Origin of the sequence: Streptomyces muensis (assembly GCF_021474425.1) — a bacterium.
Taxonomy (GTDB): Bacteria; Actinomycetota; Actinomycetes; order Streptomycetales; family Streptomycetaceae; genus Streptomyces; species Streptomyces muensis.
The window spans coordinates 1-54,966 of the sequence record NZ_JAKEIP010000021.1 but is presented as its reverse complement, the minus strand read 5'-3'; the positions used below and the strand labels follow the sequence as shown (position 1 = coordinate 54,966).

58 protein-coding genes and 2 tRNA genes (1 of these 60 only partly in view) are annotated in these 54,966 nt (G+C 71.0%); 28 read left to right on the top strand and 32 right to left on the bottom strand.

Translation table 11 applies throughout. The features are described from left to right. Positions 1 to 831, bottom strand: partial view of a sugar ABC transporter substrate-binding protein gene (locus tag L0P92_RS08790; protein WP_234761948.1) — the 5' portion only. It extends 186 nt beyond the left edge of the window; only the first 831 of its 1,017 coding nucleotides appear in the window; its start codon is at positions 829 to 831; the stop codon falls past the left edge of the window. 299 nt (positions 832 to 1,130) lie between these two features. Here L0P92_RS08790 and iolC point away from each other — a divergent pair, with 299 nt between their 5' ends. From iolC to L0P92_RS08760, 6 genes are read left to right on the top strand one after another with little or no spacing between them, the layout of a single operon-like run. Further along, positions 1,131 to 2,090 (top strand): 5-dehydro-2-deoxygluconokinase, encoded by a 960-nt coding sequence (gene iolC / locus L0P92_RS08785; protein ID WP_234761947.1) that lies wholly within the window; start codon positions 1,131 to 1,133, stop codon positions 2,088 to 2,090. 34 nt (positions 2,091 to 2,124) lie between these two features. Continuing rightward, positions 2,125 to 3,003, top strand: a complete 879-nt coding sequence (locus tag L0P92_RS08780; protein WP_234761946.1) for a Cgl0159 family (beta/alpha)8-fold protein — start codon at positions 2,125 to 2,127, stop codon at positions 3,001 to 3,003. A gap of 25 nt (positions 3,004 to 3,028) precedes the next feature. Further along, positions 3,029 to 3,916 (top strand): 5-deoxy-glucuronate isomerase, encoded by an 888-nt coding sequence (gene iolB / locus L0P92_RS08775; protein ID WP_234761945.1) that lies wholly within the window; start codon positions 3,029 to 3,031, stop codon positions 3,914 to 3,916. Between the two features lie 8 nt (positions 3,917 to 3,924). Beyond that, positions 3,925 to 5,802, top strand: coding sequence for a 3D-(3,5/4)-trihydroxycyclohexane-1,2-dione acylhydrolase (decyclizing) (gene iolD / locus L0P92_RS08770; RefSeq protein ID WP_234761944.1), 1,878 nt, complete (start codon positions 3,925 to 3,927; stop codon positions 5,800 to 5,802). Positions 5,803 to 5,857: 55 nt separating this feature from the next. Beyond that, positions 5,858 to 7,351, top strand: a complete 1,494-nt coding sequence (locus tag L0P92_RS08765) for a CoA-acylating methylmalonate-semialdehyde dehydrogenase (RefSeq protein WP_234761943.1) — start codon at positions 5,858 to 5,860, stop codon at positions 7,349 to 7,351. A gap of 22 nt (positions 7,352 to 7,373) precedes the next feature. Beyond that, on the top strand, positions 7,374 to 8,159 hold the full coding sequence (locus L0P92_RS08760; protein WP_234761942.1) for a GntR family transcriptional regulator: 786 nt from the start codon (positions 7,374 to 7,376) through the stop codon (positions 8,157 to 8,159). Here L0P92_RS08760 and L0P92_RS08755 read toward each other — a convergent pair. The 5 genes from L0P92_RS08755 to L0P92_RS08735 form a co-directional block, all read right to left on the bottom strand. Further along, positions 8,149 to 8,952 carry a DUF427 domain-containing protein gene (locus L0P92_RS08755; protein ID WP_234761941.1) on the bottom strand — a complete coding sequence of 268 codons (804 nt, stop codon included), beginning with the start codon at positions 8,950 to 8,952 and terminating at the stop codon, positions 8,149 to 8,151. The two genes, L0P92_RS08760 and L0P92_RS08755, sit on opposite strands and share 11 nt — an antisense overlap. A 62-nt stretch (positions 8,953 to 9,014) precedes the next feature. Then, a complete protein-coding gene (locus L0P92_RS08750; RefSeq protein ID WP_234761940.1) occupies positions 9,015 to 9,998 on the bottom strand; it encodes an aldo/keto reductase in 984 nt (327 codons plus the stop codon). 94 nt (positions 9,999 to 10,092) lie between these two features. After that, entirely contained in the window at positions 10,093 to 10,761 is a 669-nt protein-coding gene (locus L0P92_RS08745; RefSeq protein WP_234761939.1) for an NUDIX domain-containing protein, read from the bottom strand. Between the two features lie 54 nt (positions 10,762 to 10,815). Beyond that, positions 10,816 to 11,514, bottom strand: a complete 699-nt coding sequence (locus L0P92_RS08740) for a hypothetical protein (RefSeq protein ID WP_234761938.1) — start codon at positions 11,512 to 11,514, stop codon at positions 10,816 to 10,818. Positions 11,515 to 11,601: 87 nt separating this feature from the next. Continuing rightward, positions 11,602 to 11,675, bottom strand: a tRNA-Pro gene (locus L0P92_RS08735). 124 nt (positions 11,676 to 11,799) lie between these two features. Here L0P92_RS08735 and L0P92_RS08730 point away from each other — a divergent pair. From L0P92_RS08730 to L0P92_RS08710, 5 genes are all read left to right on the top strand, one after another. Continuing rightward, a complete protein-coding gene (locus L0P92_RS08730) occupies positions 11,800 to 12,321 on the top strand; it encodes a DUF309 domain-containing protein (RefSeq protein WP_234761937.1) in 522 nt (173 codons plus the stop codon). Between the two features lie 74 nt (positions 12,322 to 12,395). Beyond that, positions 12,396 to 13,169: a precorrin-6A synthase (deacetylating) gene (cobF, locus tag L0P92_RS08725; RefSeq protein ID WP_234761936.1), complete on the top strand. Its 774-nt coding sequence runs from the start codon at positions 12,396 to 12,398 to the stop codon at positions 13,167 to 13,169. A gap of 100 nt (positions 13,170 to 13,269) precedes the next feature. After that, entirely contained in the window at positions 13,270 to 15,351 is a 2,082-nt protein-coding gene (locus L0P92_RS08720; protein WP_234761935.1) for an MDR family MFS transporter, read from the top strand. Positions 15,352 to 15,552: 201 nt separating this feature from the next. Beyond that, a complete protein-coding gene (locus tag L0P92_RS08715) occupies positions 15,553 to 17,019 on the top strand; it encodes a hypothetical protein (protein ID WP_234761934.1) in 1,467 nt (488 codons plus the stop codon). Between the two features lie 53 nt (positions 17,020 to 17,072). Continuing rightward, a complete protein-coding gene (locus L0P92_RS08710; protein ID WP_234761933.1) occupies positions 17,073 to 17,879 on the top strand; it encodes an HAD-IIA family hydrolase in 807 nt (268 codons plus the stop codon). Here L0P92_RS08710 and L0P92_RS08705 read toward each other — a convergent pair. After that, entirely contained in the window at positions 17,865 to 18,638 is a 774-nt protein-coding gene (locus L0P92_RS08705) for a sulfite exporter TauE/SafE family protein (protein WP_234761932.1), read from the bottom strand. The two genes, L0P92_RS08710 and L0P92_RS08705, sit on opposite strands and share 15 nt — an antisense overlap. Positions 18,639 to 18,902: 264 nt before the next feature. Between L0P92_RS08705 and L0P92_RS08700 the strand changes: the two genes are divergently transcribed. The 4 genes from L0P92_RS08700 (at position 18,903) to L0P92_RS08680 (ending at position 22,103) form a co-directional block, all read left to right on the top strand. After that, a complete protein-coding gene (locus tag L0P92_RS08700; protein ID WP_234761931.1) occupies positions 18,903 to 20,018 on the top strand; it encodes an ArsR/SmtB family transcription factor in 1,116 nt (371 codons plus the stop codon). Between the two features lie 52 nt (positions 20,019 to 20,070). Next, complete coding sequence (locus L0P92_RS08695; RefSeq protein ID WP_234761930.1) at positions 20,071 to 21,330, top strand: MFS transporter; 1,260 nt, start codon at positions 20,071 to 20,073, stop codon at positions 21,328 to 21,330. 143 nt (positions 21,331 to 21,473) lie between these two features. Continuing rightward, complete coding sequence (locus L0P92_RS08685; protein ID WP_234761971.1) at positions 21,474 to 21,767, top strand: hypothetical protein; 294 nt, start codon at positions 21,474 to 21,476, stop codon at positions 21,765 to 21,767. Positions 21,768 to 21,965: 198 nt separating this feature from the next. Further along, on the top strand, positions 21,966 to 22,103 hold the full coding sequence (locus tag L0P92_RS08680; protein WP_234761929.1) for a hypothetical protein: 138 nt from the start codon (positions 21,966 to 21,968) through the stop codon (positions 22,101 to 22,103). A gap of 71 nt (positions 22,104 to 22,174) precedes the next feature. Here the strand turns inward: L0P92_RS08680 and L0P92_RS08675 are convergent, their stop codons facing one another. Together L0P92_RS08675 and L0P92_RS08670 are read right to left on the bottom strand one after the other, a co-directional pair. Then, positions 22,175 to 22,525: a YybH family protein gene (locus tag L0P92_RS08675; protein WP_234761928.1), complete on the bottom strand. Its 351-nt coding sequence runs from the start codon at positions 22,523 to 22,525 to the stop codon at positions 22,175 to 22,177. A gap of 158 nt (positions 22,526 to 22,683) precedes the next feature. Beyond that, a complete protein-coding gene (locus L0P92_RS08670; RefSeq protein ID WP_234761927.1) occupies positions 22,684 to 23,496 on the bottom strand; it encodes an MBL fold metallo-hydrolase in 813 nt (270 codons plus the stop codon). A 90-nt stretch (positions 23,497 to 23,586) separates the two neighbouring features. Between L0P92_RS08670 and L0P92_RS08665 the strand changes: the two genes are divergently transcribed. After that, positions 23,587 to 23,961, top strand: a complete 375-nt coding sequence (locus L0P92_RS08665; RefSeq protein ID WP_234761926.1) for a winged helix-turn-helix transcriptional regulator — start codon at positions 23,587 to 23,589, stop codon at positions 23,959 to 23,961. Between the two features lie 36 nt (positions 23,962 to 23,997). On the opposite strand, the gene L0P92_RS08660 is transcribed toward L0P92_RS08665, so the two are convergent. The 3 genes from L0P92_RS08660 to L0P92_RS08650 form a co-directional block, all read right to left on the bottom strand. Beyond that, positions 23,998 to 24,858 (bottom strand): SGNH/GDSL hydrolase family protein, encoded by an 861-nt coding sequence (locus L0P92_RS08660; protein WP_234761925.1) that lies wholly within the window; start codon positions 24,856 to 24,858, stop codon positions 23,998 to 24,000. Between the two features lie 41 nt (positions 24,859 to 24,899). Then, positions 24,900 to 25,478 carry a PadR family transcriptional regulator gene (locus tag L0P92_RS08655; protein WP_234761924.1) on the bottom strand — a complete coding sequence of 193 codons (579 nt, stop codon included), beginning with the start codon at positions 25,476 to 25,478 and terminating at the stop codon, positions 24,900 to 24,902. 695 nt (positions 25,479 to 26,173) lie between these two features. Then, positions 26,174 to 27,361 carry a thiolase family protein gene (locus L0P92_RS08650; protein ID WP_234761923.1) on the bottom strand — a complete coding sequence of 396 codons (1,188 nt, stop codon included), beginning with the start codon at positions 27,359 to 27,361 and terminating at the stop codon, positions 26,174 to 26,176. Positions 27,362 to 27,526: 165 nt separating this feature from the next. On the opposite strand from L0P92_RS08650, the gene L0P92_RS08645 reads away from it, so the two are divergent. The 5 genes from L0P92_RS08645 to L0P92_RS08625 all read left to right on the top strand — a co-directional run bounded on the left by L0P92_RS08645 (position 27,527) and on the right by L0P92_RS08625 (position 30,938). Then, positions 27,527 to 28,345 carry an alpha/beta hydrolase gene (locus L0P92_RS08645; RefSeq protein ID WP_234761922.1) on the top strand — a complete coding sequence of 273 codons (819 nt, stop codon included), beginning with the start codon at positions 27,527 to 27,529 and terminating at the stop codon, positions 28,343 to 28,345. 138 nt (positions 28,346 to 28,483) lie between these two features. Continuing rightward, positions 28,484 to 28,966 (top strand): Dps family protein, encoded by a 483-nt coding sequence (locus L0P92_RS08640; protein ID WP_234761921.1) that lies wholly within the window; start codon positions 28,484 to 28,486, stop codon positions 28,964 to 28,966. Positions 28,967 to 29,103: 137 nt separating this feature from the next. Then, a complete protein-coding gene (locus L0P92_RS08635) occupies positions 29,104 to 29,436 on the top strand; it encodes a DUF3140 domain-containing protein (RefSeq protein ID WP_234761920.1) in 333 nt (110 codons plus the stop codon). Continuing rightward, a complete protein-coding gene (locus tag L0P92_RS08630; protein ID WP_234761919.1) occupies positions 29,433 to 30,080 on the top strand; it encodes an HhH-GDP family DNA glycosylase in 648 nt (215 codons plus the stop codon). The genes L0P92_RS08635 and L0P92_RS08630 overlap by 4 nt, the downstream gene beginning before the upstream one ends. A gap of 48 nt (positions 30,081 to 30,128) precedes the next feature. Beyond that, positions 30,129 to 30,938: an SAM-dependent methyltransferase gene (locus L0P92_RS08625; RefSeq protein ID WP_234761918.1), complete on the top strand. Its 810-nt coding sequence runs from the start codon at positions 30,129 to 30,131 to the stop codon at positions 30,936 to 30,938. Positions 30,939 to 31,006: 68 nt separating this feature from the next. On the opposite strand, the gene L0P92_RS08620 is transcribed toward L0P92_RS08625, so the two are convergent. From L0P92_RS08620 to L0P92_RS08585, 8 genes are all read right to left on the bottom strand, one after another. Further along, on the bottom strand, positions 31,007 to 31,696 hold the full coding sequence (locus L0P92_RS08620; protein WP_234761917.1) for an SDR family oxidoreductase: 690 nt from the start codon (positions 31,694 to 31,696) through the stop codon (positions 31,007 to 31,009). Further along, positions 31,693 to 32,568, bottom strand: coding sequence for a cupin domain-containing protein (locus tag L0P92_RS08615; RefSeq protein ID WP_234761916.1), 876 nt, complete (start codon positions 32,566 to 32,568; stop codon positions 31,693 to 31,695). Before L0P92_RS08615 ends, L0P92_RS08620 begins: the two co-directional genes overlap by 4 nt. Beyond that, positions 32,565 to 33,917 carry an amidohydrolase family protein gene (locus tag L0P92_RS08610; RefSeq protein ID WP_234761915.1) on the bottom strand — a complete coding sequence of 451 codons (1,353 nt, stop codon included), beginning with the start codon at positions 33,915 to 33,917 and terminating at the stop codon, positions 32,565 to 32,567. Before L0P92_RS08610 ends, L0P92_RS08615 begins: the two co-directional genes overlap by 4 nt. 22 nt (positions 33,918 to 33,939) lie before the next feature. Further along, a complete protein-coding gene (locus L0P92_RS08605) occupies positions 33,940 to 34,920 on the bottom strand; it encodes an alpha-ketoacid dehydrogenase subunit beta (protein ID WP_234761914.1) in 981 nt (326 codons plus the stop codon). Next, positions 34,908 to 35,885 (bottom strand): thiamine pyrophosphate-dependent dehydrogenase E1 component subunit alpha, encoded by a 978-nt coding sequence (locus L0P92_RS08600; RefSeq protein WP_234761913.1) that lies wholly within the window; start codon positions 35,883 to 35,885, stop codon positions 34,908 to 34,910. Before L0P92_RS08600 ends, L0P92_RS08605 begins: the two co-directional genes overlap by 13 nt. Further along, on the bottom strand, positions 35,885 to 37,210 hold the full coding sequence (locus tag L0P92_RS08595) for a M24 family metallopeptidase (RefSeq protein WP_234761912.1): 1,326 nt from the start codon (positions 37,208 to 37,210) through the stop codon (positions 35,885 to 35,887). The genes L0P92_RS08600 and L0P92_RS08595 overlap by 1 nt, the downstream gene beginning before the upstream one ends. A gap of 45 nt (positions 37,211 to 37,255) precedes the next feature. Continuing rightward, a complete protein-coding gene (locus L0P92_RS08590; RefSeq protein WP_234761911.1) occupies positions 37,256 to 37,909 on the bottom strand; it encodes a helix-turn-helix domain-containing protein in 654 nt (217 codons plus the stop codon). A gap of 99 nt (positions 37,910 to 38,008) precedes the next feature. Then, complete coding sequence (locus L0P92_RS08585; protein WP_234761910.1) at positions 38,009 to 39,259, bottom strand: sensor histidine kinase; 1,251 nt, start codon at positions 39,257 to 39,259, stop codon at positions 38,009 to 38,011. 229 nt (positions 39,260 to 39,488) lie between these two features. On the opposite strand from L0P92_RS08585, the gene L0P92_RS08580 reads away from it, so the two are divergent. From L0P92_RS08580 to rox, 7 genes are all read left to right on the top strand, one after another. Next, complete coding sequence (locus L0P92_RS08580; RefSeq protein WP_234761909.1) at positions 39,489 to 40,190, top strand: response regulator; 702 nt, start codon at positions 39,489 to 39,491, stop codon at positions 40,188 to 40,190. 125 nt (positions 40,191 to 40,315) lie between these two features. Continuing rightward, positions 40,316 to 41,176: a hypothetical protein gene (locus tag L0P92_RS08575; protein ID WP_234761908.1), complete on the top strand. Its 861-nt coding sequence runs from the start codon at positions 40,316 to 40,318 to the stop codon at positions 41,174 to 41,176. A 184-nt stretch (positions 41,177 to 41,360) separates the two neighbouring features. Continuing rightward, the gene (locus tag L0P92_RS08570) at positions 41,361 to 42,170 is read left to right on the top strand and encodes an SAM-dependent methyltransferase (RefSeq protein ID WP_234761907.1); all 810 of its coding nucleotides are present in this window, start codon (positions 41,361 to 41,363) and stop codon (positions 42,168 to 42,170) included. Positions 42,171 to 42,245: 75 nt separating this feature from the next. After that, positions 42,246 to 43,649: a type I glutamate--ammonia ligase gene (locus L0P92_RS08565; protein ID WP_234761906.1), complete on the top strand. Its 1,404-nt coding sequence runs from the start codon at positions 42,246 to 42,248 to the stop codon at positions 43,647 to 43,649. Position 43,650: 1 nt separating this feature from the next. Continuing rightward, positions 43,651 to 44,826: an amidohydrolase family protein gene (locus tag L0P92_RS08560; RefSeq protein ID WP_234761905.1), complete on the top strand. Its 1,176-nt coding sequence runs from the start codon at positions 43,651 to 43,653 to the stop codon at positions 44,824 to 44,826. Positions 44,827 to 44,868: 42 nt separating this feature from the next. Next, on the top strand, positions 44,869 to 45,396 hold the full coding sequence (locus L0P92_RS08555) for an NUDIX hydrolase family protein (protein WP_234761969.1): 528 nt from the start codon (positions 44,869 to 44,871) through the stop codon (positions 45,394 to 45,396). A gap of 150 nt (positions 45,397 to 45,546) precedes the next feature. Next, positions 45,547 to 46,974, top strand: a complete 1,428-nt coding sequence (gene rox / locus L0P92_RS08550) for a rifampin monooxygenase (protein WP_234761904.1) — start codon at positions 45,547 to 45,549, stop codon at positions 46,972 to 46,974. Positions 46,975 to 47,037: 63 nt separating this feature from the next. On the opposite strand, the gene L0P92_RS08545 is transcribed toward rox, so the two are convergent. From L0P92_RS08545 to L0P92_RS08490, 12 genes are all read right to left on the bottom strand, one after another. Next, positions 47,038 to 47,111 (bottom strand) — tRNA-Pro (locus L0P92_RS08545). Positions 47,112 to 47,305: 194 nt separating this feature from the next. Further along, on the bottom strand, positions 47,306 to 47,665 hold the full coding sequence (locus L0P92_RS08540) for an MmcQ/YjbR family DNA-binding protein (protein ID WP_234761903.1): 360 nt from the start codon (positions 47,663 to 47,665) through the stop codon (positions 47,306 to 47,308). 64 nt (positions 47,666 to 47,729) lie between these two features. Next, positions 47,730 to 48,215 (bottom strand): DUF1877 family protein, encoded by a 486-nt coding sequence (locus L0P92_RS08535; RefSeq protein ID WP_234761902.1) that lies wholly within the window; start codon positions 48,213 to 48,215, stop codon positions 47,730 to 47,732. 113 nt (positions 48,216 to 48,328) lie between these two features. Continuing rightward, positions 48,329 to 48,841: a GNAT family N-acetyltransferase gene (locus tag L0P92_RS08530; RefSeq protein ID WP_234761901.1), complete on the bottom strand. Its 513-nt coding sequence runs from the start codon at positions 48,839 to 48,841 to the stop codon at positions 48,329 to 48,331. Beyond that, entirely contained in the window at positions 48,838 to 49,428 is a 591-nt protein-coding gene (locus L0P92_RS08525; protein WP_234761900.1) for a helix-turn-helix domain-containing protein, read from the bottom strand. Before L0P92_RS08525 ends, L0P92_RS08530 begins: the two co-directional genes overlap by 4 nt. 46 nt (positions 49,429 to 49,474) lie before the next feature. Further along, complete coding sequence (locus tag L0P92_RS08520; protein ID WP_234761899.1) at positions 49,475 to 50,377, bottom strand: LysR family transcriptional regulator; 903 nt, start codon at positions 50,375 to 50,377, stop codon at positions 49,475 to 49,477. A 37-nt stretch (positions 50,378 to 50,414) separates the two neighbouring features. Then, positions 50,415 to 51,608: a glycine C-acetyltransferase gene (locus tag L0P92_RS08515; protein WP_234761898.1), complete on the bottom strand. Its 1,194-nt coding sequence runs from the start codon at positions 51,606 to 51,608 to the stop codon at positions 50,415 to 50,417. Between the two features lie 76 nt (positions 51,609 to 51,684). Next, positions 51,685 to 52,713 (bottom strand): L-threonine 3-dehydrogenase, encoded by a 1,029-nt coding sequence (gene tdh, locus L0P92_RS08510; RefSeq protein ID WP_234761897.1) that lies wholly within the window; start codon positions 52,711 to 52,713, stop codon positions 51,685 to 51,687. Between the two features lie 174 nt (positions 52,714 to 52,887). Further along, a complete protein-coding gene (locus L0P92_RS08505) occupies positions 52,888 to 53,463 on the bottom strand; it encodes a GAF domain-containing protein (protein WP_234761896.1) in 576 nt (191 codons plus the stop codon). A 60-nt stretch (positions 53,464 to 53,523) separates the two neighbouring features. Continuing rightward, on the bottom strand, positions 53,524 to 54,123 hold the full coding sequence (locus L0P92_RS08500; RefSeq protein ID WP_234761895.1) for a GTP-binding protein: 600 nt from the start codon (positions 54,121 to 54,123) through the stop codon (positions 53,524 to 53,526). After that, positions 54,101 to 54,472 carry a DUF742 domain-containing protein gene (locus L0P92_RS08495; RefSeq protein WP_234761968.1) on the bottom strand — a complete coding sequence of 124 codons (372 nt, stop codon included), beginning with the start codon at positions 54,470 to 54,472 and terminating at the stop codon, positions 54,101 to 54,103. Before L0P92_RS08495 ends, L0P92_RS08500 begins: the two co-directional genes overlap by 23 nt. A 2-nt stretch (positions 54,473 to 54,474) precedes the next feature. Continuing rightward, positions 54,475 to 54,912 carry a roadblock/LC7 domain-containing protein gene (locus L0P92_RS08490; protein ID WP_234761894.1) on the bottom strand — a complete coding sequence of 146 codons (438 nt, stop codon included), beginning with the start codon at positions 54,910 to 54,912 and terminating at the stop codon, positions 54,475 to 54,477. Positions 54,913 to 54,966: the final 54 nt, after the last annotated feature.

Sequence of the window (54,966 nt, the reverse complement as noted above, 5' to 3'; positions counted from 1 at the left end):
GTCGCCCTTGCTGATCGCTCCGGTCAGTTCCTTGTTGAGGTCGAAGGTGGCGACCTTCGCCTTGCTGCCGGTCTCGTCCACGGACTGAGCGGCCGTCATCGCGAACGGCGCGCCGAGGGTGACGACGTAGTCGATGTCGCTGTCCGTCTTGAGCTTGGCGGTGATCGTGGACTTCACGGACGGCATGTCCGTGCCGTTGACGTTCAGGGTCTCGGTCGTGCCCTCGAACGTCTTCTTCACGCCGTCACAGCGCTGGGTGAGGCCGATGTTGCCCTGTTCCTGGATGACGCAGACGGCCTTCTTGGCGCCGGCCTCGTTCAGGCGCTTGCCGAGCGCCTCGCCGGCCACCGTCTCGTCCTGGCCGAAGAACTCCATCAGGCCGAGCTTCTGCCAGTCGCTCACACCGGAGTTGAGGCCGACGACGGGGATGTTCGCGGCCTTCGCCTTGGCGATGACGTCCTTCAGGGCGTCCGGCTTGGCGAGGGTGACCGCGATGCCGTCGACCTTCTTGTCGATCGCGGTCTGCACCAGGGTGGCCTGGTTGCCCGCGTTCGGGTCGGCGGAGTAGTCCAACTTGATGTTGTCCTTGGCGGCGGCCGCCTCGGCGCCCTTGCGGACGATGTCCCAGAAGGTGTCACCGGGCGCCTGGTGGGTCACCAGGGCGACGGTCATACGGGGAGTGTTGGCCTTGCCCGCAGAAGCGTTTTCCCCGCCCTCCTCGGCCTGCTTGCCACCAGAGCTGCTGGAGCAGCCTGCGAGGGTCAGCGCTGCCGCGGCAGCCACGGCCACCATAGGGGCCAGCTTGCGGGAGCGGGGGGTGTAGCGGTCCATCTTTCCAGCACCTCACTGTGCGACGGGGTGTGCGACGGGGGGGAAAGGGATGATCACTGGATCCGTGGCCCGGACCTTGGGAAAGTCCGGGTCGTGTGCCGTGGAACCACTGCGGTTCGCTGGGACGGGATCCAATCCCTAGATGCGCCCGCTGTCAATACTTTGTTAAGACATCATTTCACGTTCAGGTCCGAATGTAAGTACAAACTATTGACAGCGTCGGCCTCCACGACCTACACCTGGGAGGCGGCAGGCCCGCTGGGACCCGCAACCCCTGTCCAGCTCTAGGAGCGTCGCGCATGGCCGAGTCAGCCAAGTCCTTCGACTTGATCACGATGGGAAGAATAGGAGTCGATCTCTACCCCCTGCAGTCTGGCCTACCTCTGACGCAGGTGGAGACGTTCGGCAAATTCCTCGGAGGCTCCGCCGCGAACGTCGCCGTGGCCGCCGCCCGGCTCGGCCGGGACACCGCCGTGATCACGCGCACCGGCGACGACCCGTTCGGCGCGTATCTGCACGAGGCCCTGAAGGACTTCGGCGTCGACGACCGCTGGGTGACGCCGGTCGCGGCCTATCCGACGCCGGTGACGTTCTGCGAGATCTTCCCGCCGGACGACTTCCCGCTGTACTTCTACCGGCAGCCTAAGGCCCCTGACCTGGAGATACACTCCGACGAGCTGGACTACTGGGCGATCCGCTCGGCGCGTGTCTTCTGGATCACCGGCACCGGTCTGAGCGAGGAGCCGAGCCGCTCCGCCACCCTCGCCGCCCTCAAGGCGCGCGACAAGGCGGGCACCACGGTCTTCGACCTCGACTGGCGCCCCATGTTCTGGCACGACCCGGACCAGGCCCGCCCGTACTACGCCGAGGCGCTGCGGCATGCCACGGTCGCGGTCGGCAACCTCGACGAGTGCGAGGTCGCCACCGGGGTCCGTGAGCCCCGCGCCTGCGCGGAGGCGCTGCTGGCGGCCGGCGTGGAGCTGGCGGTCGTCAAGCAGGGCCCCAAGGGCGTGCTGGCGGTGCATCGCGACGGCAGCGAGGCCGAGGTGCCGCCGGTGCCGGTCGAGGTGGCCAACGGCCTCGGCGCGGGCGACGCCTTCGGCGGCTCGCTGGTCCACGGCCTGCTGGCCGGCTGGGACCTGGCGAAGATCATGCGGTACGCCAACGCCGCAGGCGCCCTCGTCGCCTCCCGCCTCGCCTGCTCCTCCGCGATGCCCACCGAGTCCGAGGTCGAGGACCTCCTCGCCCAGGCGTCGTGACGGCCCACCGAGCCACCCCCGAACGGAGCTTTCCTTGAGCATCAGCATCCCCGACCTCACCGCGGTCAGAGCCCGGAACCCCGAGGCCATCGCCGAGGCCGCCGCCCGCAGAGTGCGCCGCCCGCTGATCGGCGACAGCGGCCGCCTGATGATCGTGGCCGCCGACCACCCGGCCCGCGGCGCCCTGGGCGTCGGCGGGCACCGGCTCGCCATGGCCAACCGGGCCGATCTGCTGGAACGTCTCTGCATAGCGCTGTCCCGGCCCGGCGTCGACGGGGTCCTGGCCACCGCGGACATCCTGGAGGATCTGCTGCTGCTCGGCGTCCTCGACGACAAGGTTGTCATGGGCTCCATGAACCGCGGCGGCCTGGCCGGAGCCTCCTTCGAGATGGACGACCGCTTCACCGGCCACCGCGCCGAGGACATGGCCCGGCTCCGCTTCGACGCCGGCAAGCTGCTGGTGCGCATCGACTACGACGACCCGGGCTCGCTGACCACCCTGGAGACCACGGCCCGCGCCATCGACGACATGGCCGCACTGCGACTTCCGCTGTTCGTCGAGCCGTTCATCTCCCGGCGGATCGACGGCCAGGTGCGCAACGACCTGTCCGCCGAGGCCGTCACCAGGTCGATCGCCATCGCGTCGGGCCTCGGCGGCACCTCGGCCTACACCTGGCTGAAACTGCCCGTCACCCATGACCCGGACGACATGGCGGAAGTTCTTGAGACGTCCACGCTCCCCGTCGTCCTGCTGGGCGGTGAGGTCGGGGGCGACCAGGAGGGCGCGTACGAGCGCTGGCGCAAGGCGCTCAGGCTCCCCACCGTCCAGGGCATGGTCGTCGGCCGCTCGCTGCTCTACCCGGCCGAGGGCAGCGTGGAGACGGCGGTGGACACGGCCGTCGGCCTGTTGTGACCGGATTGCGAGGCGGAGAGAGACGATGACGTATCACCTTCCCGCGGGAAAGGCGCTCGGCGGCCCCTACGTCGTGGACGTCACGCCCGAGAAGGCCGGCTGGGGCTACTCCAGCCTGAAGATCCTGGAGCTGCCGCCCGGCGGCTCGCACAGCTTCGAGACCGGCGACAGCGAGTGGATCGTGCTGTCCCTGAGCGGCGGCTGCACGGTCGAGTCGACGGACGACTTCGGCCATGACACCTTCCGCATCACCGGCCGGGACAGCGTGTTCAGCGGCGTCAGCGACTTCGCCTACGTCCCGCGCGACGCCCGTACGACCGTCTCGTCCACCGGCGGCGGCCGGTTCGCGCTGACCGGCGCGCGCTGCACCCGGCGACTGCCCGCCCGCTACGGCCCGGCGTCCTCGGTGCCGGTGGAGCTGCGCGGCACGGGCAACTCCTCCCGCCAGGTGAACAACTTCGGCGCGGCCGGCGTCTTCGAGTGCGACAAGCTGATCGCGGTCGAGGTCATCACCCCTGGCGGCAACTGGTCGTCGTTCCCGCCGCACAAGCACGACGAGCACCGCCCCGGCGAGGAGTCGGTGCTGGAGGAGATCTACTACTTCGAGTTCGCCGACCACGAGGGCACGCCCGGCCTCGGCTACCAGCGCGTCTCCCCGTCCGGTCACGGCCGGAACACCGACGTGCTGGCCGAGGTGCGCGGCGGCGACGTCGTGCTGATCCCCGACGGCTGGCACGGGCCCTCCATGGCGGTGCCCGGCCACCACATGTACTACCTCAACGTCATGGCGGGCCCCGAGGCCGAGCGCGCCTGGCTGATCTGCGACCACCCCGACCACGCCTGGATCCGCGGCACCTGGCCCGACCAGCCCGTCGACCCCCGTCTGCCCCTCTACACCGCTCCGTCCCAGTGAGGTCCCCGATGAGCCCATCCACCGTCCGCCTGACCGTCGCCCAGGCGCTGGTGCGGTTCCTGTCCGTCCAGTACACCGAGCGCGACGGCGTACGGCACCGGCTGGTCGCCGGGACCTGGGGCATCTTCGGCCACGGCAACGTCGCCGGCCTCGGTCAGGCCCTCCTCCAGGCGGGCGAGGACGTCATGCCGTACCACCAGGGCCGCAACGAGCAGTCCATGGTGCACGCGGCCGTCGGCTACGCCCGGCAGCTCAACCGCCTCTCCGCGCAGGCCGTGACGACGTCGATCGGCCCGGGCGCGACCAACCTCGTCACCGGCGCCGCCCTGGCCACCATCAACCGCCTCCCGGTCCTGCTCCTCCCCGGCGACTACTTCGCCTCGCACGCCCCGGACCCCCTGCTCCAGCAGCTGGAGCACCCCACCGAGGCGGACGTGTCGGTCAACGACACCCTGCGCCCGGTCTCCCGCTACTTCGACCGGATCACCCGCCCCGAGGCCCTCATCCCGTCCGCGCTGAACGCCATGCGCGTCCTCGCCGACCCCGCCGAGACCGGCGCGGTGACGCTGGCCCTCCCCCAGGACGTGCAGGCGGAGGCGTACGACTGGCCTCAGGAGTTCTTCGCCGAGCGCGTCTGGTACGTACGGCGCCCCGCGCCCGACCCGGTCGAGCTGACCGCGGCCGTCGAGGCGATCCGGACCGCCGAGCGCCCGTTGATCGTCGCGGGCGGCGGCGTCCACCACAGCGAGGCCGAGGCGGCGCTGAAGGCCTTCGTCGAGGCCACCGGCATCCCGGTCTCCTCCACCCAGGCGGGCAAGGGCTCGCTGCGGTACGACCACCCCGCCGACCTCGGTGGCATCGGCCACACCGGCACCTCGGTCAGCGACGACACCGCGCGCACGGCCGACCTGGTGATCGGCGTGGGCACGAGGTACACCGACTTCACCACCGCCTCCGGCACGCTCTTCCAGAACCCGGACGTGCGCTTCCTGAACCTCAACATCACGGGCTTCGACGCGCACAAACTGGCCGCGCGCACGCTGGTCTGCGACGCGCGGGCCGGGCTCGAGAAGCTGGCGGAGGAGTTGGCCGGCCACCGGGTGGACGCGACGTACGAGGCCGAGTACCGCGCCGGCAAGGAGCGTTGGGACGCGGTCGTCGAGGCCGCCTACCGCGCCGACGACGAGAGCGCCGTACCGACGCAGACCCAGGTGCTGGGCGCGCTGGACGCGGTCGTCGGCGACGAGGACGTGGTGATCAACGCGGCCGGTTCGCTCCCGGGTGACCTGCACAAGCTGTGGCGCTCGCGCTCTCCGCGCCAGTACCACCTGGAGTACGGCTACTCCTGCATGGGCTACGAGATCCCGGCCGGGATCGGCATCCAGCAGGCCGCGCCGGACGTCGCCGTGTGGTCGCTCGTCGGCGACGGCACGTACCTGATGATGCCGACGGAGATCGTCACCGCGGTCCAGGAGGGCCTGCCGGTCAACATCGTCCTGATCCAGAACCACGGCTACGCCTCCATCGGCGGGCTGTCGAACGAGGTCGGCGCCGAGCGCTTCGGCACCGACTACCGCTACCGCGCCGCCGACGGCACCTTCACCGGCGCCCCGCTCCCGGTCGACCTCGCCGCCAACGCGGCCAGCCTCGGCATGGACGTGCTGCGCGCCAAGACGGTCCGCGAGCTGCGCGAGGCGCTGGCCACGGCCCGCGCCTCCGAGCGGCCGACCTGCGTGTACGTCGAGACGGACATCCTCAACCCGACCTCGCCGGGCGCCGAGGCCTGGTGGGACGTGCCGGTGGCCGAGGTCTCCTCCCGCGAGGCCGCCGTCGAAGCCCGCACACGGTACGACCAGCACGCCGCCGACCGTCGCCACCACCTCTGAACTCCCCGCACCCGACCCGCACTTCACCCCCGCTTTCGAAAGGCCCCTTCGCACCATGAAGACCATCACCCACTGGATAGACGGCAAGCCCGTGGAGGGCGGCTCCGGCCGCTTCGCCCCCGTCTACAACCCGGCCACCGGCGCCCAGGAGAAGCAGGTCGCGTTCGCGACCGTGGACGAGGTGGACGCCGCCGTCGCCTCCGCCAAGGCCGCGTTCGAGAGCTGGGGCCAGACCTCCCTGGCCAAGCGCACCGCGATCCTCTTCAAGTACCGCGAGCTGCTGGACGCCCACCGCGACGAGATCGCCGAGCTGATCACCGCCGAGCACGGCAAGGTGCACTCCGACGCTCTCGGCGAGGTCGCGCGCGGCATGGAGATCGTGGAGCTGGCCTGCGGGATCAGCGTGCAGCTGAAGGGCGAGCTGTCGACGCAGGTGTCCACCCGGGTCGACGTGGCCTCGATCCGGCAGCCGCTGGGCGTGGTCGCCGGCATCACGCCGTTCAACTTCCCCGCCATGGTGCCGATGTGGATGTTCCCGCTGGCCATCGCGTGCGGCAACACCTTCGTGCTGAAGCCGTCCGAGAAGGACCCGTCGGCGTCGTACCGGCTCGCCGAACTGGCCTCCGAGGCCGGGCTGCCGGAGGGTGTGCTGAACGTCGTGCAGGGCGACAAGGTGGCCGTGGACCGGCTCCTGGAGCACCCGGACATCGAGGCGGTCTCCTTCGTCGGCTCCACGCCGATCGCGAAGTACATCCAGCTCAAGGCGGTCGAGCACGGCAAGCGTGTGCAGGCTCTCGGTGGCGCCAAGAACCACATGCTGGTCCTGCCCGACGCCGACCTGGACTTCGCCGCCGACCAGGCGATCAACGCCGCGTACGGTTCGGCGGGCGAGCGCTGCATGGCCGTGTCGGTCGTGGTCGCCGTCGGTGACACCGGCGACGATCTGGTCGGCAAGATCGCCGAGCGCGCGAAGAACCTGAAGATCGGCCCCGGCAACGACCCGACGTCCGAGATGGGCCCGCTGATCACGCGCGAGCACCGCGACAAGGTGGCGTCCTACGTGGCGTCGGCCGCCGAGCAGGGCGCCGAGGTCGTCGTCGACGGCACCGGCTACTCGGTCGAGGGCCACGAGGACGGCTTCTTCCTCGGTGTCTCGCTGCTGGACCGGGTGCCGCTGACGGCGGACGCGTACCGGGACGAGATCTTCGGTCCGGTGCTGGCGGTGGTGCGTGCGGAGACGTACGAGGAGGCCATCAACCTGATCAACGCCTCCCGCTGGGGCAACGGCACCGCGATCTTCACCCGGGACGGCGGCGCCGCCCGCCGCTTCCAGCTGGAGGTCAAGGCGGGCATGGTCGGCGTGAACGTGCCGATCCCGGTGCCGGTCGGCTACCACTCCTTCGGTGGCTGGAAGGACTCGCTCTTCGGTGACCTGCACATCTACGGCAACGACGGCATCGCCTTCTACACCCAGGGCAAGGTGATCACCACCCGCTGGCCGGACCCGTCCGACGGTGGCATCAACCTCGGATTCCCCAGCAACTCCTGACCCTGACAGGGAGGTTCGTCCCATGGCGAAGACCCGCGGTTCCGCACGCGCCGCGTCCACGTCCGCGCTGGACTCGCTGGACTTCGCCCTGGACCGGGGCAGTCCCGTGCCGCTGTACTACCAGCTCGCCCAGCAGCTGGAGGCGGCGATCGAGCACGGGGTCCTCGCCCCGGGCAACCTCCTGGGCAACGAGGTCGACCTGTCGGTGCGCCTTGGCCTGTCCCGGCCCACCGTCCGACAGGCCATCCAGTCGCTGGTCGACAAGGGGCTGCTGGTCCGGCGGCGCGGGGTGGGCACCCAGGTGGTGCACAGCCAGGTGAAGCGCCCGCTGGAGCTCAGCAGCCTGTACGACGACCTGGAGGCGGCCGGGCAGGGCCCGACCACCGAGGTCGTCCGCAACGAGCGCGTCCCCGCGACCGCCGACGTCGCCGCGGCTCTCGGCATCGCGGAGGGCGCGGAGGTCACCCTGCTGGAGCGGCTGCGCTGCACCCACGGCCAGCCGGTCGCCATCCTCTGCAACTACCTGCCCGCGAGCCTGCTCGACCTCGACACGGCCCGGCTGGAGTCGACCGGCCTGTACCGGATGATGCGCGCGGTCGGCATCACCCTGCACAGCGCCCGTCAGACCGTCGGCGCCCGCTGCGCCACCGCCGAGGAGGCCGGACGCCTCGACGAGAAGGAGGGCGCCGCGCTGCTGACCATGCAGCGCACGGCGTACGACGACACGGGCCGGCCGGTCGAGTACGGGACGCACATCTATCGCGCGTCCCGGTACGCGTTCGACTTCCAGCTGCTGGTCAGGCCTTGAGGCTCGCCGTGAACGGGGTGACGGGCCGCTCCAGGCGCTGCCCGTCCACGGTGATCTCCACGGCCTCGTTGTAGAAGGCCACGAGCCCCTTGACGGGGGCCACGGCGGCGAGTGGCTCGGCGTAGCTCCAGACGATGTTCCGCGGGACCTCGCCCTCGCCGCGCCAGTTCCAGTACTGGGCCGTGCCCTTGTACGGGCAGCCCGTGTGGTGGTCGGTGGGCTCGAACAGGTCGAGGCGGACGTCGTCGCGGGGCATGTAGTACCGCGTCGGCAGCCCCGTCTCGAACAGCAGCACCGGGCGCAGGGTGTCCGCGACGACGGTGCCCTCGATCTCGACCTGGACATGACGACTGCTGGGCATGGCGTCCACCCGTTTGTGCGGGTCGCGCGGGTGGACGAAGATCTCTTCCTCCTCCTCGTACCAGTGGTCGAGCCCGGTTCCCCAGCGCCGGAACCACTCGAAGGAGATGTGCCCGGCGAGGTCGGCGGCCGGGAAGGTCCATGCCGCGTTCTCCACCAGCTCGCCGTCGACTTCCAGGTCGTAGAAGACCTGCGACCCGGTGTGCCTGCCCGGTGTCGGGTTCTTGGCCGGGCGGAGGAGGTCCGTGCGGACCTCCTCGCGCGGGAACGCGTAGCAGGGGACGGGCAGATCGGGTTCCCAGACCAGGACGGGGTGCCGGCTGTCGACGACGGTGACATCGCCCTTGCGGCCTCGCACCCAGCGCTCGCTGGGCTCCCACAGGAGGCCTTCGGGGGTCGTACGGACGTTGCGCTCGTTGGCGAACAGAGGCATGGCCCACTCTCCTTCGGCTCCTCTTCGGAGCGTACTCCGGGAGTCTTCGGCGGGCCGTTCGGTCAGTGGGCCGCGTCGAGCCGGGCGCGCTGGTCGGCGGTCAGCTCCAGGTCCACGGCGGCCAGGCTCTCCTCCAGCTGGGCCACGGACGACGCCCCGACCAGCGGGAGGATCGGCAGATCGGCGCCGATCTGCCAGGCCAGGACGACCTGGTTGACGGTGGCGCCGGTCTCCCGGGCGACCTCGCGCAGCACCTTGAGGCGGGCCGGGGTGCCGGGGTGGTCGAAGTCCGCCGGCAGCCGGTCGGGGTGGGTGTACGCGCCCTTGAGCAGCGGCGAGTAGGCGACCAGGGCCAGGCCGGGCTCGGCACGCAGATAGCTCAGCAGGTCGGGGCCGGCGTGGCCGAGGCTGCCGTCCGGGAACAGACCCTCGGAGACGTCGAGGCGGGGCCGCAGATGGCTGTGCGCGTACTGGAGCACCTCGTAGCCGGGCAGTCCGGCCGCGGCGGCGAGGGCGCGGGCCCGCTCCACCCGCCACATCGCGTGGTTGCTGGCACCGAGGAGGCCGACGGTCCCCTCGGCGACCAACTCGGCGAACCCCTCGACGGTCTCCTGGAGAGGGACCTTGTGGTCCTCGATGTGGGCGTAGAGCAGGTCCAGCCTGGCGACGCCGAGCCGGTCGCGGCTGCGCTCGGCGGACTCGCGGATCACCTTCGCCGAGAGCCCCTCCGCGTTGTCGACGTAGCCGGTGCCGGGGGCCAGCGGACGGGCGCCGAGTTTGGTGGCGATGACGATCTCGTCGCCGATGCCGCGGCTGCGGCGCCACCGGCCGAGCAGTTCCTCGCTCTGTCCGCCCTGGCCGCCGTCCTCCCAGAAGGCGTAGTTGTCGGAGGTGTCGATGAAGGTTCCGCCGGCCTCGACATAGCGGTCGAGTACGGCGAAGGAGGTCTCCTCGTCGGTCCGTGAGCCGAACAGCATCGCGCCGAGGGCGAGGACGCTGACCTCGCGCCGGGTGTCCGGGGCGGTGCCGATGGTGCGGTACTTCATGGTGAATGCCTCCCGTTCATGCGCCCGCCTTCGGGGCACGAACGGGAGTCTTCATCTTCAAGCGCACTTCAAGTCAAGGGAGTTCACGGCGCGATCACGCATGCGGCGCGAACGGGCCGTCCAGTGCCGCCCATTGCAGCAGCATGATCGTCTTGGCGTCGGCGATCTCCCCGGTGCGGATCATCTCCAGGGCCCGGCGGAAGGGCAGTTCGACGATCTCGATGTCCTCGCCCTCCTCGTCCAGACCCCCGCCCTCGTGGGTGCGGGTCGAGGGGCCGTAGGCGGCGGCGAAGAAGCTGACGCGTTCGGTGACCGAGCCCGGGCTCATATAGACGTCGAAGACGTGCCGGACCTCGCCGATGGTGTGCCCGGTCTCCTCCACCACCTCGCGCCGCACCGCGATCTCCGGGTGCTCGTCATCGTCGTCGAGGAGCCCGCCAGGGGTCTCGACGAGCATGCCGTCGGGATGGCCGTTGACATACACCGGGAAGCGGAACTGCCTGGTCAGCAGCACGGTTTCGCGTTCGGTGTCGTACAGCAGCATGGTGGCCCCGTTGCCCCGGTCGTGCGTCTCGCGCTGCTGGGTGCTCCAGGTGCCGTCGGCATGCTGGAAGTCGAAGGTCGTGGCACGCTCGACGTACCAGTGGCTGGACAGGAGTCTCACATCCCGCACCTTGACGCGCGGGTTGCCGGTCAGGTCCCGTCCCGCCTGGTCGAGTCCGGTGCGGCCACGGCGGTCGGGGGTGTCGATGCCGGCGGTCATCGGTCACCGGCCGGATGGTTGGGCGAGTTGGTCATGGCCCGCTTCTACCATCCTTCAGTCCTCGATGTCGGCCTTGTCCACCACCTGCTCCGCCGCGGGCGGCCGGACGTCCACGGGTTCGTCGAAGGCGCTGAACGACGTGGTGGTGACGTTCCCGCCGCCCTTGTAGACGGTCTTGAGCAGGTACGGCTTGCCCTCGGTGGCCACGTAGAAGGTGTACGTCCCTTCCGTGTCCGCCTTGTCGGTGACGTGCACGGCGATGGCCTCCCGGTCGCCGACGCGGGTCGCCGCCCCCTTCTTCGCCGTGCCGAACGACTCGAACGTCCAGGTGCACGCGGCCAGTCCTTCGCCGGGCCGCGCCTCCGAGGCGGGCACCTTCGCCCACTGCTTCGGCCGCACGTCGGCGACCGGCCTGCCGCTCCACTTCTCCAGGTACGTCTCGTCCGGGCGGACGTAGTCGGTCTCGCCGATCCTGATCTGTTCGAGGCTGCCGTTCTCGGCGAAGGTGGTCTTCGCCGTGCACCGGTCCTTCAGATCGGTCCGCAGGCGCGAGGTGACCGTGCCGTCGGGGTCGCCGTCCGGGGTGTTGCTCATCTCGATGGTCACGAAGCGCAGTGCGCTCATCGTGTCGTTGGCCTCGTCGAGCAGGTCCGCAGCGGACTTCTCGGCGCTGCCGCCGCCCGCCCCGCACCCGGTGAGCGCCACTCCGGTGAGCAGACACGCCAGCGCCGTCGCCAAAGGAATCGTTCGCATCGAGCCCCCCGCCCGTACCAAGACCGAGGGCCTCGTCCCACCGAAGTGGAACAAGGCCCTGATCTGCGATGACAGTCCACCGAACTGTCGGGACGACAGGATTTGAACCTGCGACCCCTTGACCCCCAGTCAAGTGCGCTACCAAGCTGCGCCACGTCCCGGTGCGACTCTCGCGGTGAACCGCGTGATCGCGCGAACAGCACTTTACCTCACGCCGGCGACCGCGCCGAAGGCGGCGTCCGACGCGGGGACGGGGCGACGGACGAGGCGATGGACAATCGGTGTATGGGCAGCACATCGTCAGGACGGCAGACCGAAGCACGGGACCGCGACAGCGAGGGCCGGGCACGCAACGCGCGACCCCGGGACGGCCTCGGGCGCCCACTGCCGTACGGCGCGGCCGGCGTCGAGCGCCAGCCCGAGGGGGTCCTGCGCACCCCGGACGAGAGCGTCGCCGAGGCGCAGGAGCTGCTGGACGCGGGGAAGCCCTTCCATGCGCACGAGGTCTTCGAGGATGCCTGGAAGTCGGGTCCGGAGGAGGAGCGGGCCCTGTGGCGCGGGCTGGCCCAGCTGGCGGTGGGGCTCACGCACTCGGCGCGGGGCAATGTGACGGGCGGGGCGAGGCTGCTGCGGCGCGGCGCCGGGGCCGTGGCGGAGTGGGCGGCCGGAGCCGGACAGCCTCGGCCGTACGGGATGGATCTCGCGGGGCTGGCCGGGTGGGCACGGGAGCTGGCCGGGGTCGTGGAGGAGAGCGGCGCGGCCGTGGACGCGCGGGAGCGGGCGCCGAGGCTGCGCGGGCGGGGGTAGCGGGTGCGCCGGCTGGCCTGGCGGGTGCGCGGGCGGGCGTGGAGGGTGTCAGTGGTGTGGGGCAGACTCGGGGCGTGCGAAGGATTCATGTCATCGGGATCGGGGCCGGCGACCCCGAGCAGCTGACTCTCCAGGCCGTCAGGGCGCTGCGGAGTACGGACGTGTTCTTCGTCCTCGACAAGGGCGAGGTGAAGTCGGACCTCACGAGGCTGCGCCGGGACATGCTGGACACGCATCTGCCGGAGGGGTCGTACCGTGTAGTCGAGGCGCGGGATCCCGAGCGGGACCGGTCCGCCGGGGGCGCCGCGTACGCGGGTGCCGTGGCGGACTGGCGCGCTGCCCGGGCCCTGGTCTACGAGTGGCTGATCGCCGAGGAGCTGGGCGAGGACCAAGCCGGCGCGTTCCTGGTCTGGGGTGATCCGGCGCTGTACGACAGCACGCTCGGGATCCTGGAGGAGGTCCTGGACCGGGGGACGGTGGCGTTCGAGTACGACGTCGTGCCCGGCATCAGCAGTGTCTCCGCGCTGGTCGCCCGGCATCGGACGGGGCTGAGCCGGGTCGCGCGGCCCGTGCAGATCACCACCGGGCGGCGCCTGGCCGAGGGGTTCCCGGACGGGGTGGACGACGTGGTCGTGATGCTCGACGCCCAGCAGGCCTTCCGGCGGTACGCCGACCAGGACGTCGACATCTACTGGGGTGCCTACATCGGCACCCCGGACGAGATCCTCGTCTCGGGCCCGATCGCCGAGGCCGCGCCCCGCATCGAGCGGCTGCGCGCCGAGGCTCGGGAGCGCAAGGGCTGGATCATGGACACGTATCTGCTGCGGCGGAACCCGAAGGCGAGGTAGGCAAGCCCTCCGCAGGGCGCCCCCGTCGTACGCGGCCGTACGACACCCGGCCGGACCGCTCCCGCATGCGCCACCGGTCCGCCGCTGTGATCGTGGCCCCGTGACGCTCGCCGAGGAATCCGTCCCGTCCGCCGCCTCCCAGCCGCCCGTCCTGGACCGGCGTCGGCGCAATGTCGTCTTCGTGACGATCATGCTGGGGATGCTGCTGGCGGCCCTCGACCAGACGATCGTGGGGACGGCGCTGCCGACGATCGTGTCGGACCTGGGCGGTGCCGAGCACATGTCGTGGGTGGTGACGTCGTATCTGCTCGCGGAGACCGTCGCGACGGTGCTGGTCGGCAAGTTCGGCGACCAGTTCGGCCGCAAGGTGGTCTTCCAGGTCTCGGCGATCGTGTTCATCACGGGTTCGTTCCTGTGCGGTCTGGCCTCCAACATGACGCTGCTGATCCTCTGGCGGGCGATGCAGGGCGTCGGGGCCGGCGGTCTGATGGTGACGGCGATGGCGTTGATCGCGGACGTCATCCCGCTGCGCGAACGCGGCAAGTACCAGGGCGCGATCGGCGCGGTGTTCGGTGTGGCGACGGTGATCGGACCGCTGCTCGGAGGCCTGTTCACCGACCACCTGACCTGGCGCTGGGCGTTCTACGTCAACGTCCCGATCGCGATCCTGGTCGTCGTGGCGGCCGCCCGGACGATCCCGGTGGTGAAGTCGGCGGCCCGGCCGGTCATCGACTATCTGGGGATCGCGCTCGTCGCGGTGGGCGCCAGTGCGCTGATCCTGGCGACGAGTTGGGGCGGCAACGAGTACGCGTGGAGCTCCGGCGTCATCATCGGTCTCTTCGTCTGCGGCGCGGTGGCGCTGGGTCTGTTCTGCTGGGCGGAGACCCGGGCGCCGGAACCCATGCTCCCGATGCGGCTGTTCGCCAACCCCGTCTTCGCGGTCTGCTCCGTCCTCAGCTTCATCGTCGGCTTCGCCATGCTGGGCGCGATGACCTACCTGCCGACCTATCTCCAGTACGTCGACGGCGACTCGGCCACGCTCTCCGGGGTGCGGACGCTGCCGATGGTGGCCGGGCTGCTCATCGCGTCGGTGTTCAGCGGCAACGTGGTCAGCAAGACCGGAAAGTACCGGGTCTTCCCGATCGTCGGCTCGCTGGTGATGGCGGTCGGGCTGTATCTGATGTCGCTGATGGGGCCGTCGTCCGGGTCGGGGCTGGAGTCGCTGTACATGTTCGTGCTCGGCACCGGTATCGGCCTGTGCATGCAGGTCCTGACGATCGCCGTGCAGAACACCGTGGCGTACGCGGACCTCGGCACGGCGACCTCCGGGGTCACCTTCTTCCGTACGCTGGGCAGTTCGTTCGGCACGGCCGTGTTCGGCACGATCTACACCAACACGCTCACACCCCGGCTCGCCGACGGCGTGGCGGCGGCCGCGCGGACGGACACCGGTCTGGACCCGGCCGCCCTCAGCCGGGCGGCGACCAGCCCGGAGGGGCTGCACCGGCTGCCGGCCGAGACCGCCGCCCCGATCGTCGCGGCGTACACGGACACGCTCCAGACCGTCTTCCTGTGGACGGTGCCGGTCGCGGCCGTCGGCTTCGTGGTCGCGCTGTTCCTCAAGCAGGTCCCGTTGCGCGACAGTGCGCGCATGGCGTCCACCGACATGGGCGAGGGCTTCGCCTCGCCGCACGACGCCAACGCCCAGCGGGTGCTGGAGGCGTCCGTCGGCAAGATCATCGGCCGGGCCGGACCCGACACCGGACGCCGGATCATCGCGGACTCCGACACCCGCCTCGACGTGGCCGGCGCCTGGGCGGTGATGCAGGTCGAGCTGCTGACCCGCCTGGTCGGCCACGCGAGCCTCGGCCTGATCGCGGCCCGACGCCACATGCCCCCGGAGGTCCTGCTGCCGGTCTTCGACCGGATGGTCGCCGAGGGCTATCTCACCCGCGACGGTTCGCTCCTCTCCCACACGGCGGCGGGCACCCGCGAGGCCCAGGTCATCGGCAAGGCGTGGGCCGTCTGGCTGGAGCAGCAGGTCCACGACGACATCGGCCGCCCACCGGGCACCGATCTGCGCGCCGCCGTCCACACCATCGCCAAGCGCCTCCTGGTCGAGGACCTGAGCAACGGGCTGCCGGAGCGGGCGAAGGTGCCGGCGTTGAGCGAGCGGAGCTGAAGCGAACGCGCGGCGCCGCCGTACCGGGCGGTACCGGGCGGCCCTGGCGTGCCGGGCGGCCCTGGCGTGCCGGGTGGCCTTGGCCACGGCCCGCGAACACTATGAACACAACGATCAGACCGTGGTTCCCCACCCCCGTCCCTCCCTAGCATCGCCGCGCACGGCTCGACGACGCGCCGACGAGGAACGAGGAGCAGCGTCTTGGACTGGACGAGAACCCCCGCACTGATCCGCAGGTCGGTCCCCTCGGCGGCACGGCGGCGTACGACGCTCACCGCCGTGCTGGCAGGAGCCCTCGCCGTCGGCATCCTCGTCGGCGCGTCGAACGCCCGTGGAGAGACGGCCGGACCGGCGCGCGCCGAATGCCCCACCGGCCTTGCGGGCGAGGCGACTTGCTACACCGGACGCGATGCCAACGGCGCCTACTACGCGATGGCCGTACCCTCCGACTGGAACGGCTCCCTCGTCGTGCACGCCCACGGCGGCCCCGACCTCGGCTCCGAGTCCGACCCCGCCCGCAGCCTCGACGATCTGGGCCGCTGGTCGGTGATGGTGAAGGAGGGCTACGCCTGGGCGGGTTCGTCGTACCGTCGCGGCGGCTACGGGACGCGGATGGCGGCGGCCGACACGGAGAGCGTGCGCCGGCTGTTCGTCGAGGAGTTCGGCAGGCCGCGGCGGACGTATGTGCACGGTCAGTCGTGGGGCGGGAACGTCGCCGCGAAGGTCGTGGAGACGTACGGCCGGCAGAAGGGGGCCTACGACGGGGCGCTGCTGACCAACGGTGTCCTGGGCGGTGGCTCGCGGGGCTACGACTACCGCGTCGACCTGCGCGTCGTCTACCAGTACTACTGCGGAAACCACCCCCGCCCGACCGAGCCGCAGTACCCGCTGTGGCAGGGTCTGCGGGCCGGTTCGACCATGACGTCGGCCGGGCTGCGCGCCCGCCTCCAGGAGTGCACCGGGTACGCGTCGCAGCCGGCCGAGCGGACCGCGCTCCAGCAGCGCAACCTCGACGACATCCTGGCCGTCACACGGATCCCGGAGCGCACGCTGGAGTCGCATCTGCGGTTCGCGACCTTCACGTTCCGGGACATCGTGCACGAGCGCCTCGGGGACCGGAATCCCTTCGGCAACGTGGGCGTGCGCTACTCCGGGTCGCACGACGACGCGGCGCTGAACGCCGGTGTCGAACGGTTCTCCCCCGACCCCACGGCCGTACGGGACCTGTCCTACGACAGCGATCTCACCGGAAAGGTCTCGATACCGGTGCTGACGCTGCACGCCATCGACGACCCGACGGCGTTCGTCGAGCACGAGGCGGCCTACCGGGCCACGCTCCAGGGCGCCCGGCGCGACGGGCACCTGGTGCAGACGTTCACCGACGAGCACGAGCACAGTGAGCTGAGCGACGCCGAGTACGCCACGTCCATCGCCGCCTTGGACAGGTGGGTGCGCAAGGGCCAGAAGCCGACGCCGAAGTCGGTGGCCGCGGCGTGCGGCGCGTTCGACCAGAAGTACGGCACGGGCTGCCTCTACGACCCCGCCTTCCGTCCGGCGCCGTACGCCTCGCGTGTCGAGCCGCGGCCGGGCGGGCTGCGGTGGCCGGCCATGACGGCGAGTCAGGAGAGGGTCTGGAGCGGGATCGAGGGGGTCGGGATCGCTCCCTGAGCGAGACCGATCGAGGCCGAGCGAGGACGGCCGGGCCGGTCTATCGTCCAGGCATGGGATCCGTACGCGCCGTCCTCATCGACATCGACGGAGTCCTCACCGTCTCCTGGCAGCCGCTGCCGGGGGCGGTCGAGGCGTTGCGGGAGATCCGGGAGTCCGGGCTCGGTGTCGCGCTGGTGACGAACACGACCTCGCGGACGCGGGCGTCGATCGCGCGCACGCTGGGCGACGCCGGCTTCCCGGTGTCCGCCGAGGACATCCTGACCGCGCCCGCCGTCACCGCCGCGTATCTCGCCGAGCACTATCCGGGCGCGCTGTGTGCGTTGCTGAACAGTGGGGACATCGGGGAGGACCTGGCGGGAATCAGGATCGTCGGCGAGGACGAGGGCGACGTGCCCGACGTCGTGGTCGTCGGCGGTGCCGGGCCCGAGTTCGGTTACGCGGCGCTCGACCGGGCCTTCGGGCATCTGCAGCGCGGGGCGCGGCTGGTGGCCATGCACCGGAATCTGTACTGGCGTACGGAGGACGGGCTGCGGCTGGACTCCGGCGCGTTCCTGGCCGGGCTGGAGAAGGCCGCGCGGGTCGAGGCCGAGATCACGGGCAAGCCGTCGGCAGCGTTCTTCGAGGTCGCGCTCGCGCATGTCGGGGTCGGTGCCGGCGAGGCGGTGATGGTGGGGGACGACATCGAGTCCGACGTGCTGGCGGCGCAGCGGGCCGGTGTCACGGGTGTGCTGGTGAGGACCGGGAAGTACCTGCCGAGCACGCACCGGGACGCGAGCGGTACGCCGGACCATGTGATCGACTCGTTCGCGGATCTGCCCGCCCTGCTGACGGAGCTGCGGGAGTCAGCGCAGCAGTAGCTGGAGGCCGCCGACGACCGTCGCCGCGATGACCAGTTGCTCGAACAGCCGCTGGTTGATTCGGTTCACAGCCCATTTGCCGAGCAAAGCACCGGGCACGACGAACAGCACGAGCGCGGCGTCGAGCAACAGCGAGGTGCCGTCGATCAGCCCTAGCCCGGCGCTGAAGGGCACCTTGGAGACGTTGACGATCAGGAAGAAGAAGGCCGAGGTCCCCAGGAAGCCGAGCTTGCGGAAGCCCGCCGACAGCAGGTACATCGACATCACCGGGCCGCCCGCGTTGGCGACCATCGTGGTGAATCCGCCGAGTACCCCGTACGAGCGGGCCTTGACCCGGCCGGCCCTGCTCGTCACCGAGTCCGGCTCCACCTCCCGCTCGGCCGTACGGCGGCGCCACACCGTCACCCCGGCCATCAGCAGCAGGATCGCGCCGATCGACGTCCGGACGATCCCGTCGTCGGCCCACATCAGGAACAGCGTGCCGAAGACGACGCCGGCCGCGACCGCGGGGAACAGCCGCCACAGCGTGGGCCAGTGGGCGTGCCGACGGTAGGTGAGGACGGCGAGCACGTCGCCTGCGATCAGGATCGGCAGCAGCACGCCGGTGGAGGCGCGGGCGGGCAGCACGGCGGCGAAGATCGCGAGGCTGACCGTGTTGGCCCCGCTCACGGCCGTCTTGGAGAAGCCGACGAGCAGGGCCGCGAAGGCGAGCGCCGCGAACTCCCCACCGGTGATGTGCCAGAGAGTCATCGTGTCCATGCGGAGACCGATGCTATGCGCACCTAACCGATGGCCGTAAGGAGCGTCTCGCCAGTTGGGAGATTGCCTCGCCGGATCGCTGGTGCCGCCGATCCCGTGCCCCTGCGGATGATCCGCAGCAGTCTCCGGCCCTCGTCGCCATCTATTTCACGCACCCGCACCCGCTCGGCCATGCGCACATCCTGGTCGTCAGTCAGCATCGCCGACCACCGTCCCCCGCGGCACGCTCCCTCCGGGACCGCCGGACGGCGATGATGACGAGTCATGACGATCGTGTTCCGGGTGCCCGCCGGTGGTGCTGAGCGGGTGGGGTTCGCCTACTCGCCGGCGATGGAAGCCGTACTGAGCCTGCATGTGCTCGTGGAGCCCAAGCACCACCCCGTCCAGCACGGCTGGGTACGCGCGATGCGCAAGCTGTCGCCGGCCCTGAAGCGGGAGATCGAGGCGTTCTCCTACGCGGTGCGCTCGTACTTTCCCGAGTTCCTCTTTCCGCGGCCGACCGGTGGGCTGGCGGACTTCGGCAGCGAACTGGCCGGCCTGCGCACGGCGGACCCGGAGCTGGTCCGGCTGGAGTTCGCCATCCCGCTGCTGTCGCCGTGGCCGGGCGGCGGCGGCGAGGGCAGGGATCCCCACGCGCTGCTGGAACCGGACGTACGCGCCCTGCTACGGGAGCGTGTCACACGTGAGAGCGACGAAGCGATGGCCGCGATGCTCCTCGACGACCCCCGCGCACTCCTCGAGAGGTTCCTGAGCATGCTGGAACGCTACTGGCGGGAGGCGTTCGAGGAGGAATGGGCCCGGATCGAGCCGGAACTGGCCGCCGGGGTGAGCGAGGCCGGGCACCAGATCGAACAGCGCGGACTGTACGGCATGCTCCGCGGCCTGTGGCCGGAGGTGCGCACCGACCGGCAGGCCGAACGCTTCTGGCTGGAACGCCCGCACGACCACGAGGTCGCCATCGGCCCGGACGACACCCTCCTGCTCGCCCCCAGCGCGTATGTGTGGCCGCACGTACGGGTCAACTGCGACGGCCCCTGGCCCCTCGGGCTCGTCTTTCCCGTCTCGTCGATCGCTCGGGAAGCCCGCCCCAGGATTCCTCCCGCACAGCTCGTCGGCATGCTCCGCGCGCTCGCCGATGACACCCGCCTGCGCGCCCTCCGGCTGATCTCCGAACGCCCGCGCAGCACCCAGGAGTTGGCCCCGCTCGTCGGCGTCAGCGAGGCCGCCCTGTCCAAGCACCTGCGCGTCCTTGCGGACGCGGGCCTGCTCGAACGCCGCCGTGAGGGCTACTACGTCCTGTACCGGCTCCTGCCCGGGCAGGTGGCGGGTCTCGCTCCCAGCCTGGAGAGCTTTCTGCACACCACCGACCCCGTTGATTAGCCATCTGCCTAATAAGTGGATCAGGCGCTCGAGGAGATCCGACAGTGGCGGCATGTCACTGCTCAGGGACCGCAATTTCCTGCTCCTCTTCGCCGGTCAGGCCGTCTCACGTTTCGGCGACGGCCTGTACACCGCGGCGACCGCTTGGCTGGCCTGGTCGCTGACGAAGGACCCGACGGCCGTCGCCGTGGTCAGCGTGGCCGCGTTCGCGCCCGCGTTCCTGGCCACGTTCGTGTCCGCCTCGTACGCCGACCGTTACGACCGCCGGAAGCTGATGATCGCAACCGATCTGGCCCGGGTCGCCGTGGTGGCGGTGGCCGCGGTGTTGCTGTCCCTCGGTCTGCTGAACCTGCCCCTGCTCGTGGTGACAACGGCGCTGCTGGCCCTGATCGGCGCCCCGTTCGCCCCGGCCCGCAACGCCATCGTCACGCAGATCGTCCCGGCCGACCGTCTGCAACAGGCCAACGGGCTGCTGCAAGTCGCCTTCCGGGCCGCCTTCTTCGTCGGCCCGCTCATGCTCGCGCCGCTGCTGGCCTACGGCTCCATGCGGGCGGCGCTGGTGGTCAACGGACTGACCTTCCTCGGTTCGGCGGGCGCCGTGGCCGCCATCCGCGTGACCCGCCCCGTCCTGGCCGCCGACCAGGCGGGCCTGTGGGCCGATCTCGCCGCCGGGCTCAAGGCCGTTCGGGCCGCTCCCGACGTGCTCGTGGTCATCGTGACCTTCGTGCTCGCCCTCGCGCTGACCAGCGGTTTCCTGACGGTGGGGCTGGTTGCCCTCGTGGGGCAGGGCGGCCGCTACGGCCTGCTGCTGGGCGTCGCCGGGGTCGCCGAAGTGGCGGGAGCGCTCCTGCTGGCCGGCCTACGGATGCGCAGACTCGCCCTGGCGGCGGTGCTGGCCTGGGCCCTGCTCGGAATCTTCCGTGCGCCGCTCGGAATCGTCACCTCCACTGCCGGGGCCGCAGCGCTCCTGATCGCCACCGGGCTGGCCTCGGCCCTCACGGACATCCCGCTGATCGCGCTGGTGCAGCAGCGCATACCGAGCCACCACCTGGCGAAGGCGTTGGGTCTGTGGGAGGCCGGAGTGGCGGGAGCCCTGGCCGTTTCTCCCTTCGTGGCCTCGACCACCATCGCACTCACCGGAGTCAAGGACGCCTTCCTCCTCTCGGGCGCCGCCCTCGTCGTTCTGGCCATGACCGCCGCGCTCACCCTGGCCCGCACAGCCAGAGCACAGCGGCCCGGGCAGTTGCGCATCGGCGTCCCGCCTGGTTCCGAGGCCGATCAACCGGCAGTCGCGCCGGAGTCCGCCCGGTGACCCGACCCCTGCTGTCGTCCAGCCGGCCCCGATTCCGGACGGCCCGCCGTGAGCGAGGCTCGCCGCACCAGTCGTGAGCCGTTCGCGCCGAACCCGACTTCCGCGCTGCCGCCTTTTCTCGTGCATGCGACGACGGTGCCGCCGTGCGACTTCGCGACATCCCGCACGATGGCCAGGCCGAGGCCAGAGCCCGCCCGACCTCCTGGCAGACCCGGGACAGGGGCCGGGAACGGCTGGGCCTGACGATCACGGCCGGCCAGACACGCCTCCTGGGCGCCCGCCTGACCGTCACCGCCCTGGCCAAACGGCCGGCGACACTGCTGGCGGGGCGCCGACTGCTGGACTATCCGAAGGCCGCCTGGCGGATCGTCTCCGGGCTCACCCTGGCCGGTTTCGTCGCCGGGGTCTTCGCCCTGCTCTTCGGGCCGCCGACGTGAGCGCCGTGGTCGGCGTGGACGACGGCTTCGTGGCCACGGCTCCCTACGACAGCTGCCAGGTCACCGCCACCGTCTCCGGCGGCCCCGCCGAACTGGACCGCGCCCGCACCGCGCTGACCGGCCTGACGCCGGACCCCGGTCGGCACCGACGAAGCACTGCCGTACCGGCGGTTCACCGGCACCGCCTTCCTCGGCGCCGTGACAGCCGGTGCCCGCGCGGACTTCGCCGGCACCGACCTGTTCACCGCCGGCAGCGGAGCCTTCACCGCACAACGCCACGTCGAAGACCTGCGCACCCTCACCGGCCAACTGCGCCCGGACCACACCGGATCATGACCGTGTCACCGACGCCGGACAGCGAGCGGCGGAGGTTCCGTCGCCCGACGGTGATGCCGGGATGACGAGAATCAGACGCCGTAGGGGCTGTCGATGATGTAGACCCAGTCCCCCTCGCTCGTCCTCCTCATCACCTCGACCGCCTTTCCTTCCACGGTGCCGCTCTCGCTCGTGATCCGCCAGGACGGCTGGACCATCGCCAGGTCGCCGTTCTGATGGACCGACGTGGCCTCCACCTCCATGGTGCTGGGCGAGGCGAGGTAGGGCTTCAGCGCTTCATTGATGCTTTCCCTGCCGTAGACCGGCTCCTGTCCCGGTCCCGGTACGAACATGGCGTCTTCGTCGAACAGGGAACCCAGTCCGTCGAGGTCCTGGTCCTTGAGGTACTGGGCGAAGCGCTCGTGCACGACTTCCGGTGTCATGTTCTTTCCCCTTCGTTTTTAGCATGTTGTGCGCGCTGATGATCTTGTCCGGCACGGTGGCGAGGCCCTCGTGCAGTGCGGTGACCGCAGCCGCTCCCGCGTCTCCGGCGGCGTGGAAGGAGCGGGCCGGTGCGCCGGCGGCGGCACTGGGTGAGGTGTCAGCGGGTGTGCGGGTCGGGCAGGGTGATGGGCTGGCCCGGGGTGGGCCAGTGCAGCGGGACGCCGGCGGCGTCGAAGAGCTGCTGGACGTGGCTGCGGTCTTCGGTGTAGTGCGCCCAGCCCTCGGCGTGCACGGCCACCACGAGGGGGTCGCCGAGCAGACGGCGGGCCTCGACGGCCTGCACCGCGGTCAGCGACAGTCGTATGTCACCGAATTCCTCGAAGCCTGCCGCGCCCAGGTGCAGCAGCGCCACATCGACGCGGTACCGGTCGGCCAGGGCACTCATCGCGTCCAGGTCGACGGTGTCACCGGAGACGTACACCGTCGGTGCCGAGCCGTCGTCGGTGTGCAGGAGGAAGCCGGTGACCGGACCGGTGATGGCCTCGGTGCCGACGGGGCCGTGGCGGGCGGGGACCGCGGTGATGTTCAGCGGCGTGCGGCCCGGCTTCGACAGGGTCCGGGTCTGCCAGGGCTCCAGGCCGACGGCTGCGCCCCCGAGATCCTTGGCGCCGGCGACGGTGGTGAACACCTTCGAGGCACCGGAGGCCACCGTACGCCCGGCGGTGTCGAGGTTGTCCTGATGCCCGGTGTGGCTGACCACGACGGCGTCGAGGGCGGGCAGTTGGGAGGGTTTCAGCGCCGGGTCGGCGGTCTTGCGCACCATGACCGGGCCGTTCTGGTACTCGGTGCCGGCGGCGTCGAAGGTCGGGTCCGTCAGCAGCGTCCATCCGGCCAGGTGGATCAGCGCGGTGGGGCCGCCGAGCACCGTCACGATGTTCGCGGCGCGGGTCACCGCAACGTCAGTTACCACAGGTACTCCTTGACTATCAGCGGTTGGCTCACTCACTCTGACCGAGTTACTTTCTGCTGGGAAGTACATACCTTTAGGTGAGGTGAGCACGTGCAGGAAAGCACGCGAGGCAACGTCCGCGATCCCGCCTGCCCCGGCAGGCAGCTGTTCGACCTGGTCACCGCCCGGTGGGCCGCGCTGGTCCTGGTGGATCTCATGGACGGCCCGCAACGCTGGTCCGAGCTGCGCCGGCGGGCCGGCGGCGTCAGCGACAAGATGCTCGCGCAGACCCTGCGCGACCTCGAAGCCGGTGGCCTGATCACCCGCACCGTGCACACCAGCCGCCCACCGACGGTGCAGTACGCCCTGACCGACCTCGCCCGCGGCGCCACCGCCGCACTGCAACACCTGCAGGACTGGGCCGAACAGCACACCAGCGACTACGCCCACCACCGACACACCCACACCACCGACCCGAAGCCCTGAAAGGGCAGGCTCGGTGTGCTCACGTCACCGCCCTCGCTACTCCGAGGCGTCTGCCAGGTCGACGGAGGGCTCTTGTCCGCCCTGGAAGGCACGGCCGAAGTGTTGGCCGGAGCTGCCGACGGACAGGAGGTCAGGGCGTTTGGCCACGCGACCGTCTCCGGAGGAACGCCCACGCGCGCGCCTGGCGATCCACGGACCCAGGAATCCGGCGACCCAGCGCACCTCGGCTGACGCGGCACGCAAGAATCGTGCCCGACCAACAGGCAGGACGGGCAACGGGTGCGTCCAGGAGTCGTCAGTGTCCGGCACGTTGAGCGAGTGAGCGAGCGCCGCCGCGATCCGCTGGTGGCCGAGTGGGCTCGAGTGGAGGCGGTCCTGACTCCACAGGCGTGGATCCGTGGCCACCGGATACAGGGTGACGTCGGCGACGACGACACCATGCCGGTGCGCCGCCGCGCGAACACGGTGGTTCAGCGCCTCAAGACGCGGCCGGAGCGGACGGGCCAGTGGAGTTACGCGCGCGATGTCGGGAAAGGTGAGCGTCGCCACGCGCGCCCCTTGGCCGGTGAGCGCGGCGAACATCGCCTCCAGGTGCGCGGCCACCTCATCCGGATCGAAGCGGGGGCGCAGCATGTCGTTGACTCCGGCCACGACCGTCGCGAAGTCCGGCCGCAGCGCAAGCGCCGCGGGCAACTGCTCCGCGTGGACCTGCCCGGCCAGACGGCCCCGTACTGCGAGATTGGCGTACCGAAGCTGCGGGCTGTGCCGGGCCAGGTGCTCGGCGAGCCGGTCGGCCCACCCGCGCAGGCCTGTCACATCGTCGCCGTCGCCGACCCCTTCGGTGTGACTGTCACCCAGGGCCACGAAGCGCAGATAGCGGGTCTCAGTGCCTGACATGAGCGGCTGGCTCCTTTGCGATCACCAGAAGAGCCCTCACTCTAGTCAATTTTTTGAGTAATAGTCTTGGCGCGCTGGTCGAGCCTGCGCAACGCCATGTCGCCCCACTCGAGGTTCTCCCGCTCGAACGACATCCCGCGCAGCAGAGTGAGGTACGGGCCGATACGCTCGGCCTCGGCGAAGTACGCCTCCTCCGAGCGGCCGCCCAGCAGTCGCTGCCGGATTCTCTCGTAGCGGGCCAGCTTGGCCGTGGCCCATTCCATGCGTTCGAGGACGGCGGCGCGCACCGCCTCGACGTCGCCGGCGTCCGCGCACTGCACCTTGACCAGCAGTTCGTCCCTGATGACCGCGGGCCGCCCCAGAGGCTCGGCCGTGTATGCGCGCACCGCCTCCCGCCCAGCCTCCGTCAGGGAGAACAGCCGTTTGTTGGGACGACGCCGCTGCTCGACGAGGCGAGCCGTGACCAGCCCCTCGGCCTCCATACGCTCCAGCTCCCGATAGAGCTGCTGAGGCGTCGCCGTCCAGAAGTTCGCGACCGTTGCGTCAAAGCCCTTTGCGAGGTCGTAACCGGACGCCTCGCCCTCCAGCAGCGCGGCCATCACCGCGTTCCGCAATGCCATGGCAGCAAGGTACGGCCCAGCGAGTGTTCAATGATGAGCACTCCCGAAGCGCCGCCCTCGACAAGCACCGGAGTCGCCTCTGCCCTCCTCTACCAATATGCAACTTGTTTAGTATGGAAGGAAGCTCCAGGACTGCGGCCTCCGCCCCCGCGCTGCCCGAGGCCATGGGCGCCCAGTTCGAGAAGATCGCCCGAGAGGCCGCCGGGCAGTGAGCCCGACGACCGACGCCGTGGTCATCGGCGCGGGAACGCGTGACTGACCGCCGCCACCCTCCAGCATGCGGGACGACGCACCTCCTGGTGAGGCGTCACAGTCGTGCGGCAAGGAGGGACGCTGGAGGCCGAACAGCGACCGGGACTGCAGGACGGCGCTGCGACGGCTCACATCGCTCGGCGTTTCCTCAGCTCAGCGAGCCATTCCCGTACTCGTTCGTCATCGTGCAGGTAGCCGCCGCCATCGCTCGCGGGACGCAGGAAGGCGATTCCGTAGAGGCAGTTCAGAGCTCACCAGGACAAGTCGTCCCAGATGATCCTGTCCTCCGTCACCCACCTCGCCGCCCAGCGGTCGGCCCCGTCCCGGGGCAACCGGCCCGCGACAAGCTCAACGAAGCGATCTTCGATCTCATCAGGAGCCGGCTGGCCGCTGACTTCCGTGCCCCGACCGTACAGGCAGGGCAAACGTTGCCTGATGCGGCACTAGTGCCTCTCCACCAGCACCGCACTCCCCTGCCCCACTCCCACACACATCGTCGCCAGCCCCCGCTCCGCGCCCGTCCGCCGCATCCGGTGCAGCAGCGTCGTGAGGATCCGTGCGCCCGAGCAGCCCAGCGGATGCCCCAGCGCGATGGCGCCTCCGCTGGGGTTCACCAGTTCGGGGTCGATGCCGAGCTGGTCCACGCACGCGAGTGCCTGGGCCGCGAACGCCTCGTTGAACTCGGCCTCCTGGATGTCGCCGATCGTCCAGTCGGCGCGGGCAAGGGCCTTGCGGGTGGCGGGGACGGGGCCGATGCCCATCACGTCGGGGTGGACGCCGGCCGAGGCGCCGGCGACATAGCGACCGAGGGACTCCAGGCCCAGTTCGTTGAGCGCCTCCTCGCTGACCAGGAGCAGTCCGGCGGCTCCGTCGTTCATCGGTGAGGCGTTGCCCGCGGTGACCGTGCCGCCGTCCCGGAAGACCGGCTTCAGCCGGGACAGCTTCTCGTACGAGGTGTCCTCGCGGACGCACTCGTCGCTGTCGACCAGCACGCCGTCGGGGCGCCGCACGGGGAGCAGTTCGTCGTCGAAGTGGCCGTCCTTGCGGGCGAGGGCGGCCCGTTGGTGGCTGCGCAGCGCGAAGTCGTCCTGTCGCTCGCGCGGGACGCCGTAGCGCTCGGCGACCTCCTCGGCCGTCTCGCCCATGGACAGCAGGCCGTGCAGTTCCCGCATCGCCGGGTTGACCAGGCGCCAGCCGAGCCGAGTGTCGGCGGTCTCGATGCGGTGCGGCAGCGCCTCGTCGGGGCGGGGCAGGACGAAGGGGGCGCGGCTCATGGACTCGGAGCCGCCGGCGAGCACGATGTCGGCCTCGCCGGCCGCGATGGTGCGGGCGGCCATGGTGACCGCTTCGAGGCCGGAGGCGCACAGCCGGTTGACGGTCGCGCCCGGCACGGACTCCGGGAGACCGGCGAGCAGCGCGGCCATGCGGGCGACGTTGCGGTTGTCCTCGCCGGCCTGGTTGGCGGCGCCCCAGTAGACGTCGTCGACCCGGGCCGGATCCAGCGCGGGCACGTCCGCGACGAGGCCCCGGATCACGGTCGCGGCGAGGTCGTCGGGGCGGACCGACGACAGCGCTCCGCGCAGTTTGCCGATGGGGGTGCGGCGGGCGGCCGCGAAGTGGACGGGACGCACGACAGGACTCCTGACCGGGCTGTACGAGTCGGCATCGGATCGATACCGCATTGATCAACACCACATTAATTAGCACCGCTAGTTTTGGACTATAGACCGACCCGCCGCACCCTGGGAAGATCCCCGGGAACCTTCACCACCGCAGCCGGAGGGAACGAGGAGCACATGGCCGACGCGCGCGAGCACGCCATCGAGGGACACCGGGGAACGATCGTCGTACGCGAGTGGCCCAACCCTCGGGCCCGCTGCCTGGCATTCGTGGTGCACGGCTACGGCGAGCATGTCGGCCGGTACGCCGAGGTGGCGGAGGTCCTGGTCGCGCACGGGGCGGCCGTGTTCGGACCCGATCACGTCGGACATGGCAGGTCGGCGGGCGAGCGCGTGGTGATCGAGGACTTCGATGACGTGGTCGCCGATGTCCACACGGCCGTCGGACTGGCCCGGTCCGCGTATCCCGACCTGCCGGTCGTCATGATCGGGCACTCCATGGGCGGCCTGATCGCGGCCCGCTACGCCCAGCTCCGCGGCGCGGGGCTCGCCGCCCTGGTCCTGTCCGGCCCGGTGATCGGCGACTGGGAGCTGCCCCGGCGGCTGCTCGCCCTCGACGAGATCCCCGACACGCCGATCAGCCCGGCCTCGCTCTCCCGTGACCCCGGGGTGGGTGCGGCGTACACGGCGGATCCGCTGGTCTGGCACGGGCCGATGAAACGGCCGACCGTGGAGGCCTTCGCCCGGATGCTGGACACCGTGTCCGCCGAGTCCAAGGACGGCGGCATCGGGCCGCTGCCGCTGCTGTGGCTGCACGGCGACGACGACCGCCTCGTCCCGCTCCCCGGCAGCCGCGTCGGCATCGAGGAGCTGCGCGCGGACGAGACGACCGAGCGGATCTACCCGGGAGCCCGGCACGAGGTCTTCAACGAGACGAACAAGGCGGACGTCTTCGCCGACCTCGTCCACTTCCTGGACGACGTGCTCGCGCACTGAGACGCGACGCGTTTGCGTCGGTTCGCCCCGGGGCACCCGCGCCGGCATGGGGTGGTCGCGGAGCCGCGCCACTCCTCACCGGCCCTGACCAGGCCAGAAGGGCCGGCAAGCCAGAAGGACCAGAAGGAGGAGCCCGGTATGACTGTCGTCAAGAGCACGCTGCCCGAGCCGGCCCGCCGGGTCGCCGGGGAGGCCCTGCAGAGCACGCTCGTCGATCTCCTCGGACTGTCGCTGATCGGGAAGCAGGCGCACTGGAACATCGTGGGCCCGCGCTTCCGCTCGATCCATCTGCAACTCGACGACGTGGTCTCCGTGGCCCGCTCCTACGCCGACACGGTCGCCGAACGCTCCGCGGCCCTCGGACTGCCGCCCGACGGCCGGCCGGAGACCGTCGCCGCGGCCTACACACTGCCCGGCCCCAAGGAGGGCTGGCTGCGCGACACCGAGGTCGTCCAGTTGGTGGTGGACGCCCTCGCGTCGGCCATAGAGCGGCTGCGCGTACGCATCGACGCCACGGCCGAGCCGGATCCGGTGACGCAGGACCTCCTGATCTCCGTCACGAGCGAGCTGGAGAAGCAGCGCTGGATGTTCGACGCCGAGAACTGGCCGCGCGACGAGTGACGCGGCCGTACGGAGGAGTCGTACGGGAGAGCCGTACGGGACGAGCCGTACGCCGTACGCGCACAGCCGCACTCGTCACACGCGCCGCACCCACCACACTCGACGCACTCGACGCACCCGCCAAAAGGAGGGACACCATGACCGACGCCCTCGAACTCGACACGCTGTGGCAGGACTTCCACCGCGTGGTGAACATGACCTCGCAGGAGCTGGCCGCGTGGCTGCGGGTCAGTGACGCGGACGAGGAGACCGAACCGCTGCCGGACCAGGCCGGCACACCGACCGGGCAGCACGTCCTCGCGATCCTCCAGAAGCGGCGCACGGACCTCACCGAGGACGACATCCAGGTGATGTACGACGTCGTGGACACCGTCAGCGAGGAGGCCGACCTCGAGAACGAGCCCGAACCCGAACAGACGCGTCGGCGGCATCAGCTGATGACCATCGGCCACGACCCGCTGAAGCCGTGAGCGACGACAGGCGCGTCGTACGGGAACTCGTCCGGGCGCACGGCCAGACCTTCGCCGAGGAGGCGGGCATCAAGCTGAAGGACACCCCGCAGCCGCTGTATCGGCTGCTGGTGCTGGCACATCTGCTCAGCGCCCGGATCCGCGGCTCGGTCGCCGTCGACAGCACCCGGGCCCTGTACGACGCCGGCCTGCGCGACCCGCGCCGGATGGCCGACGCCGACTGGCAGGAGCGGGTGGACGCGCTGGGCCGGGGCGGCTACCGGCGCTACGACGAGCGTACGGCGACCCAACTCGGCGACGCCGCCGAGCTGTTGACCGACCGCTGGGGCGGCGATCTGCGCCGCCTGCGGGACGAGGCGGACGGCGACGTCGCCGAACTGCGCCGTCTGCTCCAGGAGTTCCCCGGCCTGGGCCCGGCCGGCGTCGACATCTTCCTGCGCGAGGCCCAGCGGGTCTGGCCGGAGGTGGCGCCCTACCTCGACGACAAGGCGCTCTCGGGCGCACAGCGGCTCGGCCTGCCGAAGGATCCCGACCGGCTGACCGACCTGGCCAAAGACACCGAACCGGCCGTGCTGGCTGCCGCGTTGGTGCGGGCCGCGCTCGACAAGGAGGTGGCCGAAGACAGTCTCCGCCGGGCAGCATGATCGTGAAAGACTGCTCGAACACGGCGTCGTCGAGCAGAGGAGAGCCAGGTGACCGGGACCGAGCCGGCCGTATCGCGTATCGACACGAGCAGGCCGCATCCGGCCCGGGTCTACGACTGGTTCCTCGGCGGCAAGGACAACTACCCGGTCGACGAGGAGCTCGGACGGCGGATCGCCGCGCTCCAGGGCGACGCTCCCCGGCATGCGCGGGCCAACCGCCGGTTCATGGAGCGGGCCACCCGGGCCGTCGTCCGGGAGACGGGGATCCGGCAGTTCCTCGACATCGGCTCCGGCATCCCGACCGAGCCGAACCTCCACCAGATCGCCCAGTCCGTCGTCCCGGACGCCCGGGTGGTGTACGTCGACAACGACCCGATCGTCCTCGCGCACGCGGCGGCCCTGCTGCGCGGCACCCCGCAGGGCGTGACCGAGTACGTGCAGGCCGACGCGCGGGAACCGGAGCGCATCCTCGAACAGGCCGCGTCCGTCCTGGACTTCGACCGCCCGGTCGCCCTGTCCCTGATCGCGCTGCTGCACTTCATCGCTGACGACGACGGCGCCCACCGGCTGGTGGACACGCTGGTCGGCGCGCTGGCGCCGGGCAGCTGTCTGGTGCTGTCGGCGATGACGGCGGACTTCGATCCGGAGAACGTCCGCAAGGGCATCGAGGCCTACACCGCGAGCGGCGTGACCCTGGTGGCCCGATCACACGCCGAAGTGGGCCGCCTCTTCCAGGGACTCGACCTGCTGGAACCGGGGATCGTCTCCCTGTCGGACTGGCGGCCCTCGGCGGAGGAGGGCGGCGGGAACGAGGGCTCGCCCGTGTCGCTGTACGGCGCGGTGGGGATCAAGCCCTGAACCGAGTCCTGGATCGATGAACCGAGTCCTGGATCGCTCCTGGACGAAGGCCTCCGCCAAGCCCCGGCTCAGCCGAGCAGCCACCCTCCGTCCACGCTCAGTTCGACCGCGTTGACCGACCCGTTGCGCAGCAGGAAGTCCACGGCGTCGACCACGTCGGCCATGGTGGCGAGCCGTCCGGTGGGGGTCTCGGTGCGCAGGGTGGCGAGCACCTTCTCCGGCTTGGTCTGCCAGTAGGGGCTGTCGCCGACGACGCCCGGGTGGACGGCGTTCACCCGGATCGGGGCGAGTTCGACGGCGAGGGTGTTCACCAGGCCGCCGACGCCCGCGTTGACCGTGGCCACCGTCGTCGCGCCCGGGTAGGGCCGCTCCTTGGCCTGTCCGCCGAACAGCACGATCGCGCTGTCGGCGTGGAGCCGGTCCTGGAGCGTGTGCACGACCTCGGTGTAGCCGACGAGTTTGAGGGTGACGAGTCGCAGGGCGGCGTCGATGTCGTACTCGGTGACCTTGTTGTCGTCGCGGGAGACACCCGCGATCACCAGATGGTCGAGCGGTCCGACGCCGGCCAGCGCGGCGCCGATCTCCTTCGGCCGGCCGAGGTCGAGGGCGAGTCCGCGGGCGCCGATCTCCTTGGCGACGGTGTCGGCGCGCCCGGCGTCGCGGCCGGTCAGGACGACCTCGTCGCCGCGTCCGGCCCGCATCCTGGCAAACTCCAGCCCGATCCCGGACGTGCCGCCCACCACGAGGACGCTGCTCATGACTCCAGGGCCTCCCTCAAGTACTCCCAGTCCCGTGTGAACCGGTAGGAGTGGCGCGGCGGCGGCTGCGGCGCCTGTGTTTCCAGCCAACGCAACGGCCCCTGCCCGGCGTTGGCGAAGCCGTGCACGCAGCCGGCGCCCGCCCAGGCGCAGTCGCCGGGCCCCAGCCGGTACCGTTCGCCGTCGAACACCGCGTCCGCCTCCCCTTCGAGGAACAGGTACGTCTCCTCGAAGGGGTGGTCGTGGGTGCCCGCGACACCGTCGGGCGCGTACTGCACCATGAACATCGTCGAGGCGACCGCGCCGAGGTCGCTGTCGACCATCATCTTCACGGTGATCCCGCTGTACACGAGCAGCGCGGTGCGCATGCTCGCCGACACCGCGAGCAGGTCCTGCGACTGCTTGCCGGGGTCCATCTGCACGGGCTCGAAGTGGCCGAAGGACCGGGTGCGCGGGTCGCGGACATCGATGCGGACGGGGTCGCGTGCGGGCAGTGCGGGCACCGGCTGGGTGTCGTACCCGTAGCGGGCCCGCGGCACGGGAGCGAGCATGTCGGCCCAGCGTCCGGCGACGTCACCGGCGCCCCGCCAGGCGTGCGGGACGCCGGTCGGGAGGAGGCCGTAGTCGCCCTCTTCGAGGAGGTACGACGCCTCGGGCACATCGAGGATCACGGCCCCGTAGAGCACATGGAAGCTCTCCTCGTACGAGTGCACATGGGCGGCGACCCGGCCGTCGGGCCGTATCCCGCACAGGCCGAAGCCGGTGTGCACGCTGCCGTCGCCCTCGCCGACCAACTCCCGTCGCCGATAGCCGTGTTCGTCGTACGGCTGCTGGGTGAGTTCGGCGGCGCGGCGCACCAGGTGTCGGGTCATGCGGCGCTCCTCGCCTCCTTCGCGGCCAGCAGCCGGTCGCGGGACTCCTGGACCAGGCGCCGGGCCCGGTCGAGGTCGGCCAGGAGCCTGCCGTCGCGCTTGCGGACGACGCCGTCGACGATGACGGTGTCGACGTTGGAGACGTCCGCCGACAGGGTCACGGCGGCTGCCGCGTCGTGCACGGGGGCGACGTTCGGCGCGGTGGCGTCGATCGCCACGACGTCGGCGCGTTTGCCGGGGGTGAGGGAGCCGGTGCGGTCCTCCAGGCCGGCGACGTGGGCGCCGTTGCGGGTGGCGATCTCCAGCATCTGACGTGCCGTCAACATCGTTTCGGGGACCGGCAGGTTGGCCTTCCAGCAGTCGGCGTTGACGCGGGCGCGTTCGGCGCCGAAGGCCGCGCGGATCTGGGTGAACATGTCGCCGGGCACGCTGGTGACGACGTCGATGCTGAGCGAGGGCCGCAGCCCGTACTCGATGGCCTTCATCACGGGCGGCCAGCCGTGCCCCATCTGCAGCTCGACCTGCGGGGCGATCGAGACCGTACCGCCGCTGTCCGCGACCATCTGCCACTCGTCCTCGTGGAAGTAGCAGCAGTGCACATAGGTGGTGTCGGGGCCGAGGAGTCCCAGGCCATGGAGCTGCTTGACCATGCCGAAGCGGCCCGCGAGGCGGCCCATCGCGACGTGCACGGTGATCGGGATGTCCAGGTCACGGGCGAGGGCCCACTCGGCGGTGACGACGTCGTCGGTGCAGAAGCCGGGGCCGCGGGTGGCCAGGGCCATGGTCAGCAGGCCGTCGTCGGAGGAGAAGTAGGTGCTGCGGATCCGCCGTACGTCGTCGCCGGGGACCGCGATCTTGCTCTCGAACCAGTAGTCGGCCAAGGAGGTGTTGGCGCTGCCGTACGCGTACTGGGCGCGGATGCCGGACTCCGTGAGCCCCTGGATCGCGGCGTCCGGGTGGGCGGGCGTGTTGTTGATGTGCGACCAGTCGACGAGGGTCGTGATGCCGGCGTTCAGGCACTCCAGGGATCCCGCGAGGTTGCCCGCGTACACGTCCTCGGGGGTGTAGAGCGGGGCGAAGGTGTCGAGGATGTCGACGAAGTAGTCGTCCAGGGTCGCGTCGGGGGCGACGTTCCGGATCGGCGCCTCCCAGGTGTGGCGGTGGGTGTCGACGAAGCCTGGGATCACGATCCGGCCGGTCATGTCGAGCACTTCGGCGTCGGCGCTGATCTCCGGCCGGACCGCGGTGATCTTCCCGTCCTCGATGAGGACGTCCCCTTGCGGGAGGTCCCCGATGTCGGGGTCCATCGACAGCACGTGTCCTGCGCGCAGGAGTATCCGATGGGGCATCGTTCTTCCTCCCATGGGGTGTTCAGTAGGCGGCGAGCCCGCGTACGGCTGCCACGACCTTGTCGACGGTGGGGATGACCTCCTCTTCGAGGGCGTCGGCGAACGGCAGCGGGACGCACTCCCCCGCCACCCGCCTGACCGGTGCGTCCAGCAGGGCGAACCCTTCGTCGGCGACGACGGAGACGAGCGTCGCGCCCCAGCCGCCCTGGTACGGGTTCTCCTCGACGGTGACGAGCCGCGAGGTCCGCCCGAGCGAGGCGAGCACGGTGCTCATGTCGAGCGGCACCAGACAGCGCAGGTCGACGACCTCGGCGTCGACGCCCTCGCCGGCCAGCAGCTCGGCGGCCTTCAGCGCGACCGGCACCATCGAGGCGAGCGCGACGAGGGTGACGTCGGTGCCCTCGCGGACGACGGCGGCGCGGCCCAGCTCGACGACGTGGTCCGGGGGCGGGGGCGCGCCCTTGGTGGCGAGCAGCCCCTTGTGCTCGAAGAAGACGACCGGGTCGTCGCTGCGGATCGCGGCCGCCATCATGCCGATCACGTCGGCGGGGGTCGCGGGTGCGGCGATCTTCAGGCCGGGCACGGTCAGCGCCCAGTTCTCGGTGGCCTGCGAGTGCTGGGCGCCGAAGCCGAGCCCGCCGCCGTTGGCGGTGCGCACGACGAGCGGGACGGTGACCTGACCGCCCGTCATGTACCGCACCTTGGGGATCTCGTTGGCGAGGTAGTCCCAGCAGCAGGCCAGGAAGTCGGAGAACATGATCTCGGCGACCGGCCGCATCCCGGTCATCGCCGCGCCCATGGCGGCCCCCACGATGGCCTGTTCGGAGATCGGCGTGTCCCACACCCGCTCGGGCCCGAACTCCTTGAACAGCCCGACGGTCGTCTTGAACACCCCGCCGGCCTCACCGATGTCCTCGCCCAGGCACACCACGGACGGATCGCGCCGCATCTCCCGCGCGATGCCCTCGGCGACGGCCTCCCGGTAGCTGATCACGTCCGCCACGCCGCACCCCCGTCCGCCCATACGTCGGTCAGCGCCTCGCGCGGATCGGGCGCGGGTCCCGCCTTCGCCGCATCGACGGCCTTCGCCACGAGGGAAGTCGCCCGCTCGTCCGCCTCGGCGACCACCGCCTCGGGCACCCCGATCTCGATGAGCCGCCCCCGCGCCAGATCCAACGGGTCGTGCTTCAGCCAGCGTTCGACCTCCTCGGCCGGACGATAGGTGGCCGGGTCGGCTCGGCTGTGCCCGAAGTGCCGGTACGTCCGCGCCTCCAGCAGCGCGGGCCCGTCTCCCGCCCGGGCCCGCCCCGCGAGCCGGGCCACCACGTCCTGCACGGCGACGACGTCGTTGCCGTCCACCACCTCGCCCGGGACGCCGTACGCCGGTGCCCGGTCCGCGGCAGGGCGGGCCACGGCCGTTACGTCGGCGATCGGCGTGTACTCCATGTACAGGTTGTTCTCACAGACGAACAGCACCGGCAGCTTCCATACGGCGGCCAGGTTGAGGGCCTCGTGGAAGGCGCCGATGTTGGTGGCGCCGTCCCCGAAGAAGGCGACGGCGATCTGGTCGGTGCCGCGCAGCCTGGCCGACCAGGCGGCGCCGGCCGCCATCGGGAGGTGGGCGCCGACGATGGCGTAGGAGCCGAGCATGCCGGTGGCCGCCTTGGTCAGGTGCATGGAGCCGCCCTTGGCCCCGCACAACCCCGTGGCCCGGCTCATGAGTTCGGCGAGGCACTCCTCGGGTGTGGCGCCGCGCGCCATCGCATGGTGGTGGCCCCTATAGGTGGCGAACACATAGTCGTCGGGGCGCAGGGCGGCGCTCGCGCCCACCGCGATGGCCTCGTGTCCGGCGGCGAGGTGGGTGGTGCCCTTGACCAGGCCCTGGAGGAACAGGTCGTGGGCGGCCTTCTCGGTGCGGCGGATGACGGTCATCTGCTCGTAGGCGGCGAGGAGTTCGGCCGGTTCCATCAGCGCGTCCCGGTGTTCAGATGGGACTGCGACTCGCGGCGGGTGTTCAGCTCGCCGCCCACCGTCCAGTACTTGCGGCCCGCCACCAGCAGTTCCTCCGCGGGGAACTTGGTGATGACCTCGCAGCCGTCGGCCGTGACGACCAGCTCCTCCTCGATCCGCGCGGCGGACCAGCCGTCGGCGGCGGGCCAGTACGTCTCCAGGGCGAACACCATGCCCTCTTCGAGGACCTCGGGGTGGTCGAGGGAGACCAGTCGGCTGAAGATCGGCTTCTCCCAGATGGACAGTCCGACGCCGTGGCCGTACTGCAGGGCGAACGCGGCGGTCTCGTCGGCGAATCCGAACTCCTCGGCGCGTGGCCACACTTGGACGATGTCGGCGGTCGTCGCGCCGGGCCGGACGAGGGCGATGGCCCGGTCCATGTACTCACGGCAGCGGACGTACGCGTCGCGCTGGGCACTGGACGCGCTGCCTACGGCAAAGGTGCGGTAGTAGCAGGTGCGGTAGCCGAGGTGGCTGTGCAGGATGTCGAAGAACGCGGGGTCGCCGGGGCGGATCAGACGGTCGCTGTAGACGTGCGGGTGCGGTGAACAGCGCTCGCCGGAGATCGCGTTGACGCCCTCGACGTACTCGCTGCCCAGGTCGTACAGCACCTTGCTGACGACTCCGACGCACTCGTTCTCCCGCACGCCCGGCCGCAGGTAGCCGTACAGCTCCTCGTACGCCGCGTCGACCATGGCGCAGGCCTGGGTGAGCAGGGAGATCTCGTCGCCGGTCTTGATGCGGCGCGCCTCCAGGAAGACCTGCTGTCCGTCGACGACGTCGATGCCCTCGCCGCGCAGGGCGGTGAGGATCGGCATCTCGGCGACGTCGATGCCGAGCGGCTCGCCCGCGAGGCCGTGCTCGCGCAGTTCGGCGGCGATCTTGGCGGCGACGTCCTCGGCGATCCCGGCGTCCGGGTGGAAGGCGCCGCGCAGCGTGGATATCCCCGCCCGGGCGCCGGTGGGCGGGCCGCCCTTGCCGTCGCTGTGGTCGAGCCACGGGTTGTAGAGCTGGTGATGGCGGGCGGCGGAGCCGAAGTCCCAGACGATCGGCTCACCGCCGCGCACCAGCAGGGCGAAGCGGATCAGCTTGTCCATCGCCCAGGTGCCGATGTGCGTGGCGGTCATGTAGCGGATGTTGGCGAAGTCGAAACTGAGCACCGCGCCCAGCTCGGAGCGGTTCAGGGTCTCGTTGAGGCGGGCCAGCCGCTGCTTGCGCAGCCGGTCCAGGTCGACGCGCTCTTCCCAGTCGACGGCATTGGGTCCGAATGTGCGGATCGCCATGGCGACCACCCCCACTTCGGAGTGAACGACCGCGTGCCGCGAGTGTCAAGTGTCACTGAACACGAACCAGACGCCCACGGCCGGTACGTCACCATCATTGCGGTAGCGGTGCGGGGTCGTCGACTCGAAGCAGACCGCGTCGCCGGGACGCAGCGTGTACTCCTCGAACCCGAGGGTGAGGACCAGCTCGCCCGAGGTCAGACACCCGTACTCGGTACCCGGGTGACGCATGAGGCCACCGGAGCTGGAGGAGGCGCCGCCGGGCCGGTACGTCACCTGGAGGAAGTCGACGTCGGTGCCGGGAACGTGGCCGAGACGCTCCCACACCACACCCGAGTCCAGCTCCAGCACCTCCCGCTCGTCCGGCGTGACCAGCGGGCCGATCCGGCGGCCGGGATCGGCGGAGAAGGCGGCCAGGGCGTGCAGGACGGTGCCGGGGGCCGCCGGCCGGGGGGATGTGGCTGCGGGTTCACGGTCAGTGGCTTCACCCGCCTCGAAGAGGGACTCCAGGGAGATGCCGAGGGCCGTGGTGATGGCGTACAGGGTGCTGACCGACGGCTGGCTCTTGCCGTTCTCGATCTGCGAGACGAGGCTCGCCGAGACACCGATCTCCCGGGCCAGCGCCCGCAGACTCGTCCCACGGGCGAGGCGCGCCTGCCGGATGCGCGCGCCGACCTGCGGCACGACGGCTGGGGACATCGATGGCTCCTCTCGGGGCGCCCGGCAGGGACCCTTGGGACCCTTGCGGTGTTCGCTCTCATTGAACAGCGCGTGAGGGCCGCGCGGTATCGAGACCGCTCAGGATTTCCGCGTGGGGAGTACCGCCCGTACCTCCCAGCCCGCTTCGGCGCGTGGCCCGGTGTGCAGTTCGCCGCCGAGTGCGGTCACCCGTTCCTTGAGGCCGACGAGGCCGAAGCCGCCGCCGTGTGCGGCTGCGGGGAGCTGGGTGCCGCCGCGGCCGTCGTCGGTGACGGAGACTTCCAGGCGTCCGGCGTCGTCGCGCAGGGCGACCTCGACGTGGGCGGCGTCGGCGGCGTGCCGGCGGATGTTGGTGAGGGCCTCCTGGACGACCCGGAAGGCTGCGGCCTGCACCTCGTGGGGGAGGTCGTCGGAGACGGCGGGGTCGCGGCGCAGGGTGACCTGCTGGACGGGGCTGGTGAAGCCGTCGACGAGTTCGGCGATGCCCGCGAGGTCGCCGACCGGGCGGTGGTCGGCCGCCTCGTGGCCGGTGTCGCGCAGCACGCCGACGGTACGGCGCATGGAGGCGAGGGCCTCGGTCGCGGCGCGTTCGATGCCGGCCAGGACCGGGTCGAGGTCGTCCTGGGCTTGGGACAGCGACTGGAGCTGGGGCTCGGCCTGGGCCTGCGCCTGGACCTGGCCTTGAGTCTGGGCTTGGGCTTGGGCCATCATCCGCGCCACCTGCGTCTGCACGAGGATCCCGGTCACATGGTGGGCCACGAAGTCGTGCAGGTCGGCCGCGATGGCCAGGCGCTCGGCGCGCCGGGTCTCGCTGACGGCGACCGCCCGCCGATAGTCCAAGGTCCGCAAGTACGCCGCGAGTCCGGCGAAGACGCCGATCAGCACCAGGCCGACCACGATGAAGGTCAGCGCCTCGTCGCTCCACGCCCCCAGATACCGCACCGGCAACAGCAGCAGCGCGCCCGTGTCGAGGATCCCGCAGACCACGGCAGCGCGCGGCGGACAGTGCCGTACCGCGACGAACAGCAGGCACAGCAGGAGCAGGACCTGGCCCGGACCGAACAGGATCCCCGCGCCCACCGCGAGCGCCGTCGCCGAGTAGAGGATCGAGGCGAGGGCGGGCACAGCCGTCCGCACCTGCGGCGTCAGCCACTCGGGCCGCCGCCCGGCCGGCCACAGCACGGCGGCCAGGCCCACGAACAGCACGGCCAGGGTCGGCCAGACGGGGCTCGCGGTCGGCAGGACGCTAGTACCGTCGGCACCCGCGTACAGGACGTCGACGACACAGGCGGCGAGCAGGACGCCGACGGCGAGGCCCCGGGCACAGCCGCGGGACGATACGGACTTCATGCCGATCACGGTAGGTGAGGCCGGGAGCCGCGGGATCGGCCGTTCGGCCAGGGACAGGTCACTGGCGTCGGCGGATGCCGACCTTATGGCCGAGGCGTGTGCCCGGGCGCACGGGCGAAGGTGGAACCGCGGCACAGCCAGTTCCTCGTCGGCGCCCTCGCGATCCCCGCCGCGATCTCCGCACGGCACGAACCCCCTGGGCGCGAACCCCGTGAGGCATGATCGAGCCATGACCGTCCCGACCCCGCCCGGCGCACCCATCCGCGTCCTCATCGCCGACGACCAGGAGATGGTCCGTACCGGCTTCCGCTTCTTCCTCGACGCCCAGCCCGACATCACGGTGGTCGCCGAGGCCGCCGACGGCGAGGAGGCGGTGGCGCTGGCCCGGCGGGAGCGGCCGGACGTGTGTCTGCTGGACATCCGGATGCCGAAGCTGGACGGTCTGGAGGCGACCCGGCTGCTGGCGGGGCCCGAGGTGGCCGATCCGATGCGGGTGGTCGTGGTGACCACCTTCGACCTCGACGAGTACGTGTACGGCGCCCTGCGCGGCGGCGCCTGCGGGTTCCTGCTGAAGGACTCGGGTCCCACCCTCCTCGCGGAGGCGGTCCGCGCCGCCGCTGCCGGTGACTCGCTGGTCTCGCCGTCCGTCACGGTCCGCCTGCTCAAGCACGTCACCGCCCCGCAGACAGTCTCCGCCGCCCCGGTGAAGCCGGTGGCCGCTCCCACGGAACCCCTCACCGACCGCGAACTCGACGTCGTCCGCCTGGTCGCCCTCGGCCGTACGAACGCGGAGATCGCCGCCGAGCTGTACGTCTCCCTGTCCACGGTCAAGACCCACCTGTCCAGCGTCCAGCTGAAACTGTCCGCCCGGAACCGTGTCGAGATCGCGGCCTGGGCCTGGCAGCACGGGCACGGGCAGCCGGGCGGCTGAGGCACGGGCCCGGCCCCGCGGCGGCCCCGTAGCCGGGGCTCACTCGAACGGGCCGGTGCCGGTGGTGGGCCGTCGGGCTCGGTGGTGCCCTGAGGACATTCGTCACGTTCTCAGGAGGCACCCCGATGACCCGTCGTCCGACCCGAATCGTCCGCGTCCTCTCCTCGGCCCTGGTGGCGGGCACCCTGGTGACCACGGCCGCCTGCTCGTCCGACGGCGACAAGGACGGTTCACGGTCCTCGGGAGTCACGGCCTCACCGGCGGCCCGCAAGCAGCCGACCTCCTCGCCGACGACGTCACCCACCGGCTCACCCACGTCGTCGCCCACCGCCACCCTCACCGAGTCCGGTGCGCAGACCGCGCTGATCACCGAGGCGGACATCGAGGACGACTGGACTCAGGTCAAGGACACGGAGGCCGAGAACTGGCACGACAGCCTGCTCATCGGCACGGTCGACGTGTCGGACTTCGTCACCGCCCAGACCGACGCGGCCGACTGCCAGCGGCTCATGGACTCCCTCTTCGGCGACAACCTGCTGGGCAAGCCGTCGGGAGCGAACGCGCTGCGCGGCTTCACGCAGGGCGACTCACGTCTGCTGTACCAGGTCGCCGCCTACGACCGGACCGACCCGCAGGGCGCATTGAACTGGATGGCGCAACTGCCGGACGAGTGCGACCAGTTCACGATGACCGAGAACGGCGAGGAGCGCACCGTCCAGGTCGTCGACACCTCGCTGCCCGACGTGGGCGACGCCCGTGAGGGCGTGCGCGTGACGGTGCGGGGTGAGACCGACGGCAACGACGCCACGCTGACCCTGGACGTCGCCGCCGTACGCGTCGGGAACAACGCGATCACGGTCACGTCGGGCGGCCTCGACGGGGACGAGCACGACTCCATGGAGCAGGCGGTGCAGCTCGGCACCCAGCGCCTCAAGGACGTCCTGGCCGGGAAGACACCGGCCGCGAGCCCGAGCGAGATCGAGTAGCGGCACCGGCGAGGTCGCACCCCAGGAGCCGACAGCTGCTCCCCTCTCCTCCGCTCCTCGCACCGCCTTCCGACCCGCCAACGCCCCCGCTCGCTCTGCCGATTCTCGGGACAGCGTGATCAACGGGGCGGCACAATGGCGGCGATGGCCGGTTTCGGTCGTGCGTGCGAGGAGAGGACGAGTCGTGAGTGATGGCCACACCCCGTCGGGCGGGTCGGCGAAGCTGAACACCGGTGTGGCGCACAACGCGCGCGTGTGGAACTACTGGATCGGCGGCAAGGACAACTACGAGGTCGACCAGCAGGTCGGCGAGCAGGTCGCCGGGATGTTCCCGATCATCCGGGACATCGCCCGCGCGGACCGCGACTTCCTCGGCAGGGCCGTGCGCTTCGTGGCCGAGGAGCGTGGCCTGCGGCAGTTCCTGGACATCGGCACCGGACTGCCGACGGCGGACAACACCCACGAGATCGCCCAGCGCGTCGCGCCGGACTCGCGGATCGTGTACGTCGACAACGACCCGATCGTCCTCGTGCACGCCCGCACCCTGCTGACCGGCACCCACGAGGGCGTCACCGCCTACATCGACGCCGATGTGCACGACCCGGACGCCATCGTCGAACGCGCCGCGCAGACCCTGGACTTCGGCAAGCCCGTCGCTGTGATGATGCTGGGCATCCTCAACTTCGTCCTCGACCACGACAAGGCCCGCGAGATCGTACGGCGCGTCCTGGCCGCCGTACCCTCCGGCAGCCACCTGGTCCTGACGCACCCGACCTTCGACTCCGAGCTCGGCGGCGAGGGCCAGATCCCGGCGATGAAGTTCTGGAACGAGAACGCCACGCCGCCGATCACGGCCCGCAGCGGCGCGGACATCGCCGTCTTCTTCGAGGGCCTGGAGCTGCTGGAGCCGGGCATGGTGTCCTGTTCGCAGTGGCGTGCCCCCGACTCTCCCGCACCGGTGCCGCAGTACGGCGCGGTCGCCGTGAAACCCTGACGCCCAGCAGGGACCGCACGAACCGGAACGAGCCGGGCCGACCGGCCGGGCTCGTCGAGGAGACCGGGAGACCGTATGAGCACCCTTGCCGATCCCGTCCCGGGAGGGCGTCCCGGTGACGTGGAGCGGGCCGACGCGCTGAGCGGCGAGCTGTCCGGGCGCGGCGTGCACGGGATCGTCCTGGCCTACGTCGACACGGCGGGCATCGGCCGGGTGAAGACCATCCCGACGGCGAAACTGGCCTCGGCGGCGGCCTGGGGCGTGGGGATGTCACCGGTGTTCGACACGTTCCTCGCGGACGACTCCGTCGTCACCACCGACGTCCTCGGCTCCCCGGACGGCGATCTGCGTCTCTATCCCGACCTCGACGCGCTGGTGGAGCTGGCCGCACAGCCCGGCTGGGCGTGGGCGCCGGTCGATCGGATCACCCAGGAAGGCGAGCGGCATCCGGCGTGCGGCCGCACCTTCCTGCGGCGGACGGTCCAGGAGGCCGCCGACCGCCACGGCATCACCTTCAGAACGAGTATCGAGATCGAATGGTCCCTCGCCCGGCCTCCCGGTGCCGACGGCGAGTTCGTGCCGGCGGTGACGGGTCCGGCGTACGGCGCCACCCGTCAGGTCGAGTCGAGCGACTGGGCCGCCGATCTGCTGGCGGCGCTCGCGCGGCAGGGCGTGGACGTCGAGCAGCTGCATCCCGAGTACGCGGCCGGGCAGTTCGAGCTGTCGGTGGCGGCGCTCGACCCGGTGGCGGCGGCCGACCGCAGCGTGCTGGTGCGGCAGACGATCCGGGCGGTGGCGCGGCGCCACGGCCTCGCGGTCTCCTTCGCCCCTGCCGTCCTCGGGCAGGGTGTGGGCAACGGCGGTCATGTGCACCTCTCCGCCTGGCGCGACGGTGTCAACCTGCACGCGGGCGGAGACCGCCGCCACGGCATGCGCCCGGAGGCCGAGTCCTTCGCGGCCGGCGTCCTGGCCCACCTCCCCGCGCTCACCGCGGTGACCGCCCCGAGCCCGGCGAGCTATCTGCGCCTGAGGCCCTCGCAGTGGGCCGGGGTGTTCACCGCGTGGGGCCGGGAGACCCGGGAGGCGGGGCTGCGGGTCGTCACGGGCACGGCGGGCCATCGCGCCCAGGCGGCCAACCTGGAGGTCAAGCCGGTGGACCTGGCCGCCAACCCGTACCTCGCCCTCGGCTGCCTGATCGCCGCCGGAGTGGACGGCCTGGTGTCGCACGCGCGGCTCCCTGCGGAGATCACCGGCGATCCGGCCCACCTGAGTGCGGAGGAGGCCGCCGCCAAAGGGGTCCGCAGGCTGCCGACCTCCCTCGGTGAGGCCGTCGAGGAGTTCCGTACCGACGAGCCGCTGCGCACCGCGCTCGGCCCGGTCCTCGCCGACGCCGTCATCGCCGTACGGCAGGGAGAGCTCGCCGCCGTGGCCGGGCTGGACGACGACCGGGTGGCGGCGGCCTACCGCTGGCAGTACTGACGTGAGCACCACAGGCCCGGTCCACGAGGTGCTGGCGGCGCTGCCGCTGGTGGACCACCACTGCCACGGGATCGTCACCGCCGACCTGGACCGGCACGGCTTCGAGTCCCTGCTCACCGAGAGCGAGCCCTGGCCCGGCATCTCGCCCTTCGACACCCCGGTCGGCGTGTCCGTACGCCGCCACTGCGCACCCCTGCTGGACCTGCCCCGCCACGCCCCCGTCGACGCGTATCTGGCCCGGCGTGCGGAGCTGGGCGGGGACGAGGTGAACCGGCGTCTCCTGGCCGCGGCCGGGACGCGGGCCTTCTGCGTCGACACCGGTTACACCCCGCACGCCATCACCACGCCCCGGGAACTGGCGGAGACGGCCGACGCGACCGCGTACGAGGTCGTACGGCTGGAAGTGATCGCCGAGGCGGTGGCGGCCGAGGGGGTCGAACCGGACGCGTACGCCGCCGAGTTCCGCCGGGCCGCCGAGGAGGCTGTACGGCGTCCCGGCGTGGTGGCCGTGAAGTCGGTGGCCGCCTACCGCACCGGCTTCGACCTGGACCCGGCGCGCCCCTCGGACGCACAGGTCACCGCGGCGGCCGGGCAGTGGCTGGCGGACGGCGGACGGCTGGTGGACCCGGTCCTGGTCCGGCATCTGCTGTGGACCGCCGTCGACCTCGGCCTCCCCCTCCAGCTGCACACGGGTTTCGGCGACGACGACATCCGTCTGCACCGGGTCGACCCGGCGCGCCTGACGGACTGGCTGCACCTGACCAAGGGCACGATCCCCGTCCTGCTCCTGCACTGCTGGCCCTACCAGCGCCAGGCGGCCTTTCTGGCGGCGGTCTTCGAGCAGGTGTACCTGGACGTGGGCCTCACCCTGCACCATGTCGGGCCGGCCCGGTCGAGGGCGGTCCTGTCGGAGGCGCTGGAGATCACCCCGTTCCGCAAGCTGCTGTACAGCTCCGACGCGTATGGTCTGGCCGAGTTCTACGCGCTCGGCGCACTGGCGTTCCGCCGCGGTCTGGGCGAGCTGCTCCAGGCCCGGGTGGACGCCGACGACCTGAGCCTGCCGGACGCGCTGCGGATCGCGGCGTGGGCGGCCGGCGACAACGCCCGCCGCCTGTATGGACTTCCCTTACCCCAGCAACCCGTCCCCGCCCCCGAACCCCGCCCGCACCGCGACTGAGCGTTCGCAATTCCCGGAAAGTATGATCAAGCAATGTCTGACATGACCGAAACCACGCCCGGCTGGCTGTCGTCCGACGATCTGGAGCAGGCGCGCGCCCGTATGCCGATCCTGTACGTCGAGGCCGTGCCCGTGCGCGTCGACGACAGCGGCGAGGTCACCAGCATCGGCCTCCTGCTGCGCATCGGACCGGACGGAACGGTCAGCCGGACCCTGGTCTCCGGCCGCGTGCTGCACCACGAACGGGTCCGCGACGCCCTCCTGCGCCACCTGGAGAAGGACCTCGGCCCGGTGGCACTCCCCCGGGTGCCGACTTCTCTGCAGCCGTTCACGGTCGCGGAGTACTTCCCGACGCAGGGCATCACGCCGTACCACGACCCGCGTCAGCACGCCGTCTCCCTGGCCTACATCGTCCCGGTCACCGGCGACTGCCGTCCCCGCCAGGACGCCCTCGACCTGGTCTGGTTCAGCCCGCAGGAGGCGCTGTCCCCGGCGGTGCAGAGCGAGATGCCGGGCGGCCACGGGGTGCTGCTGAAGCAGGCGCTGGCCCATGTGGGCTGCGTGGTCTGACGCTGCCGGAGGGCGACAAAGACAAAGGCAAGGAGGTCACCCACTCCTTGCCACTCTCAACATATAGCGCACCGGGGGGCTTGCGGCAAGGCCCCTCTCATACCGCAGAATCTCCGGCCGAAGCCACTGCCTGCGGAAATGGGTGTAGTGATGATCGACGTGATCGTGACCGGCGGCGGACCGACCGGCCTGATGCTCGCAGCCGAGTTGCGGCTGCACGGCGTGCACGTGGTCGTGCTGGAGAGGGACGCACAACCGCCTCCGTTCGTGCGGTCGCTGGGCCTGCACGTACGCAGCATCGAGGTGATGGCCCAGCGCGGCCTGCTGGACCGCTTCCTCGCCCAGGGGCAGCGGCACCCGCTCGGCGGGTTCTTCGCCGGCATCCACAAGCCGGCGCCCGACCGGCTGGACACCGCGCACGCGTACGTCCTCGGCATCCCGCAGACCACCACCGACCGCCTTCTGGCCGAGCGCGCCGCGGAGCTCGGCACCGAGATCCGGCGCGGCTGCGAGCTGGTCGGGCTGAGCCAGGACGAGGACGGGGTGACCGTCGAGCTGGCCGACGGCACGCACCTGCGCTCGCGCCACCTCGTCGGCTGCGACGGCGGCCGCAGCACGGTGCGCAAGCTGATCGGCGTCGGCTTCCCCGGCGAGCCGAGCAGGGTCGACACGCTGCTGGGCGAGATGGAGGTGACCGCACCGCCGGAGACGGTGACCGCCGTGATGACGGAAGTCCGCAAGACCGAGAAGCGGTTCGGCCTCGGACCCGTCGGCGACGGGGTGTTCCGCGTCGTCGTGCCCGCCGAGGGAGTGGCCGACGACCGCTCGGCCCCACCGACCCTGGACGAGTTCAAACGACAGTTGCGAGCGTTCGCCGACACCGACTTCGGCGTGCACTCACCGCGGTGGCTGTCCCGCTTCGGCGACGCCACGCGGCTCGCCGACCGCTACCGGGTCGGCCGGGTGCTGCTGGCCGGCGACGCGGCCCACATCCACCCGCCGGTCGGCGGTCAGGGGCTCAACCTCGGTATCCAGGACGCGTTCAACCTCGGCTGGAAGCTGGCCGCCACCGTCGCCGGCTGGGCCCCGGAGGGACTGCTGGACACCTACCACGCCGAGCGACACCCGGTGGCCGCCGACGTGCTGGACAACACCCGGGCACAGATGGAGCTGCTGTCCCCCGAGCCGGGTCCGCAGGCGGTGCGTCGGCTGCTGTCGGAGCTGATGGACTTCGACGACGTGAGCCGGTACCTGACCGAGAAGATCATCGCGACCGCCGTCCGCTACGACTTCGGCGCCGGCCACGACCTGCTCGGCCGCCGCCTACGGGACCTGCAGCTGAAGCAGCGCCGCCTCTACGACCTGATGCACACGGGCCGCGGACTCCTCCTCGACCAGACCGGCAGCCTCTCGACGGCGGGCTGGTCCGACCGGATCGACCATGTCGTCGACACCAGCGAGGAACTGCCCGCACCCGCGGTACTCCTACGCCCGGACGGCCACATCGCCTGGGCCGGCGACGACCAGCGGGATCTGCTCGACCATCTGCCCAGGTGGTTCGGCGCGGCGACGGCCTGAGCCCGCGGCCGGACAGCAGAAAGGGCCCTCACAGGCTCTCGCCTGCGAAGACCCTTCGCACCGTCGGGACGACAGGATTTGAACCTGCGACCCCTTGACCCCCAGTCAAGTGCGCTACCAAGCTGCGCCACGTCCCGGTGCCCGTCTGACCTGGGGTTTCCCCCGGCCGAACGTGCATGGAAACAATACCGCACTCGGGTCGGTGGTCGCGCACTCGTTTATGCGTGCCACCGGCCGCACCGCCTGCCTGCGCGGCTCGGGCTGCACTCCGCACGCCCGCTCTCGAAGCACGGACCGAAGTCGCACGACCACACCGGGTGCGCTCCCGCTCCTACTCGCCCGTCGGCATCCCCAGCTCCGGATACGCGTCCAGCAGCTTCGGAGGTGCCGCCTGACGCCAGGAGTCGGCCAGGATGTCGCGCAGTTCGTCCTCGTCCTCCAGGGCCGCGAGCCGGGCCCTGACCCAGGCGAACTGCGCCTCATGGTCGGCGATCCAGAACTTGCCCGGCTCGGCCATGACCAGTTCGTCGCGCTCCTCCTTGGGGCAGCGCACGGCGATGGACGTCTCCTCCTCGGGCAGCGTGGCGAACATCTTGCCCGCGACCCGGAAGGTGGGCATGCTCCAGGCGATCTTCTCCGTCGTGTCCGGCAGAGAGAGGGCGATACGGCGTACGTCTTCGGCATCCGGCATGACACGCACGGTAGCCGCTGGCACTGACAATCACCTGGTGAGAGGGATTTTCGCGAACGGGACCCTAGAAACTGAAGCTCATGAACGCCCCGAGACCCCGATCCGCCGCCTCTCCGAAGAACGCGACCAACTCCTCATAGGTGGCCTCGAGCCCGTCCAGCCGGCCCTCCGGGTCGAATCTCCACATGTTGGGGTACACGTCCTGCTTCGCCATCCGCTCCGGGTCGTAGTGGGACGCCAGCCTCTCCCACGGCGTCGCCCGAAGTTCCCGTGCCACGCCGTCGATCTGTTCCGCGGTCCACCCGAACAGGGTGCCGTCCTCCAGGATCTGGAACCCGTCCATCACGAACTCCAGTGACAGCTCGGCCTCGTCGAACAGGAACTGGAGGCCGGCGAAGTCCCTGTCGGGGCCGCCGTAGAGGCGACCGGGCATCGGGTACAGGTCGCCGGAGTACAGCTCGCCGTGGAACTGATCGGCCCAACTCGGGTCCTGCTCCGCCCTGTCCAGCTCCTCCGTCGTAGCGCTGACGAACGAAATGCTCACGCCCATCGCAGGCAATCCCCTTGGTGTACGGCCCGCTGCCGTGTGGTCGGTCAACGCCGGCGAGTGTTCCACGCGGCACTGACAACCGGCCTCTCACACCGCCCGTCCGCCTCGGCCGGTCACACGTGCTTGTAGTACATCGTCGTCGGCCGCAGCACCCCGTCCGGGCTCGCCGCGTAGTCGGGGATCACTCCGGCCCGGGTCCAGCCGGCCGAGCCGTACAGGCGCTCGGCGAGGCTGTCGGTCTCGGTGTCCAGGTGGAGGAGAGTGACCCCGGCGCTGACCGCCGCCTGTTCCGCGGTCGTCAGGAGGGTGCGGCCGAGGCCCTGGCCCCGCGCGTCCCGGCGCACCATCAGCTTGACCAGCTCGGCGCGGTGACGGCTGTTGGGCTTGTCTGCGAAGGCCAGACTGACCGTGCCGACAGTCCGCCCGTCCTCACCTGCCGCCCAGACGGCGAGCTGCCCCGTGGCCACCGCCGCGGCGCGCTCCTTCCACCAGGCCAAGGCCGCCGTACGGTCAAGGGACGCGAGGAATCCGACGGAGGCTCCGCCCGTCACCGTGTCCACCAGCAGGTCGGCCAAGTCCTCGATCCGCTCCAGGAGTTGGGCCTCGTCCAGTCGTGTCACGTTCACGGCAGCACCACCGCCAGCACATAGCGCACCGTCTCGGGCCCGGCGCACCGGAAGCGCGTGGCACCCCACACCCGCATCCGCAGACAGTCCCCGGTGTCGAGATGGTGCTCGGTCTCCTGAACCGTCACGTCGAGCGCCCCTTCCAGCACCCAGATGTGCTGCTCGAGGCCGGGCACGGGAGGACGGTCGTAGGCGATGTCGGCGCCCGGGCCGAGCCGTCCCTCGACGAGTTCGGCGCGCAGCCCGGTGTGCGGCGGCGACACCGATCGGCGTACGAATCCGGAGGAACGGTCCTCCCACACCGGCTGCCCGGCCGCCCGCACCAGCAGCGCCGGCTCGGCCTCGACCTCGCTGAGCAGCTGGGACATGGTCCGCCCGTACACATGGCACAGGCGGTTCAGCAGCGAGGCGGTGGGGCTGATCTCCGCGCGCTCGGCACGGGACAGCGTCGAGCGGCTGATGCCGCTGCGCTCCGCCAACTCGCCCAGGGACCAGCCGCGTTCGGCCCGCAACTCGGCCAGACGGGCACCGAGACGGGCGTCGACGGGGTCCGGGGCTTCGACGCCGTCCGCACTTCCTTGTTTCATATCTGGGACGCTATCCCAGATATGAAACGTCGGCGTTACGGACCGCTCACTCCCCCGCCGCTTCCCCGAGCGCCTCCAGCACGGGTCGGATCAACGGGTGCTCCTCGGCGCCTCGCCGTACGGCCGCGAACACCCGGCGGGTGGGCGCCACCCCGTCCACGGGCCGTACGACGACCCCCGTGAGGTCCATGCCGCGCAAGGCCGAGCGCGGCACGAGCGCGACGCCCGCGTCGGCCGAGGCGAGGGCGACGACCGCGCGGAAGTCGTCCGAGGAGTGTTCGAGGCGCGGCTGGAAGCCGGCGCTCTCGCAGGCCAGGACGACCACGTCATGGCAGGGATTGCCGGGGTACGGGCCGATCCAGGGGTCCTTGGCCAACTCGGCGAGCGGGACCTCGGCCGTGTCGGCCAGCCGGTGACTCACCGGGACGACCGCGTCGAAGGGTTCGGCGTACAGCGGTACGTGCGCCAGGCGCGGGTCGTCGGCGGGTGGCGCACCCCGGTACTCGACGGCCACCGCGATGTCGACCTGCCGGTCCAGCACCATCGGCAGGCTGGCGTCGCCCTCGGCGTCCTGGACGCGGATGCGGATGCCGGGGAACGTCCCGGCGAGGCGGGCCACCGCGGGCGCGACGACCTGGGCGATGCCGGTCGCGAACGCGGCGACGGTGACCGTGCCGGCCGCACCCGAGTCGTACGCCGCGAGCTCCGCTTCCGCCCGCTCCAGCTGGGCGAGGACGGCGTTGGTGTGGTTGAGCAGGATCTCGCCGGCCGGGGTCAGCCGTACGCCCTTGGCGCCGCGCTCGACGAGGCGGTGACCGGTCTCCTGCTCCAGGGCCGTGAGCTGCTGGGAGACCGCCGAAGGGGTCAGATACAGCGCGGCGGCAGCCGCCGTCACCGTGCGGTGGTCAGCCACCGCACGGAGGATGTGGAGCCGCCGCGCTTCGATCATGAGATCGATTATCGCAAGGTCTGGAGGTCCCCGGACGTCAGCCTTCCAGTTCCGCGCGGGCCGCGACGAAGGCGTCCACGGCACGGTTGACGTCGTCCGTCGAGTGCGCGGCGGACAGCTGGACCCGGATACGGGCCTGGCCCTGGGGCACCACGGGGTAGGAGAAGCCGATCACGTACACACCGCGCTCCAGCAGCAGCTCCGCCATCCGGCCGGCGACCGCCGCGTCCCCGATCATCACCGGGGCGATGGCGTGGTCGCCGGGGAGGACGGCGAAGCCCTCCTCGTTCATACGGCGGCGGAACAGCGCGGTGTTCCCGGCCAGCCGGACACGCAGGTCGTCCGCCTGCTCCAGCAGGTCCAGCACCTTGAGGGAGGCCGCCGCGATCACCGGGGCAAGGGTGTTGGAGAACAGGTACGGCCGGGAGCGCTGGCGCAGCAGGGCGACGATCTCGGCGCGGGCGGCGACGTAGCCGCCGGAGGCGCCGCCGAGCGCCTTGCCGAGCGTGCCGGTGATGATGTCGACGCGGTCCATGACGCCGTGCAGCTCGGGCGTGCCGCGGCCACCGGGGCCGACGAAGCCGACGGCGTGCGAGTCGTCGACCATGACCATGGCGTCGTAGCGGTCGGCGAGGTCGCAGATCTCGGCCAGCGGCGCCACATAGCCGTCCATGGAGAACACGCCGTCGGTGACGATCAGGCGGCGGCGGGCGTCGGCGGCGTCCTTCAACTGCCGTTCCAGGTCGGCCAGATCACGGTTGGCGTAGCGGAAGCGGCGGGCCTTGGACAGCCGGATGCCATCGATGATCGACGCGTGGTTCAGGGCGTCGGAGATGACCGCGTCCTCCGGGCCGAGCAGCGTCTCGAAGACGCCGCCGTTGGCGTCGAAGCAGGAGGAGTACAGGATCGTGTCCTCCTGGCCGAGGAACGCGGACAGCCGTGCCTCCAGTTCCTTGTGGACCTCCTGCGTGCCGCAGATGAAGCGGACCGACGCCATGCCGTAGCCCCAGCGGTCCAGCGCCTCGTGGGCGGCGGCGATCACCTCGGGGTGGTCGGCGAGACCGAGGTAGTTGTTGGCGCAGAAGTTGAGGACCTCGCCGGGACGGCCGCCCGCGCTGACGTTGACGGTCGCGGACTGCGGGGTGTCGATGACCCGCTCGGGCTTGTGCAGACCGGCGGCGCGGATCTCGTCGAGGGTTGCGCGCAGGTCGTCGCGCACGGAGTCGAACATCAGAGAGCTCCTAGAAAAGCAGAGGACTTACGCGGGGGCGTGCACGGGGACTCACGCGGGGGGCGTGCGCGGTGGCTCAGTCGGTCCAGTCCAGGATGACCTTGCCGCCACGGCCGCTCGCCGCGTCGGCGAACGCCGCCTCGAAGTCGCGGTAGCCGTAGCGGCCGGTGATCACGGGGGCGAGGTCGAGGCCGCCCTCCAGCAGGACGGACATCGCGTACCAGGTCTCGAACATCTCTCGGCCGTAGATGCCCTTGATGGTGATCATCGAGGTGACGATCCGGGCCCAGTCCACCGCGAACTCCTGCGCCGGCAGGCCGAGCATGGCGATACGGCCGCCGTGCGTCATGTTGGCGATCATGTCGCGCATGGCCTCGGGACGGCCGGACATCTCCAGGCCGATGTCGAAGCCCTCGCGCAGGCCGAGTGCACGCTGCCCGTCGCCGATGGTCGCCTCCGACACGTTCAGCGCGAGGCTCACGCCGATCTTGCGGGCCAGCTCCAGCCGCTCCTCGCTCACGTCCGTGATCACGACGTTGCGCGCCCCCGCGTGCCGGGCCACGGCGGCCGCCATCAGGCCGATCGGACCGGCGCCGGTGATCAGGACGTCCTCGCCGACCAGCGGGAACGACAGCGCGGTGTGCACGGCGTTGCCGAACGGGTCGAAGATCGCGGCCACATCGAGGTCGACGGGCACACGGTGCACCCACACATTGGCGGCCGGCAGGGCGACGTACTCGGCGAAGGCACCGTCCCGTCCGACGCCGAGACCGATCGTGGCCCGGCACAGATGGCGACGCCCGGCCAGGCAGTTGCGGCACTTGCCGCACACCAGATGGCCCTCGCCGCTGACCCGGTCGCCGACGGCGATCTCACCGACGTCGCGCCCGACCTCGACGACCTCGCCCACGAACTCGTGCCCGAGCACGAGCGGCGTGCGGATCGCCTGCTGTGCCCAGCCGTCCCAGGAACGGATGTGCAGATCGGTGCCACAGATGCCGGTGCGCAGCACCTTGATGAGTACGTCACCGGGTCCCACGGCCGGTTCCGGCACGTCCGCGAGCCAGAGCCCGGGCTCCGCCTTCTCCTTGACCAGCGCCTTCAACGGTACGGCTCCTGTGCGTGAGTCCCGGCCGCGGGCATGCCTGAAGCGCCCGTGGCCGGGGAGGGGGGTGGAATCGCACAAGAATCTGCCGTACGGCGGCGCCCAGGTCCATCGAGGATTTCTTAAGCGGCGCCACAGCTTTCCTTCACGCCCTCCGCCATCGACAGGCAGGGGCTAGAGGGGCAGCCCGTCCGCCGCCCGCCGCTCCAGCCGCATCACCAGTTCCGCAGCGGACGCCTTGATGGTCTCCAGCCCCGCCTTCCCCCAGGGCCGCGGCTCCACGTCGACGACGCACACGGTGCCCAGCGCCATACCCGTGGAGTCGATGAGCGGGGCACCCAGATAGGAGCGGATGCCGAACTCGTCGACGATCGGGTTCCCGGCGAACCGCGGATAGTCGCGGACGTCCTCCAGAACCAGCGCCTTGTGTCGGACGACCACATGGGGGCAGAACCCATGGTCCCGGGCCATATGGCGGCCCGGCACCGGCTTGGCGTCGTCGCCCCGAGCGAGACGCACGGCCGGCCGCACATGCAGGCCGGCGAAGAACTGCCGGTTCTCGCCGACGAAGTTGACCATGGCGTACGGCGCCCCGGTGAGCTCGGCAAGATGGTCCGCGAAGACGTCCAGGGCCGGATCGGGGTGTTCTCCCAGGCCCAGTTGGAAGAGCCGCTGTGCGCGGGTGGGGGCCTCCTTGTCCTCGGGGGTGAGCAGCAGGCGGGCGACCGGGTGAGGTGGGCCGTAGCTCATGGGCGGGTTCCGTCGCTGTGGGCGTAGGTCATATGCGGCTCCGTGCTGTGTGTGCGGATGTCACATGTGGGCGCCGTGACTCGGTGCGGGTGCCGGCGCGTGGGCGATGAGGTGCCGGACCAGGGTCAGCAGGGTCTGGACACCGGAGCTGGAGATCCGGGCGTCGCAGCGGACGACCGGGATCTGCGGGTCGAGGTCGATCGCGGCTCGGACCTCCTCCGGGTCGTAGCGGTAGGAGCCGTCGAACTCGTTGATCGCGACGATGAAGCCGAGGCCTCGTTGCTCGAAGAAGTCGACGGCTGCGAAGCAGTCCTCCAGGCGCCGGGTGTCGGCGAGGATGACCGCGCCGAGCGCGCCCTCCGAGAGTTCGTCCCACATGAACCAGAACCGTTCCTGTCCGGGTGTGCCGAACAGATACAGGACGTGTTCCGGGTCGAGCGTGATGCGGCCGAAGTCCATGGCCACCGTCGTCTCGACCTTGTTCTCGACACCTTCGAGGCTGTCGGTCGCGGCGCTGACCGTGGTGAGCAGTTCCTCCGTGCTGAGCGGCGCGATCTCGCTCACCGCGCCGACGAAGGTCGTCTTGCCTACCCCGAACCCTCCTGCCACCAAGATCTTCAGTGCGGTGGGGAAGGGGTCAGAGCTGTCGTCGTAGTCCATCGAGCACTGCCTCCAGAAGGGCCCGGTCAGTCGGGTTGTGGTGGAACTCGGGGGGCTTGGTGGTGAGCGCCCCGCAGTCGACGAGGTCCGACAGCAGCACCTTGGTGACCGCGGCCGGCAGCTTCAGGTGGGCGGCGACCTCGGCGACCGAGACGGGGGCGCGGCACAGGTCGAGTGCCTGCTCGTGCTCGGGGCCGAGGTAGCCGAGGGGGGTCGCCCCGGTGGCCATGACCTGCGACATGAGATCGAGCGCGATGGTGGGCCGGGTACGGCCGTTGCTGACCGTGAAAGGGCGCACCAGCCGTCCGGCCGCGTCGTCGAGCCAGGGCCCGTCGCCGGCCGCCGTCACGTTCAAGGCCTCATCGCCGAGGGTTCGACGGAGTGCTGCCGGGGAGCGGTGACCAGGTACGGGCGGACGCTCTTGACCAGCATCGCCATCTCGTAGCCGAGCACCGCGGCGTCGGCCTCACGGCCGGCCAGCACCGCGAGACACGTGCCGGAACCGGCCGTGGTCACGAAGAGCAGGGTCGAGTCGAGTTCGACGACGACCTGGCGCACGTCTCCGCCGTCGCCGAACCGGACCCCGGCGCTACGGCCCAGGGAGTACAGGCCAGAGGCCAGGGCGGCCATGTGGTCCGCGCTGTCCGGGTCGAGGCCGTGAACCGACTTCACAAGCCCGTCGCAGGAGAGGAGCACCGCACTGGTGGTGTGCGGGACACGCTGCACGAGGCCGCTCATCAGCCAGTCGAGATCGGAGACATGAGCGGTCGTCGGCGCTTCGCTCGCCATGATGGATCGACTCCTTGAGGTACGAAGGTCAGCGGGAGCGCTGGGGGTGGGGGT

What these genes read in the sequence shown, in the direction of transcription:
- iolC (WP_234761947.1), top strand. Translation starts at nt 1,131, where the DNA reads ATGGCCGAGTCAGCCAAGTCCTTCGACTTGATCACGATGGGAAGAATA.
- iolB (WP_234761945.1), top strand. Translation starts at nt 3,029, where the DNA reads ATGACGTATCACCTTCCCGCGGGAAAGGCGCTCGGCGGCCCCTACGTC.
- iolD (WP_234761944.1), top strand. Translation starts at nt 3,925, where the DNA reads ATGAGCCCATCCACCGTCCGCCTGACCGTCGCCCAGGCGCTGGTGCGG.
- L0P92_RS08765 (WP_234761943.1), top strand. Translation starts at nt 5,858, where the DNA reads ATGAAGACCATCACCCACTGGATAGACGGCAAGCCCGTGGAGGGCGGC.
- L0P92_RS08760 (WP_234761942.1), top strand. Translation starts at nt 7,374, where the DNA reads ATGGCGAAGACCCGCGGTTCCGCACGCGCCGCGTCCACGTCCGCGCTG.
- L0P92_RS08755 (WP_234761941.1), bottom strand. Translation starts at nt 8,952, where the DNA reads ATGCCTCTGTTCGCCAACGAGCGCAACGTCCGTACGACCCCCGAAGGC.
- L0P92_RS08750 (WP_234761940.1), bottom strand. Translation starts at nt 9,998, where the DNA reads ATGAAGTACCGCACCATCGGCACCGCCCCGGACACCCGGCGCGAGGTC.
- L0P92_RS08745 (WP_234761939.1), bottom strand. Translation starts at nt 10,761, where the DNA reads ATGACCGCCGGCATCGACACCCCCGACCGCCGTGGCCGCACCGGACTC.
- L0P92_RS08740 (WP_234761938.1), bottom strand. Translation starts at nt 11,514, where the DNA reads ATGCGAACGATTCCTTTGGCGACGGCGCTGGCGTGTCTGCTCACCGGA.
- L0P92_RS08730 (WP_234761937.1), top strand. Translation starts at nt 11,800, where the DNA reads ATGGGCAGCACATCGTCAGGACGGCAGACCGAAGCACGGGACCGCGAC.
- L0P92_RS08710 (WP_234761933.1), top strand. Translation starts at nt 17,073, where the DNA reads ATGGGATCCGTACGCGCCGTCCTCATCGACATCGACGGAGTCCTCACC.
- L0P92_RS08705 (WP_234761932.1), bottom strand. Translation starts at nt 18,638, where the DNA reads ATGGACACGATGACTCTCTGGCACATCACCGGTGGGGAGTTCGCGGCG.
- L0P92_RS08700 (WP_234761931.1), top strand. Translation starts at nt 18,903, where the DNA reads ATGACGATCGTGTTCCGGGTGCCCGCCGGTGGTGCTGAGCGGGTGGGG.
- L0P92_RS08695 (WP_234761930.1), top strand. Translation starts at nt 20,071, where the DNA reads ATGTCACTGCTCAGGGACCGCAATTTCCTGCTCCTCTTCGCCGGTCAG.
- L0P92_RS08675 (WP_234761928.1), bottom strand. Translation starts at nt 22,525, where the DNA reads ATGACACCGGAAGTCGTGCACGAGCGCTTCGCCCAGTACCTCAAGGAC.
- L0P92_RS08660 (WP_234761925.1), bottom strand. Translation starts at nt 24,858, where the DNA reads ATGTCAGGCACTGAGACCCGCTATCTGCGCTTCGTGGCCCTGGGTGAC.
- L0P92_RS08655 (WP_234761924.1), bottom strand. Translation starts at nt 25,478, where the DNA reads ATGGCATTGCGGAACGCGGTGATGGCCGCGCTGCTGGAGGGCGAGGCG.
- L0P92_RS08645 (WP_234761922.1), top strand. Translation starts at nt 27,527, where the DNA reads ATGGCCGACGCGCGCGAGCACGCCATCGAGGGACACCGGGGAACGATC.
- L0P92_RS08640 (WP_234761921.1), top strand. Translation starts at nt 28,484, where the DNA reads ATGACTGTCGTCAAGAGCACGCTGCCCGAGCCGGCCCGCCGGGTCGCC.
- L0P92_RS08635 (WP_234761920.1), top strand. Translation starts at nt 29,104, where the DNA reads ATGACCGACGCCCTCGAACTCGACACGCTGTGGCAGGACTTCCACCGC.
- L0P92_RS08620 (WP_234761917.1), bottom strand. Translation starts at nt 31,696, where the DNA reads ATGAGCAGCGTCCTCGTGGTGGGCGGCACGTCCGGGATCGGGCTGGAG.
- L0P92_RS08615 (WP_234761916.1), bottom strand. Translation starts at nt 32,568, where the DNA reads ATGACCCGACACCTGGTGCGCCGCGCCGCCGAACTCACCCAGCAGCCG.
- L0P92_RS08610 (WP_234761915.1), bottom strand. Translation starts at nt 33,917, where the DNA reads ATGCCCCATCGGATACTCCTGCGCGCAGGACACGTGCTGTCGATGGAC.
- L0P92_RS08600 (WP_234761913.1), bottom strand. Translation starts at nt 35,885, where the DNA reads ATGGAACCGGCCGAACTCCTCGCCGCCTACGAGCAGATGACCGTCATC.
- L0P92_RS08595 (WP_234761912.1), bottom strand. Translation starts at nt 37,210, where the DNA reads ATGGCGATCCGCACATTCGGACCCAATGCCGTCGACTGGGAAGAGCGC.
- L0P92_RS08590 (WP_234761911.1), bottom strand. Translation starts at nt 37,909, where the DNA reads ATGTCCCCAGCCGTCGTGCCGCAGGTCGGCGCGCGCATCCGGCAGGCG.
- L0P92_RS08585 (WP_234761910.1), bottom strand. Translation starts at nt 39,259, where the DNA reads ATGAAGTCCGTATCGTCCCGCGGCTGTGCCCGGGGCCTCGCCGTCGGC.
- L0P92_RS08580 (WP_234761909.1), top strand. Translation starts at nt 39,489, where the DNA reads ATGACCGTCCCGACCCCGCCCGGCGCACCCATCCGCGTCCTCATCGCC.
- L0P92_RS08575 (WP_234761908.1), top strand. Translation starts at nt 40,316, where the DNA reads ATGACCCGTCGTCCGACCCGAATCGTCCGCGTCCTCTCCTCGGCCCTG.
- L0P92_RS08565 (WP_234761906.1), top strand. Translation starts at nt 42,246, where the DNA reads ATGAGCACCCTTGCCGATCCCGTCCCGGGAGGGCGTCCCGGTGACGTG.
- L0P92_RS08555 (WP_234761969.1), top strand. Translation starts at nt 44,869, where the DNA reads ATGACCGAAACCACGCCCGGCTGGCTGTCGTCCGACGATCTGGAGCAG.
- rox (WP_234761904.1), top strand. Translation starts at nt 45,547, where the DNA reads ATGATCGACGTGATCGTGACCGGCGGCGGACCGACCGGCCTGATGCTC.
- L0P92_RS08540 (WP_234761903.1), bottom strand. Translation starts at nt 47,665, where the DNA reads ATGCCGGATGCCGAAGACGTACGCCGTATCGCCCTCTCTCTGCCGGAC.
- L0P92_RS08535 (WP_234761902.1), bottom strand. Translation starts at nt 48,215, where the DNA reads ATGGGCGTGAGCATTTCGTTCGTCAGCGCTACGACGGAGGAGCTGGAC.
- L0P92_RS08525 (WP_234761900.1), bottom strand. Translation starts at nt 49,428, where the DNA reads ATGAAACAAGGAAGTGCGGACGGCGTCGAAGCCCCGGACCCCGTCGAC.
- L0P92_RS08520 (WP_234761899.1), bottom strand. Translation starts at nt 50,377, where the DNA reads ATGATCGAAGCGCGGCGGCTCCACATCCTCCGTGCGGTGGCTGACCAC.
- L0P92_RS08515 (WP_234761898.1), bottom strand. Translation starts at nt 51,608, where the DNA reads ATGTTCGACTCCGTGCGCGACGACCTGCGCGCAACCCTCGACGAGATC.
- L0P92_RS08505 (WP_234761896.1), bottom strand. Translation starts at nt 53,463, where the DNA reads ATGAGCTACGGCCCACCTCACCCGGTCGCCCGCCTGCTGCTCACCCCC.
- L0P92_RS08500 (WP_234761895.1), bottom strand. Translation starts at nt 54,123, where the DNA reads ATGGACTACGACGACAGCTCTGACCCCTTCCCCACCGCACTGAAGATC.
- L0P92_RS08490 (WP_234761894.1), bottom strand. Translation starts at nt 54,912, where the DNA reads ATGGCGAGCGAAGCGCCGACGACCGCTCATGTCTCCGATCTCGACTGG.